At 65.4% G+C, this 56527-nt stretch carries 53 protein-coding genes (1 of these 53 cut by a window edge); 28 read left to right on the top strand and 25 right to left on the bottom strand.

Features of this window, described 5'->3' with window-relative positions; translation table 11 throughout:
- Both JKL46_RS21565 and JKL46_RS21560 read left to right on the top strand, forming a co-directional pair.
- Positions 1-364, top strand: the end of a protein-coding gene (locus JKL46_RS21565; protein WP_201837196.1) for an alpha/beta hydrolase. 545 nt of this gene lie to the left of the window's left edge; only the last 364 of its 909 coding nucleotides appear in the window; the start codon falls outside the window, past its left edge; its stop codon occupies positions 362-364.
- Positions 365-484: 120 nt separating this feature from the next.
- On the top strand, positions 485-2134 hold the full coding sequence (locus tag JKL46_RS21560; RefSeq protein ID WP_201837194.1) for a calcium-binding protein: 1650 nt from the start codon (positions 485-487) through the stop codon (positions 2132-2134).
- Between the two features lie 9 nt (positions 2135-2143).
- On the opposite strand, the gene JKL46_RS21555 is transcribed toward JKL46_RS21560, so the two are convergent.
- Complete coding sequence (locus tag JKL46_RS21555) at positions 2144-2572, bottom strand: nucleoside deaminase (protein ID WP_201837192.1); 429 nt, start codon at positions 2570-2572, stop codon at positions 2144-2146.
- Positions 2573-2677: 105 nt separating this feature from the next.
- Here JKL46_RS21555 and JKL46_RS21550 point away from each other — a divergent pair, with 105 nt between their 5' ends.
- The 5 genes from JKL46_RS21550 (at position 2678) to JKL46_RS21530 (ending at position 8434) form a co-directional block, all read left to right on the top strand.
- A complete protein-coding gene (locus JKL46_RS21550) occupies positions 2678-4819 on the top strand; it encodes a pseudouridine synthase (RefSeq protein WP_246529443.1) in 2142 nt (713 codons plus the stop codon).
- Positions 4820-5085: 266 nt separating this feature from the next.
- The gene (gene rsmD / locus JKL46_RS21545) at positions 5086-5646 is read left to right on the top strand and encodes a 16S rRNA (guanine(966)-N(2))-methyltransferase RsmD (RefSeq protein WP_201837189.1); all 561 of its coding nucleotides are present in this window, start codon (positions 5086-5088) and stop codon (positions 5644-5646) included.
- Between the two features lie 33 nt (positions 5647-5679).
- The gene (locus JKL46_RS21540; RefSeq protein WP_201837188.1) at positions 5680-6723 is read left to right on the top strand and encodes a zinc-dependent alcohol dehydrogenase family protein; all 1044 of its coding nucleotides are present in this window, start codon (positions 5680-5682) and stop codon (positions 6721-6723) included.
- Positions 6724-6754: 31 nt separating this feature from the next.
- Positions 6755-7798, top strand: coding sequence for an L-glyceraldehyde 3-phosphate reductase (gene mgrA, locus JKL46_RS21535; protein WP_201837187.1), 1044 nt, complete (start codon positions 6755-6757; stop codon positions 7796-7798).
- A gap of 234 nt (positions 7799-8032) precedes the next feature.
- Entirely contained in the window at positions 8033-8434 is a 402-nt protein-coding gene (locus tag JKL46_RS21530) for a PilZ domain-containing protein (RefSeq protein ID WP_201837186.1), read from the top strand.
- A gap of 6 nt (positions 8435-8440) precedes the next feature.
- Here JKL46_RS21530 and JKL46_RS21525 read toward each other — a convergent pair whose 3' ends face one another.
- The 9 genes from JKL46_RS21525 to ileS form a co-directional block, all read right to left on the bottom strand.
- Positions 8441-8605, bottom strand: a complete 165-nt coding sequence (locus JKL46_RS21525) for a hypothetical protein (RefSeq protein ID WP_201837185.1) — start codon at positions 8603-8605, stop codon at positions 8441-8443.
- A 31-nt stretch (positions 8606-8636) separates the two neighbouring features.
- A complete protein-coding gene (locus JKL46_RS21520; RefSeq protein WP_201837184.1) occupies positions 8637-9497 on the bottom strand; it encodes a transporter substrate-binding domain-containing protein in 861 nt (286 codons plus the stop codon).
- Positions 9498-9760: 263 nt separating this feature from the next.
- Positions 9761-11605, bottom strand: a complete 1845-nt coding sequence (mutL, locus tag JKL46_RS21515) for a DNA mismatch repair endonuclease MutL (RefSeq protein ID WP_201837183.1) — start codon at positions 11603-11605, stop codon at positions 9761-9763.
- Positions 11606-11935: 330 nt separating this feature from the next.
- Positions 11936-13252: a glucose-6-phosphate isomerase gene (locus tag JKL46_RS21510; protein ID WP_201837181.1), complete on the bottom strand. Its 1317-nt coding sequence runs from the start codon at positions 13250-13252 to the stop codon at positions 11936-11938.
- A gap of 322 nt (positions 13253-13574) precedes the next feature.
- A complete protein-coding gene (locus JKL46_RS21505) occupies positions 13575-14852 on the bottom strand; it encodes a M16 family metallopeptidase (RefSeq protein WP_201837179.1) in 1278 nt (425 codons plus the stop codon).
- Between the two features lie 26 nt (positions 14853-14878).
- Positions 14879-16210, bottom strand: coding sequence for a M16 family metallopeptidase (locus JKL46_RS21500; RefSeq protein WP_201837177.1), 1332 nt, complete (start codon positions 16208-16210; stop codon positions 14879-14881).
- Positions 16211-16426: 216 nt separating this feature from the next.
- On the bottom strand, positions 16427-17065 hold the full coding sequence (locus JKL46_RS21495; RefSeq protein WP_201837175.1) for a hypothetical protein: 639 nt from the start codon (positions 17063-17065) through the stop codon (positions 16427-16429).
- Between the two features lie 104 nt (positions 17066-17169).
- Positions 17170-17766 carry a signal peptidase II gene (lspA, locus tag JKL46_RS21490; RefSeq protein WP_201837173.1) on the bottom strand — a complete coding sequence of 199 codons (597 nt, stop codon included), beginning with the start codon at positions 17764-17766 and terminating at the stop codon, positions 17170-17172.
- On the bottom strand, positions 17763-20711 hold the full coding sequence (gene ileS, locus JKL46_RS21485; RefSeq protein ID WP_201837171.1) for an isoleucine--tRNA ligase: 2949 nt from the start codon (positions 20709-20711) through the stop codon (positions 17763-17765). Before ileS ends, lspA begins: the two co-directional genes overlap by 4 nt.
- Positions 20712-21062: 351 nt before the next feature.
- Between ileS and JKL46_RS21480 the strand changes: the two genes are divergently transcribed.
- The 3 genes from JKL46_RS21480 to JKL46_RS21470 are packed head-to-tail and all read left to right on the top strand — an operon-like array spanning position 21063 to position 23866.
- Positions 21063-22157, top strand: a complete 1095-nt coding sequence (locus JKL46_RS21480) for a catalase family protein (RefSeq protein ID WP_201837231.1) — start codon at positions 21063-21065, stop codon at positions 22155-22157.
- A gap of 30 nt (positions 22158-22187) precedes the next feature.
- On the top strand, positions 22188-22691 hold the full coding sequence (gene msrB, locus JKL46_RS21475) for a peptide-methionine (R)-S-oxide reductase MsrB (RefSeq protein ID WP_201837169.1): 504 nt from the start codon (positions 22188-22190) through the stop codon (positions 22689-22691).
- A 5-nt stretch (positions 22692-22696) separates the two neighbouring features.
- Complete coding sequence (locus JKL46_RS21470) at positions 22697-23866, top strand: DUF3095 family protein (protein WP_201837167.1); 1170 nt, start codon at positions 22697-22699, stop codon at positions 23864-23866.
- Positions 23867-24063: 197 nt separating this feature from the next.
- On the opposite strand, the gene JKL46_RS21465 is transcribed toward JKL46_RS21470, so the two are convergent.
- From JKL46_RS21465 to JKL46_RS21455, 3 genes are all read right to left on the bottom strand, one after another.
- A complete protein-coding gene (locus JKL46_RS21465; RefSeq protein WP_201837165.1) occupies positions 24064-25008 on the bottom strand; it encodes a bifunctional riboflavin kinase/FAD synthetase in 945 nt (314 codons plus the stop codon).
- 194 nt (positions 25009-25202) lie between these two features.
- Positions 25203-26078 carry a TIGR01459 family HAD-type hydrolase gene (locus JKL46_RS21460; RefSeq protein ID WP_201837163.1) on the bottom strand — a complete coding sequence of 292 codons (876 nt, stop codon included), beginning with the start codon at positions 26076-26078 and terminating at the stop codon, positions 25203-25205.
- 184 nt (positions 26079-26262) lie between these two features.
- The gene (locus JKL46_RS21455; RefSeq protein WP_201837161.1) at positions 26263-27531 is read right to left on the bottom strand and encodes an EAL domain-containing protein; all 1269 of its coding nucleotides are present in this window, start codon (positions 27529-27531) and stop codon (positions 26263-26265) included.
- Between the two features lie 168 nt (positions 27532-27699).
- Here JKL46_RS21455 and JKL46_RS21450 point away from each other — a divergent pair, with 168 nt between their 5' ends.
- The 7 genes from JKL46_RS21450 to JKL46_RS21420 all read left to right on the top strand — a co-directional run bounded on the left by JKL46_RS21450 (position 27700) and on the right by JKL46_RS21420 (position 34501).
- Positions 27700-27921: a heavy-metal-associated domain-containing protein gene (locus tag JKL46_RS21450; protein WP_201837159.1), complete on the top strand. Its 222-nt coding sequence runs from the start codon at positions 27700-27702 to the stop codon at positions 27919-27921.
- A gap of 94 nt (positions 27922-28015) precedes the next feature.
- Positions 28016-29365 carry an omega-aminotransferase AptA gene (aptA, locus tag JKL46_RS21445; protein WP_201837157.1) on the top strand — a complete coding sequence of 450 codons (1350 nt, stop codon included), beginning with the start codon at positions 28016-28018 and terminating at the stop codon, positions 29363-29365.
- 196 nt (positions 29366-29561) lie between these two features.
- Complete coding sequence (hisS, locus tag JKL46_RS21440; RefSeq protein WP_201837156.1) at positions 29562-31046, top strand: histidine--tRNA ligase; 1485 nt, start codon at positions 29562-29564, stop codon at positions 31044-31046.
- Positions 31047-31116: 70 nt separating this feature from the next.
- Positions 31117-31581, top strand: a complete 465-nt coding sequence (locus tag JKL46_RS21435) for a hypothetical protein (RefSeq protein ID WP_201837154.1) — start codon at positions 31117-31119, stop codon at positions 31579-31581.
- A gap of 231 nt (positions 31582-31812) precedes the next feature.
- Complete coding sequence (locus JKL46_RS21430; RefSeq protein WP_201837152.1) at positions 31813-32907, top strand: ATP phosphoribosyltransferase regulatory subunit; 1095 nt, start codon at positions 31813-31815, stop codon at positions 32905-32907.
- Positions 32907-33881, top strand: coding sequence for an ATP phosphoribosyltransferase (gene hisG, locus JKL46_RS21425; protein ID WP_201837150.1), 975 nt, complete (start codon positions 32907-32909; stop codon positions 33879-33881). Before JKL46_RS21430 ends, hisG begins: the two co-directional genes overlap by 1 nt.
- Positions 33882-34018: 137 nt before the next feature.
- The gene (locus JKL46_RS21420; RefSeq protein ID WP_201837148.1) at positions 34019-34501 is read left to right on the top strand and encodes an META domain-containing protein; all 483 of its coding nucleotides are present in this window, start codon (positions 34019-34021) and stop codon (positions 34499-34501) included.
- Between the two features lie 152 nt (positions 34502-34653).
- Here JKL46_RS21420 and JKL46_RS21415 read toward each other — a convergent pair whose 3' ends face one another.
- On the bottom strand, positions 34654-36750 hold the full coding sequence (locus tag JKL46_RS21415; protein WP_201837146.1) for an ABC transporter ATP-binding protein/permease: 2097 nt from the start codon (positions 36748-36750) through the stop codon (positions 34654-34656).
- Between the two features lie 259 nt (positions 36751-37009).
- On the opposite strand from JKL46_RS21415, the gene JKL46_RS21410 reads away from it, so the two are divergent.
- The 4 genes from JKL46_RS21410 (at position 37010) to JKL46_RS21395 (ending at position 40910) form a co-directional block, all read left to right on the top strand.
- On the top strand, positions 37010-38104 hold the full coding sequence (locus JKL46_RS21410) for a methionine ABC transporter ATP-binding protein (RefSeq protein WP_201837144.1): 1095 nt from the start codon (positions 37010-37012) through the stop codon (positions 38102-38104).
- Entirely contained in the window at positions 38094-38759 is a 666-nt protein-coding gene (locus tag JKL46_RS21405) for a methionine ABC transporter permease (protein WP_201837142.1), read from the top strand. The genes JKL46_RS21410 and JKL46_RS21405 overlap by 11 nt, the downstream gene beginning before the upstream one ends.
- A 36-nt stretch (positions 38760-38795) precedes the next feature.
- Positions 38796-39584: a MetQ/NlpA family ABC transporter substrate-binding protein gene (locus tag JKL46_RS21400; RefSeq protein ID WP_201837140.1), complete on the top strand. Its 789-nt coding sequence runs from the start codon at positions 38796-38798 to the stop codon at positions 39582-39584.
- 297 nt (positions 39585-39881) lie between these two features.
- Complete coding sequence (locus tag JKL46_RS21395; RefSeq protein ID WP_201837138.1) at positions 39882-40910, top strand: ABC transporter substrate-binding protein; 1029 nt, start codon at positions 39882-39884, stop codon at positions 40908-40910.
- 48 nt (positions 40911-40958) lie between these two features.
- Here the strand turns inward: JKL46_RS21395 and JKL46_RS21390 are convergent, their stop codons facing one another.
- Positions 40959-42038 carry a flavodoxin family protein gene (locus JKL46_RS21390; RefSeq protein WP_201837136.1) on the bottom strand — a complete coding sequence of 360 codons (1080 nt, stop codon included), beginning with the start codon at positions 42036-42038 and terminating at the stop codon, positions 40959-40961.
- Positions 42039-42188: 150 nt separating this feature from the next.
- Between JKL46_RS21390 and JKL46_RS21385 the strand changes: the two genes are divergently transcribed.
- Complete coding sequence (locus JKL46_RS21385) at positions 42189-43016, top strand: aldo/keto reductase (protein WP_201837134.1); 828 nt, start codon at positions 42189-42191, stop codon at positions 43014-43016.
- 3 nt (positions 43017-43019) lie between these two features.
- On the opposite strand, the gene JKL46_RS21380 is transcribed toward JKL46_RS21385, so the two are convergent.
- The 6 genes from JKL46_RS21380 to groES all read right to left on the bottom strand — a co-directional run bounded on the left by JKL46_RS21380 (position 43020) and on the right by groES (position 47561).
- The gene (locus tag JKL46_RS21380) at positions 43020-43829 is read right to left on the bottom strand and encodes an anti-sigma factor (protein WP_201837132.1); all 810 of its coding nucleotides are present in this window, start codon (positions 43827-43829) and stop codon (positions 43020-43022) included.
- Positions 43826-44332, bottom strand: coding sequence for a sigma-70 family RNA polymerase sigma factor (locus JKL46_RS21375; protein WP_201837130.1), 507 nt, complete (start codon positions 44330-44332; stop codon positions 43826-43828). The genes JKL46_RS21380 and JKL46_RS21375 overlap by 4 nt, the downstream gene beginning before the upstream one ends.
- Positions 44333-44388: 56 nt before the next feature.
- On the bottom strand, positions 44389-44775 hold the full coding sequence (locus JKL46_RS21370; protein ID WP_201837128.1) for a COG4315 family predicted lipoprotein: 387 nt from the start codon (positions 44773-44775) through the stop codon (positions 44389-44391).
- Between the two features lie 92 nt (positions 44776-44867).
- Entirely contained in the window at positions 44868-45410 is a 543-nt protein-coding gene (locus JKL46_RS21365; protein WP_201837126.1) for a VOC family protein, read from the bottom strand.
- A 158-nt stretch (positions 45411-45568) separates the two neighbouring features.
- A complete protein-coding gene (gene groL, locus JKL46_RS21360; protein WP_201837124.1) occupies positions 45569-47215 on the bottom strand; it encodes a chaperonin GroEL in 1647 nt (548 codons plus the stop codon).
- A gap of 58 nt (positions 47216-47273) precedes the next feature.
- Positions 47274-47561, bottom strand: coding sequence for a co-chaperone GroES (gene groES, locus JKL46_RS21355; RefSeq protein WP_201837122.1), 288 nt, complete (start codon positions 47559-47561; stop codon positions 47274-47276).
- Positions 47562-47934: 373 nt separating this feature from the next.
- On the opposite strand from groES, the gene JKL46_RS21350 reads away from it, so the two are divergent.
- Together JKL46_RS21350 and JKL46_RS21345 are read left to right on the top strand one after the other, a co-directional pair.
- The gene (locus JKL46_RS21350; protein ID WP_201837120.1) at positions 47935-48369 is read left to right on the top strand and encodes a MarR family winged helix-turn-helix transcriptional regulator; all 435 of its coding nucleotides are present in this window, start codon (positions 47935-47937) and stop codon (positions 48367-48369) included.
- Positions 48370-49721: 1352 nt separating this feature from the next.
- Positions 49722-50210: a PaaI family thioesterase gene (locus JKL46_RS21345; protein ID WP_246529442.1), complete on the top strand. Its 489-nt coding sequence runs from the start codon at positions 49722-49724 to the stop codon at positions 50208-50210.
- On the opposite strand, the gene JKL46_RS21340 is transcribed toward JKL46_RS21345, so the two are convergent.
- Positions 50207-51052, bottom strand: a complete 846-nt coding sequence (locus tag JKL46_RS21340) for a DMT family transporter (protein ID WP_201837118.1) — start codon at positions 51050-51052, stop codon at positions 50207-50209. The two genes, JKL46_RS21345 and JKL46_RS21340, sit on opposite strands and share 4 nt — an antisense overlap.
- 208 nt (positions 51053-51260) lie before the next feature.
- Here JKL46_RS21340 and JKL46_RS21335 point away from each other — a divergent pair, with 208 nt between their 5' ends.
- Both JKL46_RS21335 and JKL46_RS21330 read left to right on the top strand, forming a co-directional pair.
- On the top strand, positions 51261-52016 hold the full coding sequence (locus JKL46_RS21335) for a L,D-transpeptidase (protein ID WP_246529441.1): 756 nt from the start codon (positions 51261-51263) through the stop codon (positions 52014-52016).
- 119 nt (positions 52017-52135) lie between these two features.
- The gene (locus JKL46_RS21330; RefSeq protein WP_201837116.1) at positions 52136-52465 is read left to right on the top strand and encodes a DMT family transporter; all 330 of its coding nucleotides are present in this window, start codon (positions 52136-52138) and stop codon (positions 52463-52465) included.
- A 53-nt stretch (positions 52466-52518) separates the two neighbouring features.
- On the opposite strand, the gene JKL46_RS21325 is transcribed toward JKL46_RS21330, so the two are convergent.
- From JKL46_RS21325 to JKL46_RS21315, 3 genes are all read right to left on the bottom strand, one after another.
- Positions 52519-53235 (bottom strand): DUF2076 domain-containing protein, encoded by a 717-nt coding sequence (locus tag JKL46_RS21325; RefSeq protein ID WP_201837114.1) that lies wholly within the window; start codon positions 53233-53235, stop codon positions 52519-52521.
- A gap of 69 nt (positions 53236-53304) precedes the next feature.
- The gene (locus JKL46_RS21320; protein ID WP_201837112.1) at positions 53305-53901 is read right to left on the bottom strand and encodes an NUDIX hydrolase; all 597 of its coding nucleotides are present in this window, start codon (positions 53899-53901) and stop codon (positions 53305-53307) included.
- A gap of 4 nt (positions 53902-53905) precedes the next feature.
- Positions 53906-54757: an SDR family NAD(P)-dependent oxidoreductase gene (locus JKL46_RS21315; RefSeq protein WP_201837110.1), complete on the bottom strand. Its 852-nt coding sequence runs from the start codon at positions 54755-54757 to the stop codon at positions 53906-53908.
- 593 nt (positions 54758-55350) lie between these two features.
- Here JKL46_RS21315 and JKL46_RS21310 point away from each other — a divergent pair.
- Positions 55351-55872 (top strand): tetratricopeptide repeat protein, encoded by a 522-nt coding sequence (locus JKL46_RS21310; RefSeq protein ID WP_425493289.1) that lies wholly within the window; start codon positions 55351-55353, stop codon positions 55870-55872.
- 126 nt (positions 55873-55998) lie between these two features.
- Positions 55999-56409, top strand: coding sequence for a DoxX family protein (locus JKL46_RS21305; RefSeq protein WP_201837106.1), 411 nt, complete (start codon positions 55999-56001; stop codon positions 56407-56409).
- The last annotated feature ends 118 nt before the right edge of the window (positions 56410-56527 follow it).

The following is a 56527-nucleotide window of genomic DNA, read 5'->3' as shown; positions in this document are numbered from 1 at the left end:
GTCCGCTGCCGGCGATCTCAGCGCCTTCGACCACCGCGCCCTCGAAGCCTATTGGCAGAGTTGCAACGAGCCTACGCGCATCCATGCCTTCTGCGAGGATTACCGCGCCGGTGCGACCCGGGACATCGAGGCCGACGAGGCGGACCTCGCCGCGGGCAAGACGATCTCCTGTCCAACCTACCTGATCTGGAGCGACTATTACCTCGTCAGCGGCCCCGTGGGGGACCGCAAGCAGCCCCTCGAAATCTGGCACCAGAGCTTCGCCCCTAAGGCGCATGGGACCGGCATCACATCGGGCCATTTCGTGGCCGAGGAGAACCCGAGCGCGACGCTCGAGGCGCTGAAGGGGTTTTTGCGAGGCTGACACACGCCCGAACGAACCGCCCCAAAGGTCATTACTCCTCGGGGCCGCGCTTGTTCTACCGGAACGGACGATGTATGAAACTTGATTACGTTTCATAGATTGTCGCAAAGGGGCGCGGCGATGGCGTCTACAGTTCCGAGCACCGTGAATTTCCAGGGATTTGGTTCGAGCAGCCACGTAACCCGTTACGGCGACGGCAGCTTCATTGCCGTCTGGACGAGCTTCGACGCCCAAGGCAGCGCTTATGTGTATGGCAAGGTTTTCGGGGCCAACGGTGCCGTCAAGAAGGACACGTTCCTGATCGATTCGGCCCCTGCTACCTCAAGCACGTCGTATATTGACGTAACCGCCGCTGCCCTCAACGACGGACGGACCGTAATCGCCTGGACGGCGAGCAGCGGGGCGGGGCAGAGAATTGTCGGGAAGGTACTGGATTCTTCCTATGCTCCTGCCTCTGCACTCCTTGAGATAGGCGATGGAGGAATTGCCACCGGGCAGGGAACAGCCAAAGCGTACGCGCTTCAGAACGGCGGATTTGCCGTCGTCTACAAGGGTAACTATACCGGTGAAGATCCGGGTCCTTCCCTTTTGAGTTCCGTTTTCATCGAGCGGCAGAACGGATGGATCCGCAACGAGAGCGAAGCCATACTCAGTGTGGAATCTCCCGGACTTAACGCCGAGCAAGTAGCCGTTCTGCGGAACGGCGTTTATGCGTTTACTCTTCCCTCTTCGGATGCGGGACAGCTGCATTTATTCACCGGCGTATACAGTTCCGGCGGGACACCCTCATTCCTTTCGCTCGACAGTTTCCCAACCAATGTTGCCGCCATCCATTCGACCGTCACACCCATCAGCAACAACAGATTCATCGTTGCATGGCAGGACGGCAACGTGATCCGCGCCCAGATCGTGTCCGGCACCGCCACCCTTGAAGGTTCACCTGTCAGTGTCACCCTTCCGGCAGGGACGCTCGTCGAGGCGCCTGTGGTCAGCGAGCTCGAGAAAGGGGGCTTCGCGATCGCGTTCAAAGTCGACGTCGGAAATAGCGACGACAATGTCTACACGGCCGCTTTCGCGGCCAACGGATCGGTCATTGCCGGTGTCACCCATGTCGGCACCACCACCACGGGCGATCAATGGGCACCCGCCATCACCGCGCTTAAGGACAGCACCTACGCCGTGACGTGGATGAGTGACACGGCCACCGGCCCGCAATTCTTCGTCGAGGTGATCGGCTCCACCAGCGTATCGCCGCCACCCCCTCCTCCACCTCCTCCTGGCACCACCTGGACCGGCACCAACGGCAACGATACGCGCATCGGCACCGATCTGTCCGAGATCTTCAAGGGCCTCGGCGGCAAGGACACTATCGACGGCGGAGCTGGCGACGATACGATCTGGGGCGGAGCGGGCAACGACACCCTGAAGGGCAGTGCCGGGCGCGACCTGTTCGTGTTCGACACCAAGCCGAACAAGAGCTCGAACAAGGACAAGATCGTCGACTTCAGCGTGAAGGACGATACGATCTGGCTCGACAACAAGATCTTCACCAAGCTCGGCAAGGCCGGATCGGAAACGAAGCCCGCTCAGCTGAAGAAGGGCTATTTTGCTCTCGACAAGGCCAAGGACAAGGACGACTACATCGTCTACGACAAGAAGAAGGGCGTGCTCTATTACGACGCCGACGGCTCGGGCAAGGGCAAGGCGGTGGAGATCGCGACCCTCTCCAAGAAACTCGCCATGACCTACAAGGACTTCTTCGTCATCTAAGCCGGCGCTCTACCGCCGCCCCTCGAAAAACGCCCGCAGCAAAGCCGCCGCCTCGCCTTCCCGGAGGCCGCCATAGACCTCCGGGGCGTGGTGGCAGGTGGGCTGGTCGAAGAAGCGGACGCCGCTGTCCACCGCCCCGCCCTTCGGGTCGTAGGCCGCGTAATACACGCGCCGGATGCGAGCGAAGGAGATTGCTGCGGCACACATGGTGCAGGGCTCCAGCGTCACGTAGAGATCGCAGCCGGCGAGCCGCTCGTCGTCGAGCGCCTCGCAGGCCTGACGGATGGCGAGCATCTCGGCATGGGCGGAGGGGTCGCGCAGCTCCCGCGGGCGGTTGCCGGCGGAGGCGACGAGGCGCCCGTCCCTGACGATGGCGGCTCCCACCGGCACCTCCCCGCGCGCGGCAGCGGCGCGGGCCTCGTCGAAGGCCACGCTCATAGGGTCCTTGCCTGGAGGATCGAATGGGTTTGAACCGGCGTTATCCGTCAAGCGCACATTCCTTTGGCCCTCGCTTCTCCAACACTCCTCTGCTATCAGGCTCCCATGACCGACAGCAACGACGATAATCGCAGGGGCCGTCCTCCGGGACGCTCCGACCGCGGCCGCACCTCCGGTGACCGGCCCTTCCGCAAATCCCGCGAGGGCGGCGAACGCCCCTTCCGCGCTCGGGGCGACGATGACCGCCCGCGCAAGCCCCGCGAAGGTGGAGACAAGCCTTTCCGCAGCCGTGACGGCGACAAGCCATTCCGCCCGCGCGGGGAAGGCGGCGAACGCCCCTTCCGCAGCCGCGACGGCGACGAGCGCCCCCGCCGCTCCGAAGGCAGCGACAAGAAGCCGTTCCGTGCCCGTGGTGGTGAGGGCGGCGACAAGAAACCGTGGGCTCGCAGCGAAGGCGGCGACAAGCCGTTCCGCGCCCGCAGCACCGGAGACAAGCCCTTCCGTCCTCGCCGCGATGAGGGCGACCGCCCCTTCCGCGCCCGGGGCGGAGAGGATCGTCCGCGCCGCTTCGACCGTGACGGCGAGAAGCCCCACCGCGCCCGCGAGGAGCGCCTCGCCGCGCCCGTCGAACCGCAGGAGCCGGTCGAGGATCGCATCGCCAAGGTGATCGCCCGCGCCGGCATCGCCTCCCGCCGCGATGCGGAGGCGATGATCGCGGAAGGCCGCGTGACCCTCAACGGCCAGGTTCTGGAAAGCCCCGCCGTCAATGTGACGGCTGCCGACAAGATCACCGTCGACGGCGAGCCGCTGCCCGCCAAGGAGCGCACGCGCCTCTGGCTCTACCACAAGCCGCGCGGCCTCGTGACCACGGCCCGCGACCCGGAAGGCCGCCCCACGGTCTTCGACAATCTGCCCGAAGACCTGCCCCGGGTAGTGGCGGTGGGCCGGCTCGACATCAACACCGAGGGGCTGCTGCTGCTCACCAATGACGGCGGCCTCGCCCGCGTCATTGCCCATCCCGATACCGGCTGGCTGCGCCGCTACAAGGTGCGCGCGCATGGCGAGATCAATCAGGCCGATCTCGACAGGTTGCGTGACGGCATCACCATCGACGGCATCGATTACGGTCCGATCGAGGCCCGCCTCGACCGCATTCAGGGCGACAATGCCTGGATCACGATGGGTTTGCGCGAGGGCAAGAACCGCGAGATCAAGCGCATCCTCGAGCATATGGGCGTTCAGGTGAACCGCCTGATCCGCATGTCCTTCGGCCCGTTCCAGCTCGGCGATCTCGAAGACGGACTCGTCGAGGAGGTGCGCACGAAGGTGCTGAGGGATCAGCTCGGCGAGGCCCTTGCCATCGAAGCGGGAGTCGATTTCGAAAGCCCGGTGCGCGAGCCCATCGCGCCCTTCGGCTCCACGAAGAAAAGCGATCGGCAGGATCGAGACGAGCGCCCTTCGCGCTCCGGTCGCGACCGTGACGACGAGCGTCCGCGCCGCCGTCGCGACGATGACGAGCGGCCGTTCCGCGCCCGTGACGGCGAACGTCGCGGCCGCGACGAGGAGGAGCCCGCAAAGCGTCCCTCGCGCCTCGATCCGAAGCGAAGCGTTTGGCGCGCCGGCGAGACCGACGAGGATGCACCACGCAAAAGGATGCCGCGCCGCGGCGCCGATCCGCGCGAGGCTCGCGCCGCTGCAGGCGAGCGCCAGCGCGAACGCGTCGGCGCCATTGCATCGGCGGAGGGCCGTAAGGTCGTGGTGGAGCGTCTCGTGCGCCAGCCGCAGGAAGAGGAAGCGCCTGCTCCGCGCAAGGGGCGTGGCGAAGATCGCCCACGCCGCCGAGACGACCGCGATGCAGCTCCGGCCCGCCGCGAGCGCGATGGCGGAGCCCGCCCGCGTCGTGACGATGACAGACCGCGCCGCCCGGCCGGCGACCGACCTTTCCGCGCACGCTCCGAGGGAGGCGAGGATCGTCCGCGCAAGCCTCAAGGCGAGCGTCCCTTCCGCTCCCGCGAGGGAGGCGACGACCGTCCGCGCAAGCCTCAGGGTGAGCGCCCCTTCCGTGCCCGTGGCGACGACGACAGGCCTCGTCGTGGACCTCCGCGCGGCGACGGACCCTCGCGTGGCGGGCCAAGAGGCGGTGCCGGCGGCGGGTTCAAGAGCGGCCCGAGGGGTGCTTCCAAAGGCGGGGCCTCGAAGGGCGGCTTCAAAGGCGGTTCCAAGGGCGGCCCGCGCGGCCGCCGCTGAAGCTAAGAAAATACCAACCTCGTCCTGAGGAGCCGGTAGAACATTCACCTGCACGTCATCACCGGCCTCGTGCCGGTGATCTCGATTAAGAAAAGCGCGGCGTCTCACATGATCGGGATGGCCGGGACTGATCCCCGGATCAAGTCCGGGGACGGCTATGACATCGAGAGTTGCTCACGGCGGCGGGCTTGTTTGCTATTTCGGCCAGACTTTGAGGATGAGGCCGTCTATGAGCTTTGTGAGGCTCTCCCGATGAGGTTCAGACCATGAGAATCGTGGGCGGGCGCTGGCGCGGCCGCTCGCTCAAGGGGCCGAGTTCGGACGCGATCCGCCCGACCTCGGACCGCCTGCGCGAGACGCTCTTCAACATCCTCCAGCACGGCTATGACGACCCGGTCGAGGGCGCACGCGTGCTCGATCTTTTCGCCGGCACCGGTGCCTTCGGCCTGGAGGCGCTGTCGCGCGGCGCCGCCTACGCGCTCTTCGTCGACGACGGGGCGCAATCCCGCGGCATCATCCGCGAGAACGTGGAAGCGCTCGGCGCCGGCGGCGCCACCCGCCTCTTCCGCCGCGACGCCACCCGCATGGGCGAGGCCGCGCCCAACGCCCCGTTCTCCCTCGTGTTCTGCGACCCGCCCTACGGCAAGGACCTTGCGCCCAAGGCCTTGCGCTCCTGCGCCGAAGGCGGCTGGCTCGTGCCCGACGCACTCGTGATCGTCGAAGAGGCGCAGGGCGTCGCGGTCACGCTGCCGGAGCGCTTCGAGGAGATCGAGCGGCGCGACTACGGGGAGACGAAAGTGGTGTTCGGACGGTATTTAGGATCGTAGCATTCCCATTCGTTGTGTAAGGAAAGACCTCCCATGAAAGCGGTTCTCTTCGAGCAGTTCGGTCAGCCACCGCGGGTGCAGAACGTGCCGGATCCGACGCCCTCCGCGGAAGGTGTGGTGATCAAGGTCGAGGCGACGGGATTGTGCCGGAGCGATTGGCACGGCTGGATGGGGCACGATCCCGACGTGGTGCTGCCGCATGTGCCGGGACACGAGCTCGCGGGCACGGTGCTCGCTACCGGCAAGCAGGTCACGCGCTGGAAGAAGGGCGATCGCGTCACGGTGCCCTTCGTCGGCGGATGCGGGCATTGTCATGAATGCCATTCCGGCAACCATCAGGTCTGCGAGCAGCAGTTCCAGCCGGGCTTCACCGCCTGGGGCTCGTTCGCGGAATATGTGGCCGTCGACTACGCCGACACGAATCTCGTTGCGCTGCCGGACGAGCTCGATGTCGTGACGGCGGCAAGCCTCGGCTGCCGCTTTGTCACCTCCTTCCGCGCCATTGTCGATCAGGGCCGCGTGAAGCCCGGCGAGTGGGTTGCGGTCCATGGCTGCGGCGGCGTAGGCTTATCCGCGATCATGATCGCAACCGCCATGGGCGCGAATGTGATCGCGGTCGATCTCACGGAAGAAAAGCTCGCCTTCGCGCGCGAGATGGGCGCGGTGGCGACCGTCAACGCGCGCCACACAGCCGACGTCGTCGGTGCGGTGAAGGAAATCACGAAGGGCGGCGCGCATGTCTCCATCGATGCGCTGGGCAGCCCAGTGACCTGCTTCAATTCCATCGCGAACCTGCGCCGGCGCGGCCGCCACGTGCAGGTCGGCCTGATGGTGGGCGATCATGCCCGGGCCCAGGTGCCGATGGCGCAGATCATCGCGCATGAGCTGGAGATCTACGGCAGCCACGGCATGCAGGCCTTCCGCTATCGGGATATGCTGGAGATGATCCGCACCGGCAAGCTCGTACCGCAAAAGCTCGTCGGCAAGCATCTGAGCCTCGACGAGGCACCCGCCGCTCTCATGGCGATGGATAAGTTCGAAGGACTTGGCATCGGCGTCATTACGCGCTTTGCTTGATCGACCGGATTTGAAGATCCTGGAGGAAACGATGGCCTATCTGCCCGCTGAGAACCGCTACGACGACATGCTCTACAACCGGTGCGGCCGCAGCGGCCTCATGCTGCCGGCGATCTCGCTCGGCCTCTGGCACAATTTCGGCGAGGACAAGTCGGCGGCGACCGCACGGGAGATCTGCCGCACGGCCTTCGATCTCGGCGTCACGCATTTCGACCTCGCCAACAATTACGGCCCTCCTCCCGGTTCGGCGGAGTCGCTGTTCGGCGAGATCCTGCGCAACGATTTTCCTAATCTGCGCGACGAAATGGTGATCTCCACCAAGGCCGGCTACCGCATGTGGCCCGGGCCTTACGGCGAGTGGGGCAGCCGCAAATATCTGCTCTCCAGCCTCGACCAGAGCCTCAAGCGCATGGGGCTCGACTACGTCGACATCTTCTATTCCCACCGCTTCGATCCGAACACGCCGCTGGAAGAGACCATGCTGGCGCTCGATTCGGCGGTGCGGCAGGGCAAGGCGCTCTATGTGGGCCTGTCCTCCTACAACAGCCAGCGCACCCGCGAGGCACACGCCATCCTGCGCGAACTCGGGACGCCCTGCATCATTCATCAGCCGAGCTATTCCATGCTCAACCGCTGGGTCGAGGAGGACGGACTTCTCGACACCCTTGCCGATCTCGGCCTCGGCTCTATCGTGTTCTCGCCCCTGGCGCAGGGCATGCTGACGACGAAATATCTGAACGGCATTCCCGGCGAGAGCCGCGCCGCCCAGGGCAAGTCCCTGCGCACGAGCTTCCTGAACGAGGACAATATCGCGCGCATCCGCGGCCTCAACGGCATCGCCGAGCGGCGCGGGCAGACGCTGGCGCAGATGGCGCTGGCCTGGGTGCTGCGCGGCGGTCGCGTGACGTCGGCCCTGATCGGCGCCAGCCGACCGGAACAGGTCGTCGACTGCGTCGGCGCGGTCAAGAACCTGTCCTTCACGCCGGAGGAGCTTGCCGAGATCGACCGGTTCGCCGGCGAAGGCAACCTCAACATCTGGGCGGCCTCGGCAGAGCGGCAGGGTCCGTCGCGCTGACGGCAAAGTAAGGAAGAGAGCTGTTTCCCACACCAAAGCATCGGACCCAAAAGTGGACTTGCACTTTTGGGATGAATCCGATGCTTTCTTCTTGAATGAGAGCATCGACCGTCCGATGCTCTAGCGGAAACAGCTCTACGACTTTCGGAGATACCCCTTCGGAGGGACTTGAGAAGCCGGTTAATAAAGCGTTAAAGCTCAGCTTCATCGATCATTGTAACCCGGGTCGCGTCCATGGTTTCGAGTCCCGCCTTCGACAATCGCCGGCAAGCCAGACGCTTCAACACGCAACACCCGGCGCAGATCGTGCTCGGCCCTGAGGCGATGATCTCATGCACCGTGTGGGACATCTCGACCGGCGGCGCCAGGATTGCGGTGACGCAGCACATGGATCTTCCCGAAACCTTCGAGCTGTTCATCGCCGCTCATGACCTTCAGGTGCGCCGCGCCCGGGTGTGCTGGCGCGATGGCGATTACGCCGGCGTCGCCTTCAGCCCCGACGAGACGGAAGCCATGGAGGCACAGCCCGCATCCCAGCTTTCGCCCTTCGAGGTGTGCCTCGAGCAGGCTGCCATGCCGGCCCGTTTCGCGGCTCCGGCGCGCAGGCGCCTCAATCTCTATCGCACCACCGCCTGATCGCCATCACCGCATCGATCTGCTGCCGGCGCCTTCGCGGCAATCGGCTGGAGGCACGCCGCTGACGCGCGCCAATCTGGGCTCGGGCGCGGGAGAAGCGATCTCGCGAATGAGCTTGTCGCGAATGGCATCCGCGCGCTGCGCGGCCGCATGCAGGCTGTTCACCTCCACGCGGTTATCGACCGCTCCATCCGATGCCGATTTAGAATCCGGTTTTGGGTGTAACGTCGATCTTGAACCATTTCTCCGAGAGACCCTTGATCGTCCCGTCCGCCTTGGCGCCGGCAATCGCCTCGTTGAACATGGCCTTCAGATCGGTATCGTCCTTGCGCAATCCCACGCCGATACCGGGACCGAGGAGGCCGCCCGTGATCGAGGGGCCGACGAGGACATAATCCTTGAACTCGGGCTTGCGCAGGGTTCCGTTCAGCGCCGTCGCGTCCGCCAGAACCGCATCGATGCGGCCGGCGGCGAGATCGAGATCGTGCTGCTCTGTCGTCTTGTACTCGCGGATCTCCGCGACGTCCTTCAGATACTTGTCGGCGAAATTGGCGTGAATGGTCGCGGTCTGCACGCCGATGGTCTTGCCCTTCAGGAGCGGTTTCAGAGCGGCGATGGCCTTCTCGGCATCCGCAGTTTGAGACGACAGGTTGAAGGCCTGGCCGGTGCCCGGCATCTTGGCGAGCGGGGAATCCTTCGCGACGAGGAAGCCATTGGGACCTGCCGCGTAGGGGCCGGCGAAGTCGATGGTCTTCTTGCGCTCGTCGGTAATGCTCATGCCGGCCATGATGGCATCGTATTTCTTGGCCTGCAGTGCCGGGATGATGCCGTCCCAGTCCTGGGCGACGATCTCGCATTTCGCCTTCATGCGCGTGCACAGCTCATTGGCGAGATCGATCTCGAAGCCTTCGAGCTTGCCGCCCGCGCCGGTGAAGTTCCACGGCTCGTAAGCGCCTTCGGTAGCGATCTTGACGGTTTCCCATTTCTTGCCCTGCGCGAGGGCACCACCGATTGCCAGCGCAGCGCCAAGGAGAGATACACCAACGATCGACGAGATCTTCATCGCCATCCTCCTCTTTCAAGGGGCTGGTCCGCGTTTCGGCTCGTCTGCAATCGCCGGCGCATCATGGAGGCACGGCGCCGGAGAAACAGGCAGCACGGCCCGGGAGCAACGCCCAGTGAGAGTGAATTAGCGCACCCTTCGGAAAAGTGGACCCGGTTTTCCGGCTCCCGGCGACGCAGTGCAGCGTCGCGAGGCCGCATCGCTCGGGTCGGGAGACGACAGCCGCGCCGACGAAATTACATTACCATAATGCGGAACAGGCTTCAGCGCCGCCCGAACAGCCGCTCGATATCCGTCAGCTTGAGCTCGACGTAAGTGGGCCTGCCGTGGTTGCACTGGCCAGAGAGCGGTGTCGCTTCCATCTCGCGCAGCAGCGCATTCATTTCCTCAGGACGCATGCGGCGTCCCGCGCGGATCGAGCCGTGGCAGGACATGCGCGAGAGCACCGCATCGAGCCGCTCCTCGAGCGGGTTCGAAGCGCCCTGCCCCCATTCGGCAAGCGCATCGGCCACATCCTGCACCAGCGCCTTGATGCGCCCGCCGGCAAGCGCGGACGGCACCTCGCGCACGAGCAGCGCGCCGTGGCCGAAAGGCTCGACGACGAGGCCGAGGCTCTCGAGAGCGGAAGCCTCCGCCAGCACCCGGTCCGCGTCGAGGGGATCGAGCTCGACCACTTCCGGAATCAAGAGCAATTGCCGCCCGATGCCGGATGCGGCGCGCTCGCGCTTCAGGCGCTCGTAGACGAGACGCTCATGCGCCGCATGCTGATCGACGATGACGATGCCGTCCTGCGTCTGCGCGACGATGTAGGTGCCGTGCAGCTGCGCGCGGGCGGCACCGAGCGGCGCCTCGTCCGTTTCCGATTGGGCTTCTTGCAGATTGGCGCGGCTGTCGGCGGACGGCGCGGCGAGATCGGAGAGATTTCCCTGCCTTTCGGCGAGGCCTGATGCATAGGACCGCTCCGATCCATCGAGCGGCGCCTGCCAGTTGGCGAAAGCGCTCGTGGGCCTGATCGCGTGAGTGCGGTGCGGATAGGCCGGGCGAAGCGGCATCGCGCCTTGCGGGCGCAAGCTCTCGAGCGTGCGCGTGCCGCCGGTCGAGGACGCACGGAAGGCGTAGCGCGTGATCGCCTCCTTCAGCGCCCCCACCACGAAACCACGCACGAAGGCCGGATCGCGGAAGCGCACTTCCGTCTTGGCCGGATGCACGTTCACATCCACGGCACGCGGATCGAGATCGATCATGACGGCAAGAACGGGATGCCGGTCGGAGGCCATCACGTCGGCATAGGCGCCGCGCACCGCGCCGAGCAGCAGCTTGTCGCGCACGGGCCGCCCGTTGACGACGAAGTGGACAGCGGTTCCCGTGCCGCGATGATAGGTCGGGAGACTCGCAAAGCCCGTGAGCCGCACGCCCTCGCGCTCGACGCCGATGCTCATGGCGTTCTCGTGAAACTCCGCGCCGAGCACCCGCGAGAGACGGCGCAGGAAGCCGTGCTCGCCGGGCTCCTCCGGCGGATAGGTGAAGGCGGTGATGTGCTCGCCCGACAGCGTGAAACGGATGGTGGGATGCGCGATGGCAAGCCGCTTGACGATCTCGGCCACCGCCTGCGCCTCGGAACGGTCGCTCTTCAGGAATTTCAGGCGCGCAGGCGTGGCGGAAAAGAGATCGGTCACCTCGACGCGTGTGCCCTTCGGTGCCGGCGCCGGGCGCACGGGACCTTTCACGCCCGCCTCGACCACGATTGCAGAGCCGGTCTCCGCCTCCGCTGTCCGGGTGACGATGGACAGGCGCGCCACCGCGCCGATGGACGGCAGGGCCTCGCCGCGAAAACCGAGGGTGTTGATCGAAAACAGGTCGCCGTCCGGCAGCTTGGAGGTGGCGTGGCGCTCGACCGCCAGTTCCAGATCCTCCGGCGTCATTCCGCGCCCATCGTCGACGATGCGGATCAAGCGGCGCCCGCCCGCCTCCACGGCGATCTCGATGGAGCCCGCACCCGCATCGACGGCGTTCTCGACGAGTTCCTTCACGGCCGCCGCCGGACGCTCGACGACCTCGCCCGCGGCGATGCGGTCGACGAGGATGGGATCGAGGCGGCGGACATGCATGAGGGTGTCGGACCTTCGGATTCGGAAGGGAGAAGATAGGCGCTGAAGGCGGCGGAAACCAGAACGCGCGACGTTATTCCCCTGCTGACTTCCATCGTCATCCCGGACGAAGCACAGCGAAGATCCGGGATCGTTGGACGAGTGCAGCGCGGGTGTCCCCTCCCCCCTTGTGGGGGAGGGCTATGGAGGGGGTGTGAGCGCCATGCTGGTCCCAGTCTTGCGCAGCACCCCCCTCTCCAACTCTCCCCCACAAGGGGGAGAGGGTCCCAGCGTCCCGTTCTGAAAGCGATCCCGGACCAGCTGCGCCGTCCGGGATGACGTAGGGGTGTGTTACCCCTGCTCCAGATATTCCTTCGCCAGGATCTTGGCCTCTTCCACCGCAGGCTGGTCGAACGGGTCGACGCCCATGGCATAGCCGGCCAGAATCGTCTCCAGCATGAAATGCATGAGAAGCTCGCCGAGCGCGCGCTCGTTCAGGGTCTCGATATGGATCTGCCGGGTCGGGCGGCTGTTCTTGGCGAAGGTGTCGGCCATGGCGCGCCCTTGGGCGGACACGAGGTCGCCGATGGTCTTGCCGGCAAAGCCCGCCTGCCCTGCGCGCTTGGCCAGGGCAGCGTCCATGACGGGACCCTTTCCGGACACGCCGGTGGTCAGCACGGTAAAGAGCTTGTCGTTGGGGCCGGCGAGATAGAGCTGCTGCTGGCTGTGCTGGTCCACCGGCCCGATGGCAGCGACCGGCTGCGTGCCCTTGCCGTCCTTGCCGACGCTCTCCGCCCAGAGCTGCACCCACCAGCGGGTGAAGCGCTCGAGCCGGTCTGCATAGGCCATGGTCACGGCTATGCCCTTGCCGGCCTTCGCCGCGGCGATGTTGAGTGCAGCCCCCAGAGCCGACGGCGCGTCTTTGGCAGCAGCACCGTTGCGGAAAGGCTCATAGGCATCAGCCGCGCCCTGCCGGATGGCGCCGATGTCGAGGCCCAGCGCTGCGGCCGGCAGAAGGCCCACATTGGTGAGCACCGAGTAGCGCCCGCCGATGCCCGTGTGATGCTCCAGGAAGCGCACGCCTTCGGGCTCGAGAAGATCGCGCAGCGCATTCTTGGTCCCATCCTTGCGCGGCTCGGAGATGCCGAGGAAAAGGTCGTTGGGATGGGAGCGCAGGCCCGCTTTCTCGAGCGCGGTGAGCACAGCGATCGTCTGCATCAGGGTCTCGCCCGTGCCGCCGGATTTCGAGATCGACACGAACTTGGTCGAGGAGAGCGGCAGCTTGTGCAGGATGCGGTCGAAGGTGATGGGGTCGAGATTGTCGAGGAAGTGGATGCGCGGGCTCTCGGCGAAGCGGCCCGTGCCCGGAACCGCATAATCCTTCAGCTGCGCCAAAGTCTGCCCGCCGAGGCTCGATCCGCCGACGCCGAGGACGACCACGTCGGTCGAGTCATCCCGCAGGAAGGAGGCCGCCTCGCGGATGCTCGCCAGATCGTCCGTGGTGCGCGGCATATGAAGCAGCGGAAGCCGACCTGAGGCATCGTCCTCGGAAAGCCTCTTCATGGCGTCGCCGACGAGCCCCAGCGCATCGTCGACCGCCGCCTGAGACAGGCCGCCCTTTCCGATATTGGCATCAAGGGCAAGATCGATCGATTGCTGCAGGGCCATTAGCACACTCCGACTCGTTCAAAGCAGGGGTGCAAGATTAGGGCAGAGGAGCGGCCGAGGCTAGGGTTGAGGATCTTAGGCGGTGACTCGGTTTGGCCCACCCCGTCATTCCGGGGCCGCGCAGCGGAGCCCGGAACCCATAACCACGGCGGCTCAAGATAGAGATGAGCGGCGTTCGTTGCGCCGCTTTCTGCGAGGGTGGCGGTTATGGGTTCCGGGTTCGCCTGCGGCGCCCCGGAATGACGGGGCGGGGCCAAACTTAAGTCACTAACTAAGATCCTCAACCTTCCGCGGATCGTTCCGCCAGGGCCGTCGATACGGATCAAACCCCCGTCGGCCGTCCCGCGATCACTGTCAGCATCTTCCCGTCGCCGAAGATGCGTTCGGCGGCGTTGCGGATGTCGGCTTGGGTGACGGCGGCGACGAGGCCGTTGCGGCGGCCGATATAGTCGATGCCGAGGCCCTCGAAGGCGATCTGGGCCAGGGTGTGGGCGATCTTGGTCGAGGTGTCGAAGCCGAGCGCATAGGAGCCGATGAGATAATCCTTGGCCTTCTGCAACTCGTCGTCGGACGGGCCTTCGCTCGTCAGCTTCGCCATCTCGTCGGCGATGACGTCGAGCGCCTCAATCACGCGCTCGTTTTTCGTCGCCGTGTAGCCCCAGGTCATGCTGGCGGAGCGGTAGCTCACCAGCGACGTGCCGACGCTGTAGGCGAGGCCGCGCTTCTCGCGCACTTCCTGGAACAGGCGCGAGGTGAAGGCGCCGCCGCCGAGGATGTGGTTGAGCACATAGGCCGGAATGAAGCCGGGGTCGCGCCAGGCGAGGCCGTTCATGCCGAAGCGGATGACCGATTGCGGCACGTCGAGATCCACGACGATGCGCGAGCCGAGCTTATGCAGCGCCGCGGGCTCGATGACGCTCAGAGGCTTCGCCTCCGGCAGGGCCCCGAACACCTTGTCGAGCAGGTTTGCCAGATTGTCGCTGCCGATGGCGCCGACGACGGCGATCTTGACGCGGCCGCGGGCGATGATTGCCCGATGCATGGCAATGAGATCGTCGCGCGTGATCGCCGCAACGCTCTCCGGCGTGCCGGAGGTCGGACGGCCGTAGGGGTGACCGGCAAAGCCTTCTTCGAAGAAACGGCGCGTCGCCATCACGCCGGGATCGTTCTGCTGGTATTTCAGGCCGGCGATGGTCTGCGCGCGCACGCGCTCGATGGAATCCTGATCGAAGCGCGGCTCCGCGAGCGCGAGGCGCAGGAGTTCGAAAGCCTCGTCCGCATGCTTCACGAGAGTCTTCAATGAACCGCCGAGAGCATCGTTGCCCGCGTTGAACGACAGCTCGATGGCGCGCGCTGCGAGACGCTCCTGGAAGGCATCGGAATCGTAATCGCCCGCGCCCTCGTCGAGCAGGCGGGCGAGCATCTGCGCCACGCCGGGCTTGTCCGCGGGATCGTGCGCGGATCCGCCTTCGAAGATGAAGGAGACGGCGATCAGCGGCACCACGTCGGATTCGACGTGCCACGCCTCGACGCCGCCGGGCGAAGTCAGCGCGTTCACCGTCGTGGGCGACGAAGACCGGGTTTCGACAGAAGCTGTCATGGTTACCTCAGTTCTTGTGCAGGCGCTCAGGAAGCCGACTTCTGCAGATAGCCCGTCACGGAACGGCGCGGGATGAGATAGCGCTCCGCCGCGGAGGCGAGATCGTCCTTCATGACGGTCTCGATCTCGACCGGCCAGCGGCGCACCTCCTCGATGGTCTCGCCGATGGCGAGCGCCGACCCATAGATGCGGGCGAGCGAGGACTGGCTGTCGGTGGAATAGATCGTCTCGGCCACGAGGCGCGTCTTGGCGCGCTCGATGGAATCCGCGTCCAGCGCCTCGGCGGAAATCGTGTTGAGCACCTGATCGACCGCCTCTTCCAGCGCCTGGAGCGACACGCCCTCGGCCGGAACCGCATAGACGCAGAAGCGCGTGTCCTCCATGGCGGACGACATGTACCAGGCGCCGGCATTCACCGCGATGCCGCGTTCCATCACGAGCTTGCGGTAAAGGTACGAGGTCGGGCCGCCGCCGATCACCTCGGCGAGAAGCTCGAGCGCATAGCAGTCGCGCTGCGAGGCCGTGCGGCAGGACGGGACCAGATAGAGCCGCTGCAGGGTCGGCTGCTCGACCTTCGGATCGGCAACAGTGATGTGGCGTGCCGCGACAGGCTCCGGCTCGCGCGGGCGCACACGAAGCGGACGCTTGCCCTGCGGCGCGATGCGGCCATAGGTGGCATCCGCCAGGCGGCGCACCTCGTCCTCGGTCACGTCGCCGGCAACGACGAGAATGCCGTTCTCAGGCGTATAGAAGCGGCGGTAATAGTCGAGCGCGTGATCGCGATTGAGCGTCTCGATCTCATGCATCCAGCCGATGATCGGAATACCATAGGGGTGATGCACGAAAAGCGAGGCCGCCATCGCTTCCGAGAGCTGCGCCGATGGATCGGTCTCGACGCGCATGCGGCGCTCTTCCAGCACCACGTCGCGCTCCGGAGCGATGACGGATTCCTCCAGCAGGAGGTTCGTCATGCGGTCTGCCTCGAACTCCATCATCGTCTTGAGATTTTCGCGCGCGACGCGCTGGAAATAGGCGGTGTAGTCGAAAGAGGTGAAAGCGTTCTCCTGACCGCCGAGGCCCGAGACGACTTTCGAGAACTCGCCCGCCGGATGCTTCTCGGTGCCCTTGAACATCAGGTGCTCGAGGAAATGCGCGATGCCCGATTGGCCAAGCGGATCGTCAGCGGAACCATTGCGGTACCAGATCATGTGGGTGGCGACGGGAACGCGGCGATCCGGAATGACGACGACATCGAGACCGTTGTCGAGGGTGAAGGACGACAGGCTCGGACCGCTGCCCTCCGTTCGCCCGAAAGAGGCGGCGTCGGCGCGAAGTAGGGGCTTTGAAGCAGTGTCCATGACGATTCAACCTTGGCGACAACAAATCATTTCGCAGGATGGCTCCTACGGGGATAGCCAAATTAGGCGGCTAGGCAAGCGGAGCAGCGCATCTTTTCCGGTATGGGCCATCCGTGCGGGCAGACGGGACCAGGCTTGGCTTTTCACAGCCCCCATAACGTTTTCAGGCGAAGCGGGTGAACCCGTTCGCCTGAAGGAAGTGGGAAGAGACAAGGTTTACTGCCTGCTCTGCTGCTGACGGAGATAGGCGGCGGGGCTGTCGGGATCCCCCATCGGAGCCGGATCGGCGGAGGCCTTGAGGCGGCGGCCGCCCTGCGCCTTGAGCAGATCGCCCGGAGGATCGCTGAGGTAACGGCGATCGATTCCGTTGCCTTGCAGCTCCGGCTTGTCGTCCTTGGCGAAGGCACGCAGCTCGTCGGGGGTCATGCGGCTGACATCGGTCTGGCGATCGACCTTGGTCGGCGGTGCCGTCACGATGTTGTTCGGGTTGCGGCCGGCGCGCATTTCCTCGATCGAGAGGCGATGACCCTCGGTGTTCTTGTAGAGCTCGGAGCTGGTATAAGGCGTCCGCGCCTCGGCGGAGGCCTTGCGGCGTGCTGCCACATCCGGATCCTTCGGCCAATTGCCGTTACGCGCCTCGGCACCGCCGCCTGGAACGGGAGCCGGAAGATTCATGCTGGGGGGAAGCACGAGCGGCGCACGCTCATTGTAGGTGATGGGCGCCTTTTCCTTGGGAATGATGCCGATGGCGCCGAGAATGCTCTTCATCGCCTCGCCTTCCTGCGCCGACGCGCCGGTGGCGGCGACCAGAAGCGCGAAGGCCCCCGCAAGGCCTATGATTCTCATTCCCTTCATGGCACCCACCATTAGTTTCTCGTTGTGGCCGGAAGGCCTGATCGCTCATTCTGGCGAACATATGGCAGCAGACGCCATAAGATATCGTTATTTTGAGGATATCGTTATTTTGCCCGCCGCCCTTCAAGGAAGAAGGAGTCATAAAGCAAACCGACCACCCCCGCAACGATAGCGGCATCGGCCACATTGAACACATACCAGGACCAGGAACCGATCTGGAACTGGATGAAATCGAACACGGCGCCATAGGCCAGCCGGTCGATCACATTGCCGACGGCACCGCCCACGATCAGGCCGAGGGAGGCCGCGAGAAGCTTGGCATTGGTGCGGCGGATCCAGATCGACAGGCCGATGGCGGCGATGATCGAGATGACGATCAGGCCCCAGCGGCCGAGTTCGGAATTCTGCTGGAACAGGCCGTAGGAAATGCCCCGGTTCCAGACCACGATGAGGTTGACGAAGGGGGCAAACTCCACCGGCTCCTTCACCGGCAGGTCGTAGACGAACAGGGTGTAGATCTTCGTCACCTGATCGAGAACGAGGGTGATCAGGGCAATCGAGAAGCCCAGGACCGCAGCTGCGGAAAAGCCTTTCGTTGCCGGGCGCGCCCTGCCCTTCGGGCTGCGCGGCCGGCTCGCGGCACGTGGGCGCTTCTCCGCTGCCTCGGTCAGCGGAGCGCCGGTGTCGTCGGGCTTGCTCATTCGGCCGCCGCCTTGAGCTGATCCCATTCGCGCAGAGCCTCCGCGTCGCGGGGCGTCACGTCCGGATAGTCGGGATCGGCGCCGACATCGGGCGTCACCTTCCAAGAGCGGGCGCATTTGCGGCCCTGCGCCAGAGCCGGCACGACAGCCACGCCCTTCACATCTTCGAGACGGAAGGCCTCGGCCGGGCCCTCGCCCTGCACGACCTGGATGCCGGAGGTGATGCAGATCTCGGCGAGGTCGAGGCCCTGCACGGCCTTGAGCAGGTTCTCGTCGGCGATGTGCACTACGGGCGCCGCCTCGAGGCTCGCGCCGATGCGCTTCTGCGCCCGCTCGATCTCGAGCGCACCCGTGACGACGCGGCGGACGCGGCGCACCTTGGCCCAGCGCTCGGCCAGCGCCTCGTCGCGCCATTCGGCCGGCACCTGCGGGAAAGTTTCGAGATGCACGGACTCCGCTTCCGGATAGCGCGCGAGCCACGCCTCCTCGGCCGTGAAGGCGAGGATCGGCGCGATCCAGGTCGCCACGCAGCGGAAGACCTGGTCGATTACCGTGAGCGCGCTCTTGCGCACTTTGCCGGAGATCGGATCGCAATAGAGCGCGTCCTTGCGGATGTCGAAATAGAAGGCCGACAGATCCGTGGTCATGAACGAGTTCAGAAGCGCGATCACCCGCTTGTAGTCGAAGGTGCTGTAGGCCTCGCGCATATCGCCATCGAGCTCGGCGAGACGATGCAGGACGAAGCGCTCGAGCTCCGGCATCTCCTTGAACGCGACCTTGTCGGCCTCGCGGAAATGCGCCAGCGAGCCCAGCATCCAGCGGATCGTGTTGCGCAGCTTGCGATAGGTCTCGACGAAGGTCTTCAGGATTTCAGGGCCGATGCGCAGATCGTCCGAATAATCGGAAGCCGCCACCCAGAGGCGCAGGATGTCGGCGCCGGAATCCTGGATCACCTTCTGCGGCGCGACCACGTTGCCGAGCGACTTCGACATCTTCTGCCCCTTCTCGTCGAGGACGAAGCCGTGGGTCAGAACGATATCGTAGGGCGCGCGTCCGCGCGTGCCGCAGCTCTCGAGCAGTGAGGAGTGGAACCAGCCGCGATGCTGGTCCGAGCCTTCGAGGTACATGACCTGATCGGGCCCGCCATCGACCTTACGCGTCACCTTCAGGTCGTCGCGCTTCTCGAGGGCGAAGGCGTGGGTGCAGCCGGAATCGAACCACACGTCGAGGATGTCGTCGATCTTGTCGAAATCGTCGAGGTCGTAGCCGCCCGCCTTCAGGAAGCGCGATCCGTCATTCGCATACCACGCATCCGCGCCCTCCTTCTCGAAGGCCGCGGCGATCGCGTCGTTGACGCGATCGTCCTTGAGGATCTCGTTCGTACCCTTCTTCACGAAGACGGCGATCGGCACGCCCCAGGCGCGCTGACGCGAAACCACCCAGTCGGGCCGGTTCTCGATCATGCCGTTGATGCGGTTCTCGCCGGACTCCGGCACCCATTCCACGGTCTTGATCGCATGAAGAGCGCGCTGACGCAGGGTGTCGCCCTTGTTGTCGAGCAGCTTGTCCATGGAGATGAACCATTGCGGCGTGTTGCGGAAGATCAGCGGACCTTTCGAGCGCCAGGAATGCGGATACTGGTGCTTGAGGCGCCCGCGCGCGATCAGCGCACCGACCTCGACGAGCTTCTTGATCACCGCCTCGTTGGCGCCCGCATCTTTGCCCTTGTCGTCATAGATGCGCTCGCCCGCGAAGAACGGCACGTCGGGGAAGTAGGACGAGTCCGGAGACACCGTATGCGGCACTTCCTTCGTGCCGCAGGCGGCGAACACGTCGCGGTGCTTCACGTAAGTGTTGTAGTCGTCCGCGCCATGGCCGGGAGCCGTATGCACGAAGCCCGTGCCGGCATCGTCCGTGACGTAATCGGCCGGCAGCACCGGCACGCCGAAATCCCAATAGCCGTCGGCGCCGTCCAGTCCGCGGAAAGGATGCGCGCAGCGCTCGATCATCACCGGCAGCACGTCCTTCACGCGCTCGTAAGCGACGACGCGCGCCGCCGCGAACACGTCGGCCGCGAGCTTGTCGGCGATGACGAGGCGGTCGCCCACCTTGGCCCAGTTGTCGTCGGCTGCTTCCGTCACCTGATAGAGGCCGTAGGCGATGTTCTCGCCGTAGGCGATGGCGCGGTTCGCCGGGATCGTCCAGGGCGTCGTCGTCCAGATGACCACCGAGGCACCGTCGAGATCGCCGTCGAGCGTGTTGGTGATCTTGAACTTCACCCAGATCGTGGGCGAGGTCTTCTCGTGATACTCGACCTCCGCCTCGGCGAGCGCCGTCCTCTCGACGGAGGACCACATGACCGGCTTCGAGCCGCGATAGAGCTGGTCGCTCACCGCGAACTTCATGATCTCGCGGGCGATCTGCGCTTCCGCGTCGAAGGACATGGTCTGGTAGGGATTCGTCCAGTCGCCCTCGACGCCGAGGCGCTTGAACTCCTCGCGCTGCACGTCGATCCACTTCTCGGCAAAGGCCCGGCACTCGCGGCGGAACTCGACGATGTTCACATCGTCCTTGTTCTTGCCCTTGGCGCGGTATTCCTCCTCGATCTTCCACTCGATCGGCAGGCCGTGGCAGTCCCAGCCCGGCACGTAGTTGGAATCGAAGCCGAGCATGCCCTGCGAGCGGACGACCATGTCCTTCAGGATCTTGTTGAGGGCGTGGCCGATATGGATGTTGCCGTTGGCGTAGGGAGGGCCGTCATGCAGCACGAAGCGCGGGCGGCCCTTCTGGACCTCGCGCAGGCGCTCATAGAGCTTGTTCTCGTTCCAGCGCTGCAGGAGCTGCGGCTCGCGCTGCGGCAGGCCGGCCCGCATGGGGAACTCGGTCTGGGGCAGGAACAGGGTTTCGGAATAGTCGCGGGCGGCGCTTTCAGGCTTGTCGGTCATGACGGTCAATCGGTCTTGGGTGGCCCGTAAGTCAGGCGGGCGCATCGTGCTTCTGTCAGGGGCGAACGGCTAGGATCCCGGACCTTCGCAGGTCATGCGAAAGCCGGGCCGATAATTCGCGCAGCACCTATGCGGGCCACCGGCAGATCCTGAGAACCCATGGGCATGACGAGCCTTTTAGCAGCGCCGGGCCGGATAATAAAGCACAGACGCGGGAGAGATTTACAGGCGACGACGCCGCAGCAACCTCGGCCGTTCGGAACCATTACCGGGGTCCGGCTTTGCCCCGGATGCCCTGAACCGGGCGAAACTTCCTCTCCACGGAGCCATCCTTTGTCCCAAGCCGATCGTGTGCCGCCCGCCTCTCCTCTCCGCTACGAACCTTCGGTCGAGACGCCGCATCCGCAGGAGGCGGAAATCGGGGCGAGCATCCTCGAGTCGATGCGCAAGGTCCGGGAGAAGACGTTCGAGGATTACGGCCACGCGGTGCGCAGCGTCCATGCCAAGAGCCACGGTCTTCTGAAAGGGCAGCTCCATATCCCGCCAGGCCTGCCGCCGGCTCTGGCCCAGGGGCTCTTCGCCAAGCCAGGCACCTATCCCCTCGTGATGAGGTTCTCCACGACGCCGGGCGATATTCTCGACGACAGCATCTCCACCCCGCGCGGCGTGTCGATCAAGGTCTCGGGCGCCGAGGGGGAGCGCCTGCCGGGCTCGGACGGCGCCACCACCCAGGATTTCGTACTTGTGAACGGCCCCGCCTTTCAGTCGAGCCCCAAGAGCTTCGCGCAGAACCTGAAGTTGCTGGAAAAGACCACCGACCGCCTCGAGCGCACCAAGAAGGTCGTCTCGACCGTCTCCCGCGGCCTGGAGACCCTGGTCGAGGCCTTCGGCGGCGAGAGCGCGAAGCTGAAGGCGCTCGGCGGGCATCCGGAGACGCATATCCTGGGCGAGACCTTCTTCTCGCAGGCTCCCATCCGCTATGGCGACTACATCGCCAAGATCTCGGTCGCCCCGGTGAGTGAGGAGCTGAAGGCGCTCAAGGACGCTCCCCTCGACCTGAATGGCAGGCCCGACGGCATCCGCGAGGCGGTGGTCGATTTCTTCCATCGGCATGGCGGCGAGTGGGAGATCCGGGTCCAGCTCTGCACCGATCTCGAAACCATGCCTGTGGAGGATGCCTCCGTCTTGTGGCCCGAGGAGCAGAGTCCCTATATTTCCGTGGGTCGCATCACGGTTGCGCCTCAGGAAGCCTGGAGCGAGGACAAGATTGCCGCCATCGACGAAGGCCTGTCCTTCAGTCCCTGGCATGGACTTGCCGCGCATCGCCCCCTGGGCGTGATCATGCGTCTGCGCCGGCAGGCTTATGAGGCCTCCGCCGCGTTCAGAGCGGCCCATAACGGGCACGTGATCGAGGAGCCGAAGACGCTGGATGCAATTCCGGTGTAGAGGTTCCTCCTACATTCAAGAGGAAGACCCATGGCCCACTCCCCCGTGGACGACAAGCGGCGCTCGAAAGCCGGTTTCGACCTCACTCCGCCCAGCCCGGAGCAATTGCACGCCCTCGTCGCCAATCTTGACGACGAGGAACGGCGCGTGCTGCTCGAGCACGGCACAGAGCGCCCCTTCTGCGGCATCTTCAACGAAGCCAAGGAGAAGGGCACCTATTGCTGCCGCCTGTGCGGGCTGCCTCTGTTCAATGCGGGCACGAAGTTCGAATCCGGCACCGGCTGGCCGAGCTTCTTCGATCCCATCGACCGCGATCACATCGCCTTCGTGCGCGACACCAGCTACGGCATGGTCCGCATCGAGATCCGCTGCGCCCGCTGCGAGGGCCATCTCGGCCATGTGTTCAACGACGGCCCGCCTCCCACCGGCGAGCGCTACTGCATGAACTCCGTCTCCATGCGCTTCGTGGCCGAGGGCGATCCGCTGCCGGACGAGTTGGGCCGAGGAGCGCCGGAGGGCGAAGCGGCAGGCTGACGGTCGTGAAGGCCGGGCTGCATGACAGGAATGGCAGGGAAGGCGCGGATTTCTATGCCCGCCTGCCCGTCTTCGACCATTTCTCCCAGCTGACCGATCCCGGGCTCTACATGCCCGCTCCGGACGATTGGATTCTGGGCCTCAGCGACATCGTCCGCTCGACGACCGCCATCGGGGCTGGACGCTACAAGGAGGTTAACACGGCGGCCGCCTCCGTCATCGCGGCCATGTCCAACAGGCTCGGCACGAGCGAGTTTCCCTTCGTGTTCGGCGGGGACGGGGCGAGCTTTGCCCTGCCGGCATCGCAATCCGAGGTGGCACGGGAGGTACTCGCCGCAGTCGCGGCCTGGGTGCAGGATTCCTTCGACTTCGAGCTGCGCGTCGCCCTCGTCCCGGTGGCCGATATCCGGGCCAGCGGCCACGACGTGCGCATCGCCCGCTTCGCCGCCTCGCCCGATGTCTCCTATGCCATGTTCTCCGGCGGCGGCCTGGCCTATGCGGAAAAACGGATGAAGGAAGGCGCCTTCGCCATCCCTCCGGCGCCTCCGGGAACCCTGCCCGACCTCTCCGGCCTCACCTGCCGCTTCGACGAGATCCGGCCCGAGCGCGGGGTCATCCTTTCCCTGATCATCCTGCCCGATCCCGTGGCGAGCGCGGAAGCCTTCAATGCCCTCGTCGGGCAGGTTCTGGCTCTGGCGGAAGGTCATGAGGCCGGCCGGCCATTCCCTGACGAAGGGCCACCCGTGCCCTCCCCGTTCAAGGGCTTCGCCATCGAGGCCAAAACCTTTGGAAAGAACGGGCCGGGTTTCGGGAAGCTCGCGGCGATGGCGTTCATGCGCCTGTTCGCCTTCATGGTCTTCCGGTTCGGCCTGAAGGTCGGCAAATTCGATCCGGCCCGCTACCGGCACCAGCTCGTCGACAACACCGATTTCCGCAAGTTCGACGACGGCCTGCGCATGACTCTCGACTGCACCCCCGCCCTCGCCGACCGCTTGGAAGCAATGTTGCAGAAAGCGGAGCGGAAGGGTATCGCCCGCTCCGGGCTGCACCGTCAGGACGCCGCCCTCATGACCTGCTTCGTCCCCTCACCCACCCGGGCCGACCACATCCATTTCGTCGACGGCGCCATGGGCGGCTACGCCATGGCGGCGAAGGCGCTGAAGCCCGCCATCTAGGAGCGTCATCCCGGACGAGCGAAGCGAGATCCGGGATCGCGAGACGAGTGTGGCGCGGGAACCCTCTCCCCCCTTGTGGGGGAGAGTTGGAGAGGGGGGTGCTGGCGCATCGTTCTGAGAGGCTGGCGCTCACACCCCCCTCCCTAGCCCTCCCCCACAAGGAGGGAGGGGACACCCGCGCCACACTCGTCCGACGATCAACCGATCATCGAAACCGTCTTGTCCTCGGCGAGCATCCGCCTCGCTTGAGAAGAGTCCCGATCCATCTGCGCGATCAGCGCCTCGATGCCGTCGAAGCGTTCCTCGCCGCGGATCCAGCCGATGAATTCCACGTCGAGGGTTTTTCCGTAGAGATCGCCGGCAAAATCGAAGAGATGCACCTCGAGCAGCGGCGCGCCGTTGTCGAAGGTCGGGCGGCGGCCGAAGCTCGCAACGCCGTCGACGGGCTTGCCGTCCACCGACGCCCGGACGGCGTAGATGCCATGCCGGAGGCGGCAATCATCGGGTAGGCGCATATTCGCCGTGGGATAGCCGAGCACCCGGCCGCGCTTGTCGCCGTGGCGCACCTCCGCCTCGACGAACCAGCGATAGCCGAGAAGCCGGTTGGCCGTGGCGATGTCGCCCGCCTCCAGGGCCATCCGGATCGCGCTTGAGGAGACCGGCTCGGTTCCCTCGACGATGGCCGGCGCGATGAGGCAGTCGAGCCCCAGCGCGCGGCAGAGTTCCGCCATGCGGGCCGGATTACCCTCGCGGCTGCGGCCGAAATGGAAGTCGTGACCGATCACCACGCCGGAGAGACGCAGGTCCCGCGCCAGCAGGTCCACAAAGCCGGCAGCCGTGAGTGCGGCGAGGCTTCCGTTGAACCGGCGCTGAAAAACGCCGGCGAGCCCGAGCCGTGCGAAGATCTTGAGCTTCACGGGCTCCGGCGTGAGCCGGAACAGCGGCCTGTCGGGCTGGAAAAAGGTGCGCGGGTGCGGTTCGAACGTGAGGACGGCAGCCGGGCGTCCGGAATCCAGGGCCATCCTCAGGAGATGCTGATGCCCGCGATGCACGCCGTCGAAATTGCCGATCGCGGCCAAGGCTCCCTCGAGGTTCTCTGGCACGGGCTCGCCATCGCGGCAGATCGCGAACGGTGGGTGCATCGGGGGAGTAACCTCGGGACTCATCTTTTACGGATATGGTGCGGGCGCGACCCTGTCGAAATCCGGTCTGCCGGTCAAGGGAACCAACGCGCGAACACAATGTCATTTCCGGCATGAATGCAGCGGACGGGGAATGGAATCTACCCCCAAGCTCGGCGCAAGGGATTCCTTCCCGGCCCAGGCCTCGTCCGACCCTACCAGGACAGAACTTCCGTAAACGCGGTCGGGCGGGCCGGCTGGCGGTCGACCCAATCCTGCACATTGTCCGAGACGAGATCGCCCTTGTGCAGGCCGAGCTCCTCCGCGTGGATGCCGCGCGCGATCATCAGGGAATCGATGCCGTAGCCCGCGGCGCCCGCGATATCGGTGCGGATCGCATCGCCGACGGCGAGCACTCGCCCCTTCGGGATCGGCTGGCCTGCGACGCCGGCTGCCACCGCAAGTGCCCTGTCATAGACCGGGCCGTGCGGCTTTCCCGCATACAGAACCTCGCCGCCCATCTCCTCATAAGCCAGGCCGATGGTGCCCGCGCAGGGCAAGATCATGTGGCCGCGCTCGACGATGAGGTCAGGATTGGCACAGACCATGAGGAGATTGCGGCGGCGCATGGCCGCAAGCCGCGCCCGGTAATCCTCGACCGTCTCGGTCTCGTCATTGTCGAAGCCGGAGCAGACTACGTAATCGGCCTCCTCGATCGAGCCGAACCGTGCGTCGAGTCCGTCGTAGATCGGCATGTCGCGGGGCGGACCGATGTGATGCACGATCTGCCGGATGCGCTCCTCGATGGCGAGCCGGGTCAGGTCGCCGGAGGTGACGATGGCGTCATAGGCCGAGCGCGGCACGCCGAAACCGTCGAGCTGCGTCCCCACCGAGGCGCCGGGACGCGGCGCGTTGGAAACGAGAACCACCCGTCCGCCCTTGGCGCGAAAGCGGGTCAGCGCGTCGCTGGCCGCCTCATAGGCTTTAACGCCGTTGTGAAGCACGCCCCAGACATCGCAGAGGACGAGATCGTAGCTTTCGGCGAGAGATTGCAGGCCCTCGACGTGAATGGGGCGGGACAAAGCTGTCATGGGTTCTCACAAGCACATCGTGCGGACCCGGAGGGCCGCGTTAGCGAAAAGTGGGGGCCGGTTTTCCGCGCTAAACGATGTGCAAGTCAAGTGATCAGCATCGGATTGATCCTAAAAGTGGGCTCCACTTTTAGGTCCGATGCTCATTCGAAGCCGGGCGGGCAGGCCCTTGCGCTCTTTTAAGTCAACCGGCGCGGCGCAGCCGCACCGGCTCCTCGTCCAGGCTGAGGGTCTGCGGCAGTTCGCCGAAAATCTCGGGCCTGACCGGCCGCGGAGCTGCGAAGGCGAAGCCCTGCGCGAGCGGTACGCCGAGATCGCAGAGCGCCGGCACCATCTCATCTGCATCGACCCGTTCCGCGATGAGCCGGATGCCCTGGCGGCGCAGGGTCGAGGCGAAATCGCGCACGTCGAGTTCCGGGCCGGCATAGCGCCCGTCCGTCCGCTCAGCGGCCTCGATCATGAGATCGGCGGGCAGCTTCATGAAGCGGAGACCGAGTTCCGCAAGGGCATGAGCGTCGAACCGCAGATCGGCGGCGCGGTCGAGGGAGAAAGGCACGCCACGCTCGCTCAGGGCCGCAAGGGCCGCCCTGTGCTCGGCATCGAGATGCCGCCAGCAATGCTGGGGAAGCTCCAGGACGATCTTGCCGACAAGGTCCGCCTCGGCATCGATAAGGCCCACGAGCGACCACAGGAAGCCGGGTTCGGCGATGGATTGGGCGGTGAGGTTCACACCGACGATGGCATCGCTGCCCCGCTTCATCAGATGGCGCGCCACCACCATGGAGCGGGTTACGATGCGCCGATCGAAGGCCGAAGCGCGGCCCGCGCATTCGAGGATGGGGAGGAATTCCGAAGGCCCGAGCAGCGTCCCGTCGCCAAGGCGGAGCCGCGCAAGGACCTCGTAGAAGCGGATCTTCGTTTGCGGCAGGGAGACGATGGGCTGGAGATGCAATTCGATCCGGTCGGTCTCGAAGGCCTGGAGGATGAGCCCGATACGGCCGGAATCCTCGGCCGAAGGCCGGCGCATCGACGGCAGCAGGAAAGGCTCCGGGAAACGCGCCGGCGGCACCTGCGGCACAAGTTCCAGCTTCGACCCCCGTATGGCTGAAGCGCCGATCCCGATGCCATCCTGCTCGCCAGCCGTCCTTGCGAGATCCCGCAGGAGGCCCGCCGGCCCTTCCGCCCGCAGGGGCGTGCGCAGGACCAGCGGCGCCGATGGCCCCCTCCCCGTCTCGGGCAGCTTCGCTGGAAGGGTCTGCCGCTCCGCCTGCCGCCAAAGGACGGCGAGACCGAAGATCACGGTCAATGTCAGCAGACAGAGCACCGGCATGACCAGGCCGGAATCGATGGGAAGATAGGTCGGTGCGGCCGCGGTCAGCACGGCCGGCGTGAAGGCGAGCAAAGCCGCCTTCCTGTCTCTCGAGACTGGAATCTTATTGGTGTTCGTCACCATGGGTGCCCCCGCTCCCCCTGGCTCGGCGAATATGCGCGAATCAGTGTGTTAACAGACATTGAATCAGCGCGAATCGCCCTGCAAGTTTCGCATTCCCGCAATGGACATTTTCCCCGCACTCGGGCGTTGCTCGCCCACAGGCTTCCGCAGAGAGGAAAGGCTTCGTCGATGGAAGAACCCCGCAAGGACCTGCTGATGCAAGTCGACGGCATGACCTGCGACGGCTGCGTCGCCTCGGTCACCAAGGCGATCCGGCGCCTGGATCCGGCCGCCGCCGTGGAGGTCGACCTGGAGCACGGGCGCGTTCATGTCACCACCTGCGCCCAGAGCATCGAGGTGGCGCGGGTGCTGGATGCCGCCGGCTACGAGGCCCGCGCCATGACCGGCTAGACTGCTCCCCAGCGGGGATCGCGGCAAAAGTTCTTTTGCGAGCCGGGGAAACCGCTGCTAGGGTCCGCACCGACTGCCAATTCCGGGGATAGCCATGACTGCCCAGACGACGAGAGCCGCCAACGATCTTTCCGTGCCCAACGATCTGGAGGCCTGGTGGCTTCCGTTCACGGCGAACCGCTCGTTCAAGCAGCACCCTCGGATGATCGCCCGCGCCAAGGGCATGTACTACTACACCCCCGAGGGCCGCGAGGTGATCGACGGCGCGGCCGGTCTCTGGTGCTGCAACGCCGGCCATAACCGGGACGAGATCACGGCCGCCATCCAGGCCCAGGCGCAGGAGCTCGACTACTCGCCCGCCTTCCAGTTCGGCCATGCCGGCGGCTTCACCCTCGCCACGCGCCTCGCCCAGCTCGCCCCGGGCGACCTGAACCACGTTTTCTTCTGCAACTCGGGCTCCGAGGCCGTGGATACGGCGCTCAAGGTGGCGCTGGCCTATTGGAACGTGAAGGGCCAGGGCAGCAAGACCCGCCTCATCGGCCGCGAGCGCGGCTATCATGGCGTCGGCTTCGGCGGCATCTCGGTTGGCGGCATCGTGAAGAACCGCCAGTTCTTCGGCTCGCTTCTTGCCGGTGTCGACCACCTGCCCCACACCTATAACCGCGCCGAGCAGGCCTTCTCCCGCGGCGAGCCGGAATGGGGCGGGCACCTTGCCGACGAGCTCGAGCGGATCGTGACGCTTCACGACGCCTCCACCATCGCCGCCGTGATCGTCGAGCCGATGTCCGGATCCACGGGCGTTCTCGCACCGCCGAAGGGCTATCTCCAGCGCCTGCGCCAGCTCTGCGACAAGCACAACATCCTGCTCATCTTCGATGAGGTCATCACCGGCTTCGGCCGCCTCGGCACCGCCTTTGCCGCCGAGCGCTACGGCGTCATCCCCGATATGATCACCTTCGCCAAGGGCGTGAATTCCGGCACCGTGCCCATGGGCGGCGTGATGGTGCGCGAGGGCCTCTACGATGCGTTCATGAACGGCCCCGAGCACGTGATCGAACTCTTTCACGGCTACACCTATTCCGGCCACCCGCTCGCCTGCGCGGCGGCGCTCGCGAGCCAGGACATCTACCGTGACGAGAAGCTGTTCGAGCGGGCAAAAACCCTGGAGCCGGTCTGGGCCGATGCGATCCATTCCCTGAAGGGCCTGCCGAACGTGCTCGACATCCGCACCATCGGCCTCGTCGGCGCCATCGACCTCGCCTCGCGCCCCGACGCCGTCGGCAAGCGCGCCTTCGAGGCCATGGACCGCGGCTTCCAGGAGTTCGGCCTGATGGTGCGCATCACCGGCGACACCATCGCCCTCTCCCCGCCGCTGATCGTCACCGAGGAGCAGATCGGCGAGATCGTCGACAAGCTCGCCAAGGTGATCAAGGCGGTGGCTTGATCCCTGCCGTCATGCCCGGCCTTGTGCCGGGCACCCACGCCTTCTGAGGCGCGGCGCGAAAAAGACGTGGATGGCCGGGTCAAGCCCGGCCATGACGCGTTTATGGGGTCGGGTTTGAACCCAACCCTTGCCCCTCCCCGCCGCAGGGAGTAGGACCGCAGCACGTTTTTCCAATCCAACCGCTGCTGTAAGAACCATGTCCAAGGCCGACAAGATCAAGGCCCGCGCGCCGCGCGGCTTTGCCGATCGTACTCCCGCCGATCTTTCCGCCACCGAGCGCATGCTCGCGGCGATCCGCGACTCGTATGAGCTCTACGGCTTCGAGGGCGTCGAGACGCCCTTCGTCGAATACACCGACTCGCTGGGCAAATTCCTGCCCGACCAGGACCGCCCGAACGAAGGCGTGTTCTCGTTCCAGGACGACGACGAGCAGTGGCTGTCGCTCCGCTACGACCTGACGGCGCCGCTCGCCCGCTACGTGGCCGAGAACTTCGACGCGCTGCCGAAGCCCTATCGCAGCTATCGCGTCGGCTGGGTGTTCCGCAACGAGAAGCCGGGACCGGGCCGCTTCCGCCAGTTCATGCAGTTCGACGCCGACACGGTGGGCGCGGCCTCTGTCGCGGCGGATGCGGAGATCTGCATGATGGCGGCGGACACGATGGAGCGGCTCGGGCTGAAGCGCGGGGAATTCATCGTCAAGATCAACAACCGCAAGGTTCTGGACGGCGTGCTCGAAGCCATTGGTCTCGGCGGCGAGGACAAGGCTGGCCAGCGTCTCACCGTGCTGCGCGCCATCGACAAGCTGGATCGCCTCGGACCCGAGGGCGTGAGCCAGTTGCTCGGTGCAGGGCGCAAGGACGAGAGCGGCGATTTCACCAAGGGTGCTGGCCTCGAGCCTGATGACATCTCTCGAGTTCTCGCCTTCACCGACGCCAAGGGCGCGAACAATGCGGCGACCGTCGAGAACCTGCGCAAGGTCGTCGGCACATCCGCACGTGGTCTCGAAGGAGCGAACGAACTCGCGGAGATCGCCTCTCTCGTCGCCTCCTCCGGATACGAGGATCGCGTGACCATCGACCCCTCCGTCGTCCGCGGCCTCGAATACTATACCGGCCCGGTCTACGAGGCCGAGCTGACCTTCCAGGTGCAGGACGAGGACGGGCGTCCCGTCCGCTTCGGCTCCGTCGGCGGCGGCGGGCGCTATGACGGGCTCGTCGGCCGCTTCCGCTCGGAGCCCGTTCCGGCGACCGGCTTCTCCATCGGCGTGTCGCGGCTTCTCTCGGCCCTGCAGATGGTGAAAAGCCCGATCGTTTCGGGAGCCGAGAAGCCCGGCCCGGTGGTCGTGCTGGTCATGGACAAGGACCAGATCGCCGCCTACCAGCGCATGGTCTCCACCCTGCGCCAGGCCGGCATCCGCGCCGAGCTCTATCTCGGCTCCTCGGGCATGAAGGCGCAGATGAAATATGCCGACCGACGCCAGAGCCCCTGCGTCGTGATCCAGGGCTCCAACGAGCGCGAGCGCGGCGAGATCGAGATCAAGGACCTGATCGAAGGCGCCAAGGCAGCAGGGGCCATCGCCTCGAACGAGGAGTGGAAGGCCGCCCGCCCGGCTCAGTTCTCCGTTTCCGAGGGCAAGCTCGTCGAGGCCGTCCGCGAAGTCCTTAGCCGGCATTTCGGATAACCTTGGCCTTTTGGGAACCCCTATGCTTTCATAGGGGTTGTCCAGAAAGCTTGACCATCAGGAGATGAAGATGCCGAAGGACAAGGAGAAGAAGAGCAGCTCTAAGGCGAAGAAAGCATCCGGCAAAGGCACCGGCGGCAAAAGCACGGGCACGAAGCTGGCGAAGACCATGAAGAAGTCCGGCCTCATGGATATGCTCAACTCGAATCTCGGCCGTGAAATTCTGGCGGATGCCCTGATCGCCGCAGCCGGTGCCGCAGCCGCCGCCCTCACCAAGACCCGTTCGGGCGGAAAAGTCGGCGCCGCCGCCGCTCAGACCCCCGACCTGGCACAGACCGCCGCAGGCGCCGTCGCCGGCGTCGTGACCGAAGCCGCCCGCCATTTCCTGCCGGCGAGCCTCGTGGGCGAGGAAAGCGCCGCCGGCGCCAAGTCCGAGCCGAAAAAGGTCAAGTACGTCCAGCGCTCGAGCGACCACAGCAAGCGCAAGACGACCAAGGCCAAGGCCACGAAGACCGCGCCGACCGAGAAGCATTGAGCCGTCCTTAAGCCGTTTTCGACGTCATGGCCGGGCTTGTCCCGGCCATCTCGCTTTGATGAGGCTCGACGCTTTTCCAATCGAGATCACCGGCACCGATCCCCGAATCAAGTCAGGGGAGAGTGATGAGGTCATTGGAAACTCCCCTGTTCACCCTTCCCGTCGAAAACAATCGCCATCCTGCCTGAGCATTGCTAGAGAGCATGCCAGCATAAGGATTGGGCGAGGCCAGTGACGGAGACGGATGCCATTGTTGCGCTGATCGCGCTGTTCGAGCGCGAGGGCTATGCGCGGATCGAGCCGCCGGTGCTTCAGCCGGCGGACGTGTTCATCGACCTCTCGGGCGAGGATATCCGGCGGCGCATGTTCGTGACGCAGGATGCGGCAGGCTCCGAGCTTTGCCTCAGGCCCGAATACACGATCCCCGTCTGCCTCCAGCATCTCGAACGCCACGGCGCGCAGCCGTCCGGCTATTCCTATGGCGGCCCGGTCTTCCGCATGCGCGCAGGTGAGAGCGGCGAGTTTCTCCAGGCTGGCCTGGAATCCATCGGGCGCCTCGACGTCTCGGCGGTGGATGCCGAGATCCTCGCCCTCGCGCTCGACGGCCTGAAGCAGCTCGGCGGCCCTGCGCCGGTCGTGAAGCTCGGCGACATGAGCCTTCTCCATGCCCTGATCGACGCCCTCGGGATCGCGCCCGCCGCCAAACGGCGCGTGATCCGCGCCATCGTCTCGGGACAGGGGCTCGCAAGCCTCGTCGAGCAGGAAGCACCCGGGGCCCAGGAGCATGCCGGCCTGCTTGCCGCCATCGAGGGCCAGGCGCCTCAGGCGGCCAAGGCTTTCGTGGAGGACATCCTTTCGATCGCAGGCATCGCCCGCGTCGGCGGGCGCAGCGCAGGCGAGATCGCCGAGCGCTTCCTGGCCCGGGCCGCGAACCGCACCGGCCTGCCCGACGAAGCGCGGCAGATTCTGGAGCGCTACCTCACCATCGCAGGCGATCCTGATCACGCGGCCCATGCCGTGCGAACCCTCGCGAAGGATGCAAGTATCGAGCTCAACGGCGCTCTCAGCGCCTTCGAGGAGCGAACCGGCTTCATGGCTGCGCGCGGGCTCGACGTTGGCAGCTTCTCCTTCTCCGCCACCTTCGCCCGCAATCTCGACTACTACACGGGCTTCATCTTCGAGGTGCAGGATCCGCGCCGGGGCGACGGAAAGCCTGTGGTGGGCGGCGGCCGCTACGACCGCCTGCTCGAACATCTCGGCGCAGAGGCCCCGATCCCGGCGGTGGGCTGTTCCTTCTGGCTCGACCGCATCGTGGGGAGGCCCTGATGACCGATTCCCCTCTCATCCTGGCCGTACCCTCCAAGGGGCGCCTGCAGGAGAACGCGGCCGCGTTCTTCGCCCGCGCCGGCCTCGTCTTCACCCAGTCCCGCGGCGCCCGCGACTATCGCGGCACGCTCGCCGGTGTGCCTGATGTCGAAGTCGCCTTCCTGTCGGCCTCCGAGATCGTGAGCCAGCTGGCCTCGGGAACCGCTCATCTCGGCATCACCGGCGAGGACCTGATCCGCGAGCAGATCGCCGATGCCGACGAGGCGGTGGAAATACTGACCCCGCTCGGCTTCGGCAACGCCAACGTCGTCGTCGCCGTGCCGCAGGCCTGGATCGACGTGCGGAGTATGGCCGATCTCGATGAGGTCGCAGCCGATCTTCGCGCCCGCCACGGCACCAAGATGCGCGTTGCGACGAAATACGTGAACCTGACCCGCCGCTTCTTCGCCGAGAAGGGCGTCTCGGATTACCGCATCGTCGAGAGCCTGGGCGCCACCGAGGGCGCGCCGGGCGCGGGCTCCGCGGAGCTGATCGTCGACATCACCACGACGGGCGCTACGCTCGCCGCCAATGCCCTAAAAATCCTCGACGACGGCATCATGCTGCGCTCAGAGGCCAATATCGTCGCCTCCGCCCGTGCCCCCTGGACCGACCGGGCCAAGGCTGCCGCCACCGCCGTGCTGACGCGCATCGCCGCCGAGGAAGAGGCCCGCACGAGCCGCGAGGTGCGTGCCGCCCTCGATCCGGCGCGGGCTTCCGCCCTCCAGTCGCTGGTGCGAGACCATGGCGCCACGCTGCCCTACGGCCATGCGCTCGGCCGCGAGGTCGTGCTCCATTGCCGGAGCGCCAAGGTGTTCGAGATCGTGGCGACGCTGCAGGGGATCGGCGCGCAGGAGATTTCCGTCCGCGCTTTCGATTACCTGTTCCGTCCAACGAACGCGCTGACGGAGCGGCTCCTGCGGCGGATCGGCTGATCCTTGCGTCGCTTTCACGAAGGTTTCAGGTTTCGTGTGGTCCAACACTTAAAGAGACAAGACAACGTCACCTTGGGCGTTGCCTGAATGCGCAAGGCCCCTTATGGTCCGGGCGTTTTTCCGATGATGAGGTTCCGATGAACGCGCTCCGACTTGCGACATTTCTCGCGGCCCTGGCTGCCGCTTCCGGAGCGTACGCCCAATCGGCCGCGACAACGCTCGGCCGCCCGGCTGGCCCGACCCGTCAGGTCGACCCCAAGGTTCCGCAGCCCGGCCAGAACGGCAAGATCTTCCCCCTCGGCTCCTCCTGGGTGGCCGTGAGCCTGAACGGCAAGCCCTTCACCGGCGAGCGCCCGAGCTTCAAGCTCGACGACCAGCTGCGGGCCACGGGTTTCTCCGGCTGCAACACCTATGCCACAGCGGCCTATCCCCTGCGCGAGCAGGGATTGGCGGTCGGCCCCTTCGCACTGACGAAGCGGAGCTGCGACAAGACCGTCATGGCGATCGAGCAGGCCTTTCTCGTGGCGCTCCGCTCTTCGGCGAAATGGGACATCCAGGGCCGCAACCTGATCATCCAGACCCAGAACGGCGGCGAGCTGCGTCTCGAGCGCTCGCTGTAAGCCTCGGCTGTGTAGATACGGAAAAGGCCGGCTCGACGCCGGCCTTTCTTGTTTTTTCTCAGTGCCACTCCCGGCCTGCGGCTGCCGGGAATGACGCCCTCTCACGTCATGGCCGGCCTTGTGCCGGTGATGACGTGGGATGGGAGGGTGTCCTACTCCGCAGGCTCCGGCTCGCGCATGTCGACGGGCGTCGAGAGGCCGCCTTCCGTCTTCTTCATGTCGATGCGCCGGTCATGATAGGCGGTCAGCGTCGAGCGGTGGCCGATGGAGACCACGGTGGTGCCGGGGAGCTCGTCCTTGATGATGCGGTAGATATCCGCCTCGGTCGGTTCGTCGAGCGCCGCCGTCGCCTCGTCGAGGAACAGCCAGTCGGGCTTGGTCAGGAGTGCGCGGGCGACCGCGAGGCGCTGCTGCTCGCCGAGGGAGAGGGTCTGCGCCCAGTTGCGCTCCTCGTCGAGCCGATCCGCGATCTGCGGGAGCTTGGCATTGCGCAAAGCCTCCGCCATCTCGGCATCCGTGTAGGCATCGACCTTGCCCGGATAGGTCACCGCATCGCGCAAGGTGCCGATGGGGATATACGGGCGCTGCGGCAGGAGCATCATGCTCTGCCCCTCGGGCACGAGGATCTGCCCCTCGCCGAAGGGCCAGATGCCCGCGATGGCGCGGAAGAGAGTCGACTTGCCCGACCCCGACGGCCCGGTCATGAGGGTCCGCTCGCCCGGACGGAAGGCCAGCTCTTCCGTATGCATCAGGGCGCTGCCGTCGGGCAGGCGCACGTCCAGATCCTCCAGGCGCAGTTCCCGGCCCGCCTTCGGCTCGACCAGGAGCTTGCTCTCGCCGCCGACGCGCTGGGCCGATGCGATGGCGCCCTCGAAGGTGGTGAGACGGTCGAGCACGGCCTTGTAGTCGGCCAGCGTCGTGTAGATCGTGATGAAATAGGTGAGCGCCGATTCCACGCGGCTGAACGCACCGACCACCTGCTGCATCTGGCCGAGCGAGATCTTGCCGATGAAGTAATAAGGAGCTGTCAGGATGTAGGGCACCACCACGTTGGCCTGGAAATAGGCCGAGGTGAAGGTGTTGAGCTTGATGAGGCGGAACACGATCCGCATGTAATTGTCGACGACCTGTCCGAACCGACGTCCGAGGCTCTCGCGCTCGGCCCGCTCGCCGCCGAGAAGCGCCACCTGCTCGGTGTATTCGCGCAGGCGCGCCAGCGAGAAGCGGTAGTTCGCCTCCACCTTCTCCTGCTCGAAGTTCAGGGCGATCAGGGGCCGGCCGATGAGGTGCGTGACCCACGTGCCGAGAATGGCATAGCCCGCGCAGACCCAGACCAGCAGGCCCGGCACCTCCCAGCTCGTTCCCGGGAAGGTGAAGCCGGCCGAGATGGTCCAGAGGATCGCCACGAAGGAGACGAGGGTCGCGGCCTGGTTCATCAGGCCGACGGAGAGGGAATAGGTGCTCTCGACGAATTTGCGCAGGTCTTCCGAAATACGCTGGTCCGGATTGTCCGCGCCCCTTCCCATGATCTGCATCCGGTAATGGGTTCCGTCGCCGAGCCACTCGCGCAGGTAATAGGTGTTGAGAAAGGCGCGCCAGCGGATGGTGAGCACGTTCTGCAGCAGCACCTCGGTCAGCGCCATCGCCACGAACACGGCCGCGAGAGGCGTGAAGATGAGGAAGAGCTGATACCAGAAGGCAGCGGCGTCCTTCGCTTCAAGCGCATTGAACATATCGCGCGAGAAGAAGCTGAGACGGACGTTGAGCGCGACCTGAACGAGGTTGATCGCGATAAGGATGCCGATCATCCAGGTGCCGATCGTCCCCTCTCGCGCCCGCACGAGACCGATGAAGGGAATGCGGATGATGCTGTCGGCCTCGGACGTCAGGTAGAGATCGGCGATTCGGCAGATGGTCCGCACGACGGGAACGAAGGAGAGCCCGTAGATGATCGCCCCGAAGGCCGTTGCGCCGAGCGCGGCCGAGGGCGGCGGAACGTAGCCGGTATAGTCGCCCGTGATGGCGCCCGTGACCGCCCCGAGGATGAGCGCCACAAGCACGAGATGCGTCGCCGACAGCATCACGACGAAGATCCTCAGGAATTTGGGGATGTCCCTTGCGAGGAACACGAGCCCGGCGAGGGCCAGGGTGGAGAGAGGCAGGTAGAAAGGCACCTGGACCGCATCCGACACGGAGGCGATGAGGACGCACAAACCTACGAGTGCCAGCGCGATGCTCGCCTTGATCATTCATAACTCCTGCCGAGATCCGGCCCGGGCTCATGGAAACCTGGAACAGCCGGATCATGCGCTCTTGTGGCGAAAGAAAGGAGGAACTTCTCTCCTTTCGAAGCGATAGCAGTCTTGTGAGGAGAGCAACAGGCCGCTAAATGGCCTCTCGCGTTCGGCAAAACAGATTGTTTTGTTTAACGAACGAAAAGGTTGACTTAGAGAACGGGATGTTTCATGTGTCATATCGACATCCCGACGTCACTGAAAAGGCGACCTCATGAACGCCCATCTCGGATATCTCGGCGACCAGCACGCCCAGCGCCTTGTGCCGGCGGAGTCCATCGTGCGCCTGGAGAAGGTCTCGAAGACCTTTCCCGGCCGTGACGGCCAGCCCGTGACCGCGCTGCAGGAGGTCAGCCTCGCCGTGCCGCAGGGCTCGATCCTGGGCGTGATCGGGCGCTCGGGCGCGGGCAAGTCGACCCTGATCCGCCTCGTCAACGGCCTGGAAAAGCCCACCGCCGGCAAGGTGATCGTGGACGGCTCCGACATCGCGGCGCTTCCCGAAGCGGCCCTTCGTCACGCCCGCCGCTCCATCGGCATGATCTTCCAGCACTTCAACCTGCTCTCCTCGCGCACGGCGGCCCAGAACATCGCCCTTCCGCTCGAGGTGGCTGGCTACGACAAGGCCGAGATCAAGGCGCGGGTCGAGGAGCTTCTCGCCCTCGTCGGCCTCACCGACAAGCGCAACCGCTATCCCTCCGAACTCTCCGGCGGCCAGAAGCAGCGCGTCGGCATCGCCCGCGCGCTCGCCACCAAGCCCAAGGTTCTTCTCTCCGACGAGGCCACCTCGGCCCTCGACCCGGAGACCACCCGCTCGATCCTCGATCTGCTCGCGCGCATCAACCACGAGCTCGGGCTGACCATCCTGCTGATCACCCACGAGATGGCGGTGATCCGCAACATCGCCCGCGAGGTCGCGGTGATCGAGGGTGGGCGGATCGTCGAGCAGGGCGACGTGTTCGAGGTGTTCACCCGGCCGCAGCACGAGGTCACCCGGTCCTTCCTCGCCGACGAATCCGGCCGTGCTCTGCCGCCCTACGTGCAGAACAGGCTGACGCCCGAGGCGACGCCCGGCAGCCAGGCCGTGATCCGCATCGGCTTCCGCGGCCCGCACGCGACCGATCCGGTTCTCGCGCGGCTCGCACGCGATCTCAACATCGAGACGAACATCCTCTCCGGCTCGGTGGACGAGATCGCCGGCCGCCCCTTCGGCACTCTCGTGGTCGGCGTGCCGGAGCAGGTCCTCGGCACCACCCTCGATTTCCTGAACAAGCACGGTCTCGATACGGAGGTTCTCGGCCATGTCGCCTGAGATGATCAACCTCATCGCCAATTCCACCGGCGAAACGCTTTACATGGTTGCCGTGGCAGCGCTGATCGCCACCGCCTTCGGCCTGCCGCTCGGCGTGTTTCTCGCGACCTCCGGCAAGGGCGAGCTGTTCGCCGCGCCGTGGGTCAACCGCGTCATCGGCGTGATCGTCAACGCCACCCGCTCGACGCCCTTCATCATCCTCGTGGTCGCGATCATTCCCTTCACGCGTCTGATCGCCGGCACGTCCATCGGCACCAATGCGGCCATCGTGCCGCTGACGATTGCGGCAACGCCCTTCATCGCCCGCCTCATCGAAGGTGCGATCCGTGAAGTGGACCAGGGCCTGATCGAAGCCGCGCGCGCCTTCGGCGCCACGCCGCTCCAGATCGTGCGCAAGGTGCTGATCCCGGAAGCCCTGCCCGGCATCGTGCTCGGCCTCACGCTCGCCGTCGTGTCGCTCCTCGGCTTCTCGGCCATGGTCGGCGCGGTCGGCGGCGGGGGCTTGGGCGATCTCGGCATCCGCTACGGCTACCAGCGCTTCATGCCCGACATGATGCTCGCCGTCGTGGTCGTGCTGATCGTCCTCGTTCAGGCCGTGCAGACCATCGGCGACCGCCTCGCACGCCATCTCAACAAGCGCATCCGCCACGCCTGACCATCGAAGAAAAAGACTGCACAAGGAGTAACAAGAATGTCCCTGAAGAAACTCGGCCTTGCCGCCATCCTCTCTCTCGCCGCCTTTCCCGCTCTCGCACAGCAGACGCAGACCATCCGCATCGGCGCGACGCCCGGCCCGCATGCGCAGATCCTCGAAGCCGTGAAGCCGATCGCCGCCAAGAAGGGCCTCGACATCAAGATCGTCGAGTTCTCCGACTACGTGGTGCCGAACACCGCGCTTGCGGGCGGCGACATCGAGGCGAATTCGTTCCAGAACCAGCCCTATCTCGACAACCAGGTCGCCGACCGCGGCTTCAAGATCGAAAGCGTCGGACTCACCGTGAACTTCCCGATCGGCATCTATTCGAAGAAGCACAAGAGCCTCGATGCGCTGCCGAACGGCGCCACGATCTCGATCCCGAACGATCCGACCAACGGCGGCCGCGCGCTCATCCTCCTGCAGGACAAGGGCCTGATCAAGCTGAAGGACGGCACGGGCTACAAGCCGACGCCGCTCGATATCACCGACAATCCGAAGAAGCTGAAATTCGTCGAGATCGAAGCCGCGCAAGGACCGCGCGTGCTCGAGGACGTGGACGCTTCGGTCATCAACACCAATTACGCAACCTCGGGCGGCCTCGATCCGGTGAAGGATCCGATCGCCCGCGAGAACCCGAAGGGTCCCTACGTGAACCTCATCGCGGTGCGCAGCGAGGACAAGAACAAGCCGTGGGTGAAGGCCCTCGTCGAGTCCTATCACACCCCCGAGGTGAAGGCGTTCATCGAGGAGAAGTTCAAGGGTTCGGTGCTGACGAGTTGGTAAGAGCCGGCGGTTCCCGCTGGCTCGACAGGAAGCCCTCATCCTGAGGAGGACCGTCAGGTCCGTCTCGAAGGACGAGGGCGTCTCCAGTGTCTACTGGACCCTCCTTCGAGACGCGGCTTCGCCGCTCCTCAGGATGAGGAAGAGTTTTAAGGCAGACTTCAAGGCCGGGCCCATGCCCGGCCTTTTTCATTGCGCAATCGGCGTGCACCTTGACAAAGAAGCCGGCTAAGTTTCCCATCGCATGTCTCGAAGCGACAAGAGGCGGCAGATGAATGCCGACCTCGAGGAGGAAACCTCATGCGACTCTCATGGATGGGCCTTGCCCTGACGGCGGCTGTTTGCGCCGCGCCGTTCGCGGCGCAGGCCCAGGCGCCGATCACCATCTACTGCTCCATTCTCGAGGAACAGTGCCGCGTCGGCGTCGCCGCCTTCGAAAAGGCGACCGGCGCCAAGGCGACGATGGTGCGCAAGAGCACCGGCGAGACCCTGGCGCAGATCCGGGCGGAAGCCGCCAATCCGCGCGCCGATGTGTGGTGGGGCGGACCGGGCGATTCCCACATCCAGGCGGCCGAAGAAGGGCTGACGGTGGAATACAAGTCGCCCAAGCTCCCGGAGTTGCACGACTGGGTGCAGCGCTTCGCCGAGCAGGCGAACTACCGCGCGACGGGCACCTATCTCGGCGCGCTCGGCATCGGCTACAACACAAAGGTGCTAGAGAGCCGCGGACTGCCCGAGCCGAAATGCTGGGCCGATCTTCTCGATCCGAAATACCGCGACGAGGTGCAGGTCTCCGATCCGAACTCGTCCGGCACGGCCTATGTGTTCCTGGCCTCGCTCGTCCAGCTGATGGGCGAGGACAAGGCCTTCGACTACATGAAGAGCCTGCACAGGAACGTCAATCAGTACACCAAGTCGGGCGCCGCTCCCGTCAAGGCGGTAGCGCTCGGCGAAACCGGCATCGCCATCGCCTTCATGCACGACATGGTGACGATGATCGCCGACGGCGCGCCGGTCAAAACCCTCGCGCCCTGCGAAGGCACCGGCTACGAAACGGGCTCGATCTCGGTCGTGAAGGGCGGCAGGAACACGGAGACGGCGCAGAAATTCGTGGATTGGGCGCTCTCGTCCGACGCTCAGAAACTCGTCGGCGCCGATCTGAAGATCTACTCGATCGCATCGAACAAGAGTGCGCCCGTCTCGCCCGATGCGCCGAAGCTGTCCGAGATGAAGCTGATCAACTACGACACAGCCAAATACGGCTCCGTCGCCGAGCGTACGCGACTGCTCAAGAAGTGGGACGCCGAGATCAAGTCTGCGCCGAAATAGGCAAACTCGAAACGCCTTGAGCGAGGCCGGGCCATAAGCCCGGCCTCGTCATTTCTGCCGCGGCTCCTTCAGATTCTCGCCGGCCGTCACAAGCTTTCCAGCCCGCTTCGCCTTCACCGCCTCAAGCAGCGTCCAGGCGGCATTGCGCACTTCGTCCTGAATGGCCCGATCCTGATCGAGCTCCTCATGGCTCGTGGCATAAGGCTTCCAGTAGCCGATATAGCGATCGATTTCGGCGGCGGTTCCGGCCGGCACGAGATCCATGGAGCGCAGCCAATCGGACAGGCTGCGACGAACGCTCTCCGCGCCCTCCGTATCGCCGTGCACGACGACGGAGAACAGCCGGCCGGCGAGGTGCTTCGGGTAATCCCAGCCCTCGAGCTCCAGCCTCTTGGCGATATCGGTCTTCTTGCCCTGCGTCGAAGTCGGGTCGGGGTTGCCGCCATCCGCGCAGACGAGCCGGTCCATCATCAGTTTCAGGGGCGACGTGACCTGATACCAGTTCACCGGCGTGACGATCATGACGCCATGCGCCGCGACCCAGCTCGGATAGATCTCGTTCATCCAGTCATTCGTCTGCCCGAGCGAATAGTTCGGATAGCAGGAGCACGGCCAATGGCACAAAGCCGCCGCGGTCGAGAAGCACGCCTTGCAGGGATGGATGTGGCGCCCGTACTCCGCGGCGAGCCGGCTGAGTTCGAGCACCTCGACCTGCGTGTTCTCCGCACTGCCGAGAACCTGCTGGGCAATTTCAACGATGCGATAGCTCTTGGACATCTCGCCGGGGCAGGTGTGCTCGCTGCGCGACGAGGCCGAGATCAGGAGGAAGCGGGAAGGACCGCCCGCATCCTCGTGCCGCTTCTGCGCATGGTCGATCGCCTCTCTCGCGGCGATCCAGTCGACGGCGAGATCGTAGTCGGGATCGGCGAAGCCCGGGCCGGCCTTGCGGGTCTTCGGGCTCTTGCGATGATGGCTGTAGGCATCCCAGGCAGCATTGGCGATGCGCTCGAGCTCACCACCGAGCGCCTCAAAGGCCGGATCCTGGAATTGCTGCAGAAACCGCTTCCGGAACTCACCTTCGTCAAGAGTCGGGTCGGGCGTGCCCTTCCGCGCGTCTGGAATGTGCAAGAAGAGCTCCTATGTGAGAGTGGCCGGCCGTTCAGCTTGCAACGCAGGGTCGCCATGCCGGTTCCGGCATGGCACGGGCCGGCTCCGATCATTATGTGCTTATCCCGCCTCAGCGCGGCCGCCCTGCCGCAACTTCCTATGGAGCAGCCTATGTCGACCATTCCCACGATCCGCCTGAACGACGGCAACGCGATGCCGCAACTGGGCTACGGCGTCTGGCGGGTTTCCAACGACGAAGCCGCCAGTGCCGTGGGCGAAGCGATCAAGGCGGGCTACCGCTCCATCGACACGGCCTCCATCTACGGCAACGAGGAGGGCGTCGGAGAGGCCATCGCGGCAGCGCCCGTCTCCCGCGACGAGCTTTTCATCACCACCAAGGTCTGGAACGACCGCCACGGCTACGACGAGACGCTGCGCGCCTTCGACGAGAGCCTTGCCCGCCTCAAGCTCGACAATGTCGATCTCTACCTCATCCATTGGCCCGTCGCCGGCAGCGAGGCCTATCGCGACACCTGGCGCGCTCTGATCAAGCTGAAGGAAGAGGGACGTGCGAAATCCATCGGCGTCTCCAACTTCATGGTGCAGAATCTGCAGCGCCTGATCGACGAGACCGGCGTGACGCCCTCCGTCAACCAGATCGAGCTTCATCCCGGATTCCAGCAGAAGGAGTTGCGGGCCTTCCACAAGGCGAACGGCATTGCGACCGAATCCTGGAGCCCGCTCGGACAGGGCACGCTGTTCGACAATGAGGCGCTCGCAGCCATCGCGCGCAAGCACGGCAGGACGCCGGCGCAGGTCATCCTCCGCTGGCATCTGGATCAGGGCCTGATCGCGATTCCGAAATCGGTGACGCCGGCGCGCATCCGCGAGAATCTCGACTTGTTCGGATTCAAGCTCGATGCGGAGGACATGAGCGTGATCGAGCGCCTCGACGATGCGGACGGCCGCGTCGGTCCCAACCCTGCCGTTTTCGCCTGACCGCTACGAGCGGCTCTTCGCGGGGTCGCTCGTAGCCTCGAACTGCTTGTAGATCGTCTCGGCGATGGGAAGGAGCTGCGCGCGGTCCACCCTCGCCGAGACCACATAGGACAGGCCTTTCTCGATCCAGGAGAAGGCGGAGACGCCCTCCTGCGTTTCGAAGCGGAACGCAGTCCGCTCCTCGCCCCCGTCCGAGCGCGCATAAAGCGTCAGGCGGCCGCCGCCGGCATCCTCGTACATGAAGAGCGCGGCCGGCTCGTTGCCCGCGGGCAGGAGACGCCCGCCGATGAGACGATAGCCCTGAGCGTTCAGGTTCGGCGCGAAGAGCGGCTTGCCGACCCGGCGCGACAGCCATTGCACGAGATGCGCTTCCTGATCGGCGGGCACTTCGACCGGATGCAGGCGCTCGCTCACATAGATGCGGTGGGCGGCGATCGCGCTGCCGGCGGCATCGGCGATCTCGTCCTGCCCGCGTGACCGCGACGCCCACCATACGCCCCCGAATCCGCCCAGAACGCCGCCGATCGCGAGCCAGGCGACGGCTGCCGCAATGGCGGCAGGACGGAAGATGGACGAACGGCGCCGGGACGCGAGAATGTTGGCGACGCGCAGGCGCGAGGGAACGGGTTCCTGCGCCTTGAAGGCCAGCCTTGCGCGCAGGGCGTCGCGCTGTTCGATCTCGCGGCTCACCTGCTCGGCAAGGGCCGGCTGATCGGCCAGATAGAGCTTGATCGCCTCGAACCGGGCGGACGGAAGCCGGCCGTCGACGAAGGCCTGCAGATCGTCCTCTCCGATGGGTCGCTCGCCCGTCACTTCACTCTCCTCAAGACGGCGCTACGCCCGTTATCCATGAAATCCCTCAAACGCGCCCGCGCCCGGCTCAGGCGCGACATCACGGTGCCGATGGGAACGTCCAGCACTTTGGCGGCCTGCTCGTAGGACAGGTCCTCCACCCCGACGAGAAGCAGGATCGAACGCTGCTCTTCCGGCAGGGCGTCGAGGCCCACGAGGATGTCATGCAGGCTGGCATGATTTTCCGGGCTGGTGCCGGGCGCCGGCAGATCGTTCAGGGCCTCGTCTCCCACATGGGCGCCGCGCGACCGGCGCTGGCGCAGGCCATTGAGAAACAGGTTGCGCTGGATGGCGAAGAGCCAGGCCCGCAAATCCCCGTCGCGACGCTGGCTCCAGCGGCCGATAGCCCGTTCCAGTGTGTCCTGGACGAGATCGTCGGCCCCCTCGTCATCCCGCAGCAGCGCCCAGGCATAACGTCTCAACGCCGGAATCTGCGGTTCGAGGAGGGAGGCGATCTCGTCCAAGGTCAGTCCTCGGTTTCCCGTATCATTCAACGCCCGGCGGCAGACCGATGCAAGATTTACGGGGCCGCGATATGCCAGACGTTGTTGACGCCGTCGCCCGTGACCTCGCCCGGCTTGGTATCCTTGACCCAGAGATAGAGCGGCTTGCCCTTGTAGGCCCATTGCTTGGAGCCGTCGTCGCGGGTGACCACGGTCCAGTCGCCGGAGGCGGCAGCGCCGGCTGCCACCATCAGCGGGGGCCAGTTCGCGGCGCATTGGCCGTTGCAGGCCGACTTGCCGCCCGCATCGCGATCGAAGGTGTAGAGCGTCATGCCTTTGGCGTCGACGAGAGCCTTGCCCTTGCTCGTGTCCGCCACCTTGGCAGGCGCCATTCCTTGGGCGAATGCGACAGAGGCGGCAACGAGGGCTCCAGCCAGGATGGCGGGGCGCAGCAATTCTTTCATGGGGTATCCTCCTAAGGCCGTTTGTGACCACACCCAAGAAGACACGCTGCGAAGCCTCCTATTCCCGCAGGCTTGAGAATTGTTTCGCAGCCTCACCGTCCGCCGGAGTTGAAGCCGGCCTGGGGATCGAGCGGCTCGCGCAGCTCGATCCGATGGCGCCCGTTGTCCTGGATCTGGGCCGTCCTGTAGGTGCCGTCGAGCTCATCCTCCGGCAGTTGGAGGATGTCGACACCGGCACGGCGCAGGCGGGCCACCTCCCGGTCCACGTCGGGCACGATGATGCTCACGACCGGCGCCCGCGTCGGCTGGACGGCGGCGGTGCTGTCGGGTTCGGGCTGCAGGACGTGATCGGTCTCGTTGATCTCCAGAAGGAAGCCGCTGCGCTCCAGGATCGCCCGCCGTCCGGGAACGAGGTTCTGGCTGCCGATCAATCGGAAGCCGAGATTGTCCCGGTACCATTGCACGCTCTCGTCGAAATCCGGCGTGCGGATCGAGGCCGAGCTCGGCCGGGGTTCGGAGGCGGCATAGGCAGTCGCCGCGGTCAGCGCGAGACCGGAGAGGGCAAGCTGTGCAACCAGGAAAGCGCGCGGCAGGATCCGCCGCCCCATCGACAAGAATGATCGCCCTGCTGTCACGGTCCAATCCTCGCTTAGCGGCATGATTCTTAGCCGTATACACATGAACGCCTATCGCGGCGGATTGTTTTCTATGCAGGGGAGCCTTCCCGCGACTGCAACGAGAAAGCCCCGGATTTCTCCGGGGCTTCCCTTAACTTTCAGGCTTTTTGGACTTCTTAGAAGTCCATGCCGCCCATGCCGCCCATGCCGCCGCCCGGCATCGCCGGAGCGCTCTCGCGCTTCGGAGCCTCGGCAACCATGGCCTCGGTGGTGACGAGCAGGCCTGCGACCGAAGCCGCGTCCTGCAGAGCCGTGCGGACGACCTTCGCCGGATCGACGATACCGGCCTGGAGCATGTCCACGAACTCTTCCGTCTGGGCGTTGAAGCCGAAGGTGTCGGACTTCGTGTTGTCGTTGATCTTGCCGACAACGATGGAGCCTTCGACGCCGGCGTTCTCGGCGATCTGACGGAGCGGAGCCTCGAGCGCGCGCAGCACGATCTTGATGCCGGCCTGGACGTCCGGGTTGTCGGTGGTGAGCTTTGCAACCGCAGCCTTGGCGCGCAGCAGAGCCGTGCCGCCGCCGGGGACGATGCCCTCTTCCACCGCAGCGCGGGTGGCGTTCAGAGCGTCGTCGACGCGGTCCTTCTTCTCCTTCACCTCGACCTCGGTCGCGCCGCCGACGCGGATCACCGCGACGCCGCCTGCGAGCTTGGCGAGACGCTCCTGGAGCTTCTCACGGTCGTAGTCCGAGGTGGTCTCCTCGATCTGCGCCTTGATCTGCGAAACGCGGGCCTCGATGTCGGCCTTCTGGCCGGCGCCGTCGATGATCGTGGTGTTTTCCTTCTCGATGCGGACGCGCTTGGCGCGGCCGAGCATCGGCAGGGACACGGTCTCGAGCTTGATGCCGAGGTCTTCGGAGATCGTCTGGCCGGCGGTGAGGACGGCGATGTCCTCGAGCATGGCCTTGCGGCGGTCGCCGAAGCCCGGAGCCTTCACGGCAGCGATCTTGAGGCCGCCACGCAGCTTGTTGACCACGAGGGTGGCGAGAGCCTCGCCTTCCACGTCCTCGGCGATGATGAGGAGCGGCTTGCCGGTCTGAACGACGGCCTCGAGGATCGGCAGCATGGGCTGGAGCGAGGAGAGCTTCTTCTCGTGGATGAGGATGTAGGGATCCTCGAGCTCGGCCACCATCTTCTCGGCGTTGGTGATGAAGTACGGCGAGAGATAGCCGCGGTCGAACTGCATGCCTTCGACGACGTCGAGCTCGGTCTCGGCGGTCTTGGCTTCCTCGACGGTGATGACACCCTCGTTGCCGACCTTCTGCATGGCATGGGCGATCATCTCGCCGATGTCCTTGTCGCCGTTGGCGGAAATCGTGCCGACCTGGGCGACCTCGTCGGAGGACTTCACCTTCTTGGCGCGGGACTGGATGTCCTTCACGGCCTCTGCGGTGGCGAGATCGATGCCGCGCTTGAGGTCCATCGGGTTCATGCCGGCGGCAACCGACTTGGCGCCCTCGCGGACGATGGCCTGGGCCAGAACCGTCGCGGTGGTGGTGCCGTCACCGGCGATGTCGTTGGTCTTCGAGGCCACTTCGCGCACCATCTGGGCGCCCATGTTCTCGAACTTGTCGGCGAGCTCGATCTCCTTGGCGACGGTGACGCCGTCCTTGGTGATGCGCGGAGCGCCGAAGGACTTCTCGATCACCACGTTGCGGCCCTTGGGACCCAGCGTGACCTTCACGGCATCGGCGAGGATGTCGACGCCGCGCAGCATCTTGTCGCGAGCATCGGAGGAGAACTTAACGTCTTTGGCAGCCATGGGCTATGCCTCCAGTTAAATTGAAAATCGTGGGATGAGGGCTTTTCTCGAAGGCTGATCAGCCGACGATGCCCATGATGTCGGATTCCTTCATGATCAGGAGATCCTGACCGTCGATACGCACCTCGGTGCCGGACCACTTGCCGAACAGGACGCGGTCGCCGGCCTTCACGTCGAGGGCGGCAATCTTGCCGTTCTCGTCACGGGCGCCGGGGCCGACGGCGACGACTTCGCCCTCTTGCGGCTTTTCCTTGGCGGTGTCCGGGATAATGATGCCGCCGGCCGTCTTCTCTTCGGCCTCGATGCGGCGGACGACGACGCGGTCGTGCAGCGGACGGAACTTCATGGAACTTCCCCTTTGACTATTGGCACGGCCCCTCTGGCCGTATCCAGGTCTTTGCGGCTGTTAGCACTGTGCGATGACGAGTGCTAACGCTGGCCGCGAGATAGTCATAGCCGCGGAGCGAGTCAAGACGCCTGCCTCATCGTCAGCGCGGTTTCCTAGCGCATCGTGCGGACCCAGAGGGCCGCGTCAGCGACCCGAAGGACCACGCCAGTGAAAAGTGGACCCGGTTTACGCTTGCGCGGCCCGCTGGGTCCGCTCCGAACGATGCGCCAGCCAAGAGAAGGGATCATCGGATTGGATCCCAAAAGTGGGTCCTCTTTTGGGTCCGATGCTCTGGCCTTGACGCCTCCTAAGGGCGGGTCATGATCGTTACATGACCGACCTCGAAGCCATCGGCCGAACCTGTTTTGCCCTCCATGCCCGCATGACGGCCCGCCTCCTGAGCCGGGCCTACGAGGCCGCCCTGCGGCCTCTCGGGCTGAAGCTGCCGCAATTCGGCATTCTCGGCGCGATCGGCCATGGCGCGACGGTGTCCGAGACGATCCTCGCCGAACGGCTGGGCCTGGAGCGGACGACCCTGGTGCGCAACCTGAAGATCCTCACCCAGAACGGCTGGATCGAGCCAATCCCTGAAAAGGGACGCGGCCTGCGACACAGGCTCACGCCGGCCGGCCAGACGCTCCTCGACGCGGCGATCCCGCTTTGGCGGCAGGCGCAGGAGCGGCTCGAGGCAAGGCTCAACGGCACGGATGCCGAGGAGGCGCGCATGGCGATGCGGGCACTCCGGAAGGCGGCTTATCCTTCGTGAAGCGGGCCCGAGCTTCATCATGAGGCGCCTGCACCTCGACCTTGTCATCCCCGCGGCGGGGATCCGGAGCCACGCCGTCTCAGGACGAGACGATCCGCGTCGCGCATGGTTCTGCGGCGTCGGCGGTTCTGGATCCCGGCCTGCGCCGGGATGACAGCGCCATTCCGGTCTTGCGATCCTGGATCTTCGCTGTGCTTCGTCCGGGATGACGTTTCCCTCGCCGTCATGCCCATCCTCTGCCCTCATCCCCGTCCCCTCGCCGTCATTCCCATCCTCTGCCCTCATCCCCGTCCCCTCGCCATCATGCCCGTCCCCTCGCCGTCATCCCACCCTGCGCCGTCATCCCCGCCCCCTCGCCGTCATGCCCGGGCTTGTCCCGGGCACCCACGTCTTAAGCAGCGTTGTGGTTCTCAAGACGTGGGTGGCCGCAACAAGTCCGGCCATGACGGCGTAGGGGATGATGAATGTGAATATCAAAGAGCCAGCACCGTCGGGCCCGGAGCCTGTGGCTCCGAGCCTTTGGGTAATCGAGGGTGGCGCGACGGGCAGCCCGGCTCGATGATGGATGGAAATGCGATGAGCCGAGATGCCTCTTCGCGCACGGCTTCTTCAGGCGGACAGGAGAGGCCGGCCCGGTGACCGTTCAAGGCGGGATCCGTCTGCTCGACGGGGGCCTTGAACCGATTCCGACCACCGGCCCGCATCCTGGGCCTCCCATCGACAGGCGTGCGAGGCCTGCCATGGGACCGTGCCTGCCTCCACACTGCGACGCCTCGCGAGCGCGCCCCTCGTCAGAGGCAGGTCTTGTGCAAGGGTGTAGCCAAGATTGGGAATGATGTCAAGAACAAAGTGAGAACATAACATCACGCTCCCGTCCTGCTTCGTCCTGCCGCCTCGCCCCCTCGTCCCTCCGCCGTCATGGCCGCACTTGGTGCGGCCACCCACGTCTTCGAGAACCGCCACGCTGCCAAGACGTGGGTGCCCGGGACGAGTCCGGGCATGACGGCGAGGGGATGGGGATGACGGGAGAGGATGGGTGACAGCAGAGGGTCGCATGACGGAGAGGGTGCCATGAGGGGTCGTGTCATCCCCGGCGGCCGCCGGGGATGACACCCTCGCGTCATGGCCGCACTTGATGCGGCCACCCACGTCTTCGAGAACCGCAGTGCTGCCAAGACGTGGGTGCCCGGGACAAGCCCGGGCATGACGGCGCGGGTGTCATTCGCGATCCGAGAGGCGCCGCGCTTTACCGCATCGGGATCACCGGCACTGATCCCCGGCGGGCCGACGCCAAAGGCATTGCACCGACGCCAATCCAAGCATACTGTGCATCTACACAGATGGAGGTCGGCATGCTTGAGCGGGTGCACGGAATCGTAACTCGGGATGTTCTGACGGCCGAGCCGGGCTTGGCCTTCCTGCGCGGCCTGCTCGAAGGCCGGCATCCGGCTCCGCCCTTCGCCCGTTCGACCAATGTCTATCTGACTCATGTGGAAGAAGGCCGGGTGATCTTCGAAGGCGAGCCGACGGAGGCTTTCTTCAACCCGCTCGGCACCATCCATGGCGGCTGGACCTCCGCCATCCTCGACAGCGCCATGGCCTGCGCCGTCCATACAACCCTCCTTGCCGGCCAGGGCTATACGACGGTGGAGATGAAGCTCAATTTCGTCCGGCCGATCCTGCCGAATACCGGCAAGGTCACCTGCGAAGGCACCCTCATCCATCGCGGCGGGACGCTGGCCACGTCGGAGGGCAAGCTCTTCGACGCCAAGGGCAAGCTTCTCGCCCATGGCACCGAGACCTGCATGATCTTCGACGCGGCGGCCCGCAAGGCAGCCTAACGCCGGGATGTCAGCATCGCCGCACCGACGATGAGGATGCCGCCGCCGAGCGTCGCCCAGGTCGGGACCTCGCTGAACACCCCGAAGCCGATCAGGACCGCCCAGATCAGCGCCGTGTATTCGAGCGGGGCGAGCCTTGCCGCCTCGGCCTTGGCATAGGCCGTCGCCATGAGCACATGGCCGATCACGCCGAGAACGCCCATGAGCAGGAACCAGGTGAGGTGGGAGTAGTCCAGGGGCTGCCAGGCCCAGAGGCCGAACGGCGCGACCAGGATGAACGGCCCGAAATTCTGGAAGATGACGATGTGCAAAAACTTGTCGCGCTGGGCCCTCTGGCGCAGGAGCACGAGGCTCAGCGCATAAGTGACCGCCGAGGTCAGCGCGGCGGCGACGCCGGCCCATGACCGGGTCGCGCCCGCATCTGCCGTCTGGCCGAGCACCACGACGAGCGTGCCCGCGAACCCGATGGCAATGGCGCCGACGATCCGGGCATCGACCTTCTCGCGCAGGAGCAGCATGCCGAACAGGGCGATGAACATCGGCGACAGGAAGGACAGAACCAGGGTTTCGGCCAGCGGCAATTGGCCGAGCGCATAGAAGAAGCTCACCGCCGTCACGACCGCGATCACGGAGCGGAGCGAATTGGCGGCGATGGTCTCCCGGTTCGGCCAGCCGGGCCTCAGGACCGCAACGACGCCGGCCACGACCAGCGAGCCGCAGGCGAAACGCAGAAGGGCGACCTGGAGGGTCGGATAATGGGCGGACATCCCCTTGATGAACGCATCCATGATGGACAGAACCGCGATACCCGCGGCCGCCCTCAGGGCGGGACCGAATTGCATGATGTCACGACGATATGAGAGCGGCGTCCCGGGATGAGCGCCGTCGAGGCCACGGCTCTTACCGCACTTTCATAAGGGCTTCATCCCTCTTTTCGTCGGATCGACAGGAAAGCGCACTTCCAAGTCGGAGCATAAATTCCGCTAGCTTGGCGGAAACAAAAGCCGCGCTTGCCGTTTATTCTGCAAGACACCTAGACAGGAAACTTCAATGCGCGCTTGGACCTCTTGCTCCGCAATGCTTCTGGCGATCTTGCTGCCTGCTGCCGCCTCCGCGCAGCCAATTGCCAGGAACGGCAATTTCTACGGCAATACCTATATCGCGCCCGGCTACGACTATCCCTATGCTCGCGCCGAGGACGGCTATCGCGAGAGCTATCCTCTCGTGACGCGCCCCGCCGCGCCGGCCTATCGGGGCCAGCGCGTCGCCGGCTACCCCTACGACGTGACCAGCACGGGCAGCGTCGCGACCCTGCCGCAGGATTACGGCACCGGCTACGACAACAGCATCGATTACGCGATCTCGCCCGAGTTCCAGCGCCAGATCGTGGCCTATCGCGGCACGGAACGTCCCGGCACGGTCGTCGTCGATACCAACAACAAGTTCCTCTATCTCGTGCAGGATGGCGGCCGGGCGATCCGCTACGGCATCGGCGTCGGCCGCGAAGGCTTTGAGTGGAGCGGGCGTCAGACCGTGTCGATGAAGCGCGAATGGCCGTCCTGGCGTCCGCCGGCCGAGATGATCCGCCGCCGCCCCGACCTTCCGCGCTTCATGGAAGGCGGCCCGGACAACCCGCTCGGCGCCCGTGCGCTCTATCTCGGCTCCTCGCTCTACCGCATCCACGGCACCAACGAGCCGCACACGATCGGACAGGCCGTCTCCTCCGGCTGCATCCGCATGCTCAACGACGACGTGGTCGATCTCTACAGCCGCGTCCGGGTCGGAACGACCGTGCTCGTGATCTGATTGCAGCACATCGCGTCACCCTCAGCTTCCGCGATGGCCGGGCTCGCCCCGGCCATCGGCTTTTTGAGAATCGCGTGACGTCTGGTGTAAGGCATCAGCGTCTCGGGATGAGTGCCGTCATGAACTACGTCTATCTCTTCACCGCCATCCTCTGCGAGGTCGTCGCCACCTCGGCGCTCAAGGCGGCCGAGGGCTTTTCACGCTTCTGGCCGTCGGTGATCGTGATCGTCGGCTATGGACTGGCCTTCTACTGCCTGTCGCTGACCATGCGCAGCATTCCCATCGGCATCGCCTATGCGATCTGGTCAGGCGTCGGCATCGTGCTGATCGCGGCCGCGGGCTTCATGCTCTACCGTCAGCCTCTGGACCTGCCTGCCCTGATCGGCATGGCGCTCATCCTGGCAGGCGTCCTCGTCATCAATCTCTTCTCGAAGACTGCCGGCCACTGAAATTGAAAACGCCCGCCTGAGGCGGGCGCTTCCGTTGCCGACGAAGGCCGGCCTTACGTCCAATCGCCGTCATCGCCACCATCCGAAAAGTCCTCGAAATCCTGGTCCTGCTCGTCGGGGGGATTCTCATGGGGATTCTCATAGAGTGAATCCGTGATGCTCGCGTTGTCGGCGTCAGTCGCCTGATCGGTGCCGTCGAGACCGGCTGCCGCCGCCGCTTGGCTCACGGGGTTGTTGTCGCCGCCGAAGGCATGGCTCAGGGCGTTGGCGAGCATCACGCCACCGGCGACGCCGGCCGCCGTCGAGAGTGCGGAGCCGAGGAACCCGCCACCGCCGCCGCGCTGCATCGCCCCCCCGCCCCAGGGACCGCCGGGCGCGCCGCCCATCATGCCGCCCTGCGGAGCGCCGTATTGCGGCTGCGAAGGGTGCGGCTGGCCCCAGGGCGAAGCCTGCCGGGCGGGCGGGGCGTTGTAGGCCGGGCCGGGCGGGCGCGAGCCGCCGCCGCCGAAGATGCTGGAAAGGAAGCCGCCCTGCTGTGGCTGATGCATCGCCTGTTCGAGTTCGGCGCGCAGCTGCTCGTTCTCGGCCTGAAGATTGGTGAGGGCCTGTTCCTGAACGAAGACCGCCTGCGCCATGGCATAGGGCGCGTAGGGCTGCCGACGCAGCTTCTCGGCGATGTAGCGCTCGGCCTCCGGCTCGCGCGGCTGGTTCGCCACCTGCTCGAGGCGCCGGAAGATGTCGTCGATGACCTGGCGTTCCTGATCGTTCATGGCCTGCCTCCTTCGAGGATCATTGCAAGGGTCATTGCAGGAATGATGTAAGCGCCTCACCCGCTTTTGTTAGAGGCGCACGAGGCCGGCCTCACGCATATTCGCGAGCGCCTGCGGGGCGATGCTCTCGAGGTCGAAAAGCGCCCGCCATTCTGCGCCATGCACCTCCCGCAAGTCCGGCAGCAGCGCATCGCCCTCCTCTGCCCGGATCACATAGCGGATATCGTGGTGCCAATGCTCGGGCTCGTCCCGCTCCGGCCGCGCCGGAATGCGGTGGCTGTCGATGTCGATGGGAAGACCGGATGTCTCGTGCCAGGGATCGACCGCAAGCCCCCGCATGCCGGTCTCCTCCAAAGCCTCGCGCAGGGCCGAGCCTGCAAGGCTCTCCGGCGCTTCGTAATGCCCGCCCGGCTGCAGCCAGCGCCCGAGGGAGCGATGATGGATGAGCAGGATCCGCTGCCCCGGCACGTCGAGGATGAAGGCGGAGGTTGTCACATGGCCTGGGAAGGTACGGCGGGAATGGATGTGGTCGCCGCTGTCGATCTGGCGGCGCAGGATGGCATGCCTGTCAGCCGGCACGCCGAAGGCACGCGCGTGCTCATCGAGCATCGCCGCGACATGGCGGCGGAAGGCGGCGGGGTCGAAGCCCGAAGAGGAAGCGTCCAAGGCGTCAGCCTTCCATGATCTTCGTGAAGGCATCCTTGTAGTCGGCATGCCAGCGCGAGAGCGGCGGTCGGTTCGCGACGATGTCGTCCGCCGCCCAGCGGATGCGCTTCTCGTCCATTTCCCGTGTCGTCTCGCCGTCCGGGCACAGCACGTAGAAATCGCCCTTCCACATCGACGCTAGCAGAAACTCGACCGTCTGCTCCGGCGTCCAGGCGCCGGCCGGCTTTTCGGTGACGCCGCGGGCTTTGGTGAAGCCCGTATAGACGAAGCCGGGAATGAAGAGGTGCGCGCTCACCCGGCAATCGGGACGATTGCGCAGATCGTGAGCCAGGGCCTCGGTGAACACCTTCACGCCGGCCTTGGAGATGTTGTAGGCGGTGTTGCCGGGCGGCGTGGTGATGCCCTGCTTGGAGCCGGTATTGACGATGGCGCAAGGCGTCTTCTGATCGATCATGGCGGGCGCGAAGGCGTTCACGCCGTTGATCACGCCCCAGAGATTGACGTCGAGGATCGCACGCCAGCGCCCTGGGTCGCCGAACATCTGCCCGCCGCCCTCGGTGCCGGCATTGTTCATCAGCACCGCGACCTCACCGAAGGCGGCGTAAACCTTCTCCTTGAGGCTCTCGACAGCCTCCGGCCGGCCGACATCGGTCGCGACGGCAAGCACCTTGTCCGCCTTGCCGGCGACGCGCGCCACGTCCTCGGCGGCCCGCTCGAGCGCATCGCCGGGGAGATCCGCGAGGCAGACCTTCATCCCGAGCTCCGCGAAGCGCTTGGCGGCGGCGAGCCCGATGCCGCTTGCGGCTCCGGTGATGACGGCAACGCGGTTCGGGCCAATTGCAGGGTGCTGGGCCATCGCTTGGATCCTTCGTTCTTGCTTTGGAGATGTGTGCGATTCGACGCTGAGGCCAAAGTGACGCGCTGCGGCGCATTCGCCAAGGGCCGCGCCATGCCAGCTTGACCGTTGCGGATTCCCACGATTTCGGCGAGGTCGTGAGGCGGCGTTCTCAGAAATGCCCTGAAATGGGCAAAAGCCCGCGTCACGATGCCGATGCAGGGGTAGTGACTTAAGTTTGCCTCTTCCCTGTCATTCCGGGGCCGCGCAGCGGAGCCCGGAACCCATAACCGCTGAGGATGCAACAGAGAGGCGGCAAGCGTTTCGCGCTCTTCTGAACCGTCGGCGGTTATGGGTTCCGGGCTCGCCTGCGGCGCCCCGGAATGACGGGGTGGGGCCAAACTGAGCCACAAAAGATGCGGGCAATTTCGTAGGGGGAAAGCAATTTCCGGCCGCCGGGTGGAATAAAGCCCGGGGTCTCGATGTTCTTGGAGACTGGACCATCCTTCCAGGAGGACATGATGAACCATCGCAGCGAAGCAATACACCGTCTCGGCTTGCTGGCAGGCGCCTTCGTCCTGTCGATCGGTACCGCGTGCATGCTCACCCCGGCCATGGCCGCAGGTGAGAGCGGAAGCTCGGGCGGCAGCGGCGGCGGCAGCGCCGGGGGTGGCAGCGACAGCGGCGGACGCAGCAGCGACACCAACATGACGACCTGTCCGCGAGGCCAGATCTACAGCCAGAGATCCCGCCGATGCGTGCAGGCCCGCAGCGAGATCCTGACGGACGAAGCCGTGACGGATTATGCCTATGCCCTTGCGCAGGCCGAGCGTTTCGACGAGGCGCTCGAAGTGCTCGACATGGTGCAGAATCCGAACACGCCGAAGGCCCTGAACTATCGCGGATACGTCACGCGCAAGCTCGGACGAACCGAAGAGGGCATCGGCTATTATCTCAAGTCCGTCGCGCTCGATCCGCGATATGCCCAGGTGCGGGAATATCTCGGCGAAGCCTATGTCGTTCAGGGCAAGGTCGACCTCGCGCGCGAGCAGCTTCAGGTCATCCAGACCCTGTGCGGAACGGAATGCGAGGAATACCGCGATCTGGCGGAAGCCATCGAAACGGCTCCGCGATGAAGCGGTAGCAGACTAGAGCGGTTTCCACTGACGTGGAATCAGCTCTTCTCTTTGGTGTGCCGCATTTTCTACGGCGAACCAGATCCGGTTCGCCGTCGGGAGATGCTGTTCTCAAGGGATGGTGAAATGAACAGGCTTCAGGCGCCGCTCGCGTTTGCGGCAAGGCTCATGCTGGCCTTCATCTTCATCATCGAAGGCTGGGACAAGATCCAGGCTTACGAGGGAACGCAGCAATACATGGAAAATTATGGCGTTCCGGGGCTGCTCCTGCCCCTCGTCATCCTGACGGAGCTCGGAGGCGGGCTGCTCATCGCCTTCGGTTTTCAAACGCGACTGGCCGCGCTGGCACTCGCGGGCTTCTGCATTCTGACCGCCATCCTCTTCCATCGCGACATCGCGGATATCGGCGAATTCATTCACTTCAACAAGGATATCGCGATCGCAGGCGGTTTCCTGCTTCTCGTGGCATTCGGTGCGGGAGAATGGTCGCTCGACGCGATGCGGACACGGCGCGCGGGATCGAGAGTGGAGGTTTGAGCGACTGCTTATCCGCATAGTGCGCGGGTTATACCTCTCCCTGAGGGAGAGGTCGCGCCGGAGGCGCGGGTGAGCGACTGTCTTGTTGGTCAAGGGTTTTGTTGGCGCCATGGCTGGT

The sequence above is a fragment of the Microvirga zambiensis WSM3693 genome, assembly GCF_016735695.1.
Lineage (GTDB): Bacteria > Pseudomonadota > Alphaproteobacteria > Rhizobiales > Beijerinckiaceae > Microvirga > Microvirga zambiensis.
The sequence above is the reverse complement of the archived record's forward strand: the minus strand, read 5'-3'. Positions and strand labels throughout refer to the sequence as shown.

Excerpts from the sequence above, each read along its gene's own strand:
- groL (WP_201837124.1), bottom strand. The coding sequence starts at position 47,215 with ATGGCTGCCAAAGACGTTAAGTTCTCCTCCGATGCTCGCGACAAGATG.
- JKL46_RS21455 (WP_201837161.1), bottom strand. The coding sequence starts at position 27,531 with ATGGTGACGAACACCAATAAGATTCCAGTCTCGAGAGACAGGAAGGCG.
- JKL46_RS21345 (WP_246529442.1), top strand. The coding sequence starts at position 49,722 with ATGCTTGAGCGGGTGCACGGAATCGTAACTCGGGATGTTCTGACGGCC.
- JKL46_RS21410 (WP_201837144.1), top strand. The coding sequence starts at position 37,010 with ATGAACGCCCATCTCGGATATCTCGGCGACCAGCACGCCCAGCGCCTT.
- JKL46_RS21540 (WP_201837188.1), top strand. The coding sequence starts at position 5,680 with ATGAAAGCGGTTCTCTTCGAGCAGTTCGGTCAGCCACCGCGGGTGCAG.
- JKL46_RS21505 (WP_201837179.1), bottom strand. The coding sequence starts at position 14,852 with ATGACAGCTTCTGTCGAAACCCGGTCTTCGTCGCCCACGACGGTGAAC.
- JKL46_RS21415 (WP_201837146.1), bottom strand. The coding sequence starts at position 36,750 with ATGATCAAGGCGAGCATCGCGCTGGCACTCGTAGGTTTGTGCGTCCTC.
- JKL46_RS21335 (WP_246529441.1), top strand. The coding sequence starts at position 51,261 with ATGCGCGCTTGGACCTCTTGCTCCGCAATGCTTCTGGCGATCTTGCTG.
- JKL46_RS21550 (WP_246529443.1), top strand. The coding sequence starts at position 2,678 with ATGACCGACAGCAACGACGATAATCGCAGGGGCCGTCCTCCGGGACGC.
- JKL46_RS21315 (WP_201837110.1), bottom strand. The coding sequence starts at position 54,757 with ATGGCCCAGCACCCTGCAATTGGCCCGAACCGCGTTGCCGTCATCACC.
- JKL46_RS21310 (WP_425493289.1), top strand. The coding sequence starts at position 55,351 with ATGGCCGCAGGTGAGAGCGGAAGCTCGGGCGGCAGCGGCGGCGGCAGC.
- JKL46_RS21560 (WP_201837194.1), top strand. The coding sequence starts at position 485 with ATGGCGTCTACAGTTCCGAGCACCGTGAATTTCCAGGGATTTGGTTCG.
- JKL46_RS21465 (WP_201837165.1), bottom strand. The coding sequence starts at position 25,008 with ATGCACCCACCGTTCGCGATCTGCCGCGATGGCGAGCCCGTGCCAGAG.
- JKL46_RS21420 (WP_201837148.1), top strand. The coding sequence starts at position 34,019 with ATGAACGCGCTCCGACTTGCGACATTTCTCGCGGCCCTGGCTGCCGCT.
- JKL46_RS21520 (WP_201837184.1), bottom strand. The coding sequence starts at position 9,497 with ATGAAGATCTCGTCGATCGTTGGTGTATCTCTCCTTGGCGCTGCGCTG.
- hisS (WP_201837156.1), top strand. The coding sequence starts at position 29,562 with ATGTCCAAGGCCGACAAGATCAAGGCCCGCGCGCCGCGCGGCTTTGCC.
- JKL46_RS21400 (WP_201837140.1), top strand. The coding sequence starts at position 38,796 with ATGTCCCTGAAGAAACTCGGCCTTGCCGCCATCCTCTCTCTCGCCGCC.
- mgrA (WP_201837187.1), top strand. The coding sequence starts at position 6,755 with ATGGCCTATCTGCCCGCTGAGAACCGCTACGACGACATGCTCTACAAC.
- JKL46_RS21325 (WP_201837114.1), bottom strand. The coding sequence starts at position 53,235 with ATGAACGATCAGGAACGCCAGGTCATCGACGACATCTTCCGGCGCCTC.
- JKL46_RS21495 (WP_201837175.1), bottom strand. The coding sequence starts at position 17,065 with ATGAAGGGAATGAGAATCATAGGCCTTGCGGGGGCCTTCGCGCTTCTG.
- JKL46_RS21340 (WP_201837118.1), bottom strand. The coding sequence starts at position 51,052 with ATGCAATTCGGTCCCGCCCTGAGGGCGGCCGCGGGTATCGCGGTTCTG.
- JKL46_RS21435 (WP_201837154.1), top strand. The coding sequence starts at position 31,117 with ATGCCGAAGGACAAGGAGAAGAAGAGCAGCTCTAAGGCGAAGAAAGCA.
- JKL46_RS21405 (WP_201837142.1), top strand. The coding sequence starts at position 38,094 with ATGTCGCCTGAGATGATCAACCTCATCGCCAATTCCACCGGCGAAACG.
- JKL46_RS21460 (WP_201837163.1), bottom strand. The coding sequence starts at position 26,078 with ATGACAGCTTTGTCCCGCCCCATTCACGTCGAGGGCCTGCAATCTCTC.
- rsmD (WP_201837189.1), top strand. The coding sequence starts at position 5,086 with ATGAGAATCGTGGGCGGGCGCTGGCGCGGCCGCTCGCTCAAGGGGCCG.
- hisG (WP_201837150.1), top strand. The coding sequence starts at position 32,907 with ATGACCGATTCCCCTCTCATCCTGGCCGTACCCTCCAAGGGGCGCCTG.
- JKL46_RS21530 (WP_201837186.1), top strand. The coding sequence starts at position 8,033 with ATGGTTTCGAGTCCCGCCTTCGACAATCGCCGGCAAGCCAGACGCTTC.
- JKL46_RS21555 (WP_201837192.1), bottom strand. The coding sequence starts at position 2,572 with ATGAGCGTGGCCTTCGACGAGGCCCGCGCCGCTGCCGCGCGCGGGGAG.
- JKL46_RS21395 (WP_201837138.1), top strand. The coding sequence starts at position 39,882 with ATGCGACTCTCATGGATGGGCCTTGCCCTGACGGCGGCTGTTTGCGCC.
- groES (WP_201837122.1), bottom strand. The coding sequence starts at position 47,561 with ATGAAGTTCCGTCCGCTGCACGACCGCGTCGTCGTCCGCCGCATCGAG.
- JKL46_RS21385 (WP_201837134.1), top strand. The coding sequence starts at position 42,189 with ATGTCGACCATTCCCACGATCCGCCTGAACGACGGCAACGCGATGCCG.
- JKL46_RS21350 (WP_201837120.1), top strand. The coding sequence starts at position 47,935 with ATGACCGACCTCGAAGCCATCGGCCGAACCTGTTTTGCCCTCCATGCC.
- JKL46_RS21305 (WP_201837106.1), top strand. The coding sequence starts at position 55,999 with ATGAACAGGCTTCAGGCGCCGCTCGCGTTTGCGGCAAGGCTCATGCTG.
- JKL46_RS21450 (WP_201837159.1), top strand. The coding sequence starts at position 27,700 with ATGGAAGAACCCCGCAAGGACCTGCTGATGCAAGTCGACGGCATGACC.
- aptA (WP_201837157.1), top strand. The coding sequence starts at position 28,016 with ATGACTGCCCAGACGACGAGAGCCGCCAACGATCTTTCCGTGCCCAAC.
- mutL (WP_201837183.1), bottom strand. The coding sequence starts at position 11,605 with ATGCATGTCCGCCGCCTCGATCCCATCCTCGTCGACCGCATCGCCGCG.
- JKL46_RS21500 (WP_201837177.1), bottom strand. The coding sequence starts at position 16,210 with ATGGACACTGCTTCAAAGCCCCTACTTCGCGCCGACGCCGCCTCTTTC.
- JKL46_RS21330 (WP_201837116.1), top strand. The coding sequence starts at position 52,136 with ATGAACTACGTCTATCTCTTCACCGCCATCCTCTGCGAGGTCGTCGCC.
- JKL46_RS21510 (WP_201837181.1), bottom strand. The coding sequence starts at position 13,252 with ATGGCCCTGCAGCAATCGATCGATCTTGCCCTTGATGCCAATATCGGA.
- JKL46_RS21370 (WP_201837128.1), bottom strand. The coding sequence starts at position 44,775 with ATGAAAGAATTGCTGCGCCCCGCCATCCTGGCTGGAGCCCTCGTTGCC.
- msrB (WP_201837169.1), top strand. The coding sequence starts at position 22,188 with ATGGCCCACTCCCCCGTGGACGACAAGCGGCGCTCGAAAGCCGGTTTC.
- ileS (WP_201837171.1), bottom strand. The coding sequence starts at position 20,711 with ATGACCGACAAGCCTGAAAGCGCCGCCCGCGACTATTCCGAAACCCTG.
- lspA (WP_201837173.1), bottom strand. The coding sequence starts at position 17,766 with ATGAGCAAGCCCGACGACACCGGCGCTCCGCTGACCGAGGCAGCGGAG.